We start from the raw sequence: 57671 nt of genomic DNA, 5'->3' as shown, positions 1-57671 counted from the left end.
GTCATAAAGGTAACCTAATCGTTCATATTCATATTTCGTCATGCAGACGTTATCAAATTAAATAAATATAGCTATAGTTAAGAAAACTATCACGACATTTCATCAATTTTGCTACAGGTGCGATTCCAATGCCGATTAAAACTCTTCAAGAAATGCGTATTTTGGTGGTCGATGACGACGCGTTTATTTTAAAAACGCTAACACGTATTTTACAAAAAGCGGGGGTAACTAAGCTTATTTGTTCCGATGTGGCGACCGAGGCGCTTAAACACTTAAGCTCTCGGCTTAAGCCTGTCGATGTACTCATTTCTGACCTGAACATGCCAGAATTAGATGGCATTGAACTGATCCGCTATATCGGAGAGCTGCCTAATAAAATATCGCTCATTTTAATTAGCGGGGAAGACAAAAGGATTTTAGAAACCGCAGAAAGCATTGCCAAAGAGCGTCAAATTGATGTGCTTGGCTCATTACAAAAACCCATTTTGGCACCCGAGTTACTCGAGATGCTGCAAAGCCCTGAGTTAGTAAAAACGGTAGAGTCGCGGGAGTTAGGTGCCAATGACCTCGCCAATGAATTGCGCTTGGCACTGCAAAACCACGAGATTGAACCCTTCTATCAACCACAAGTGTGCAGTGATACTTTAGCCGTGGTTGGAATTGAAGCCCTTGCCCGCTGGCGACACCCTCGCCAAGGCTTGATTCCACCCAATATTTTTATTCCGCTTGCCGAGCAACTCAACCTAATCAACGAGCTGACTGAAATCATCTATCAGCAAGCGTTTGCAGATTTGGCCAGTTTGCATCAACAAGGCTGGCAAGTAACATTATCAGTGAACTTTTCGGCACAGTGCTTAGCTTGGCTAGATGTACCTGAGCGGGTTCAAAAAGCATTAAAAGCGCATGAAATATTGCCTAAATACGTGATAATTGAAGTTACCGAATCGCTATTAAGCCGCGATTTAGCCACGAGCTTAGACATATTGACGCGCTTTCGTTTGAAGGGGCTGGGCTTATCGATTGATGATTTCGGCACGGGTTTTTCCACAATGGAGCAACTCAGGCGCATCCCTTTTAACGAGTTAAAGGTGGATCGATCGTTTGTTCACGGCGCCACGCAAAATCATGTTAGTTATGCCATTTTGGAGTCAAGCTTGAATTTAGCTAAAAAATTGGCCATTAAAACGGTCGCGGAAGGGGTAGAAGACCAAGCAGATTTCGATTTAGTAAAAGCCTTAGGCTGCCATATTATTCAAGGCTATATGTTTGCCAAGCCAATGCCGATGGATGATCTGTGTGGCTGGCTGACGATGTATAACAGCAAAGCGGAATGACCCAAGATACGCCCCCAGCGTATTACAGCGGGGAAGCGAGAGATTATACACCCATCTTCTTTTTCATTGCTTCTATGTTACGCTTAAACTGCTGCAGGTTAGCATTGGTCATAGCGGTGGCGTAAAGTAACTTCACATTCGAGTATAGGAAGTATAAACCACCTTTTTGCCCCTCATTCGATGTATCTCACTGAAATCCCCTGACTCATTCACCCTCTAAATTCCGCCAACTGGCTTTATTCCGATGATAGTCTTTCAACTTAAGATATTAGGTCCTATATTGTTTGAGTTTGGCGTACCACGTGCATATTCTGTAGCCCAGGGTATGACTTTTTTTGTGTTTATGACTTTACTTCATCAGCTTAAACTTGCAGAAAAACCTAACAAGCCACTGTAGTCGTGCGCTACGCACTCAGGGACAAATACTCGCAGGCTCCCAGTCGCTGTGCTCCTGAATTTTAGTCTGCGGTATTCGCCCCTAAGTGGAGCGTTAGCTGTGTTTAACCTTCGCATATTAAAGGAAAATGATGTTATTTAAGTTTATTAAGTTGGTTTTTGCTGTTGTTGTTTTTTTCTCTGCGTCAATAAGTGCCGAGGCAAGTACTGAATTTAAAATTCGAAATACGCATACCCTGCAAATAAAGTCTGAAGTAAGCGGATTGGAATACGAACTTTATATCCGCCTGCCAAACGATTACTCAGAAAATAACAAAAAATACCCGTTGGTATTATTAAATGACACAGGTTATTCAGTTGCAGTGGCGAGTGGCATTGTGCATCTGATGGCAGGCCGGGATATTGAGGATGTCATTATTGTCGGGATTTCATATTCCAAAGGACATAATCCTTTGCTTAGTCGCACAAGAGACTACACACCAACATATGCCCCAAATGAAAAAAGGGGACATTCGCTCGAAGTTCAAAAGCATTCAGGGAAAGCCAGTCAATATATTAGTTTCATATCAGACGAGGTTTTACCGCTGATTAGTCAAACATATCGAATCAGACAGGATAAAAAAATATTTGTTGGCCACTCATATGGCGGTTTGCTTGGCGCCAACATCTTGATCACTAATTCCGAACTATTTGACTACTACATCTTAGGTAGCCCATCGTTCTGGTATGACAACAAAGTGATGTTTCGGCTGGAAAGTGACTTTGCAAAAAATAATAAGGCCATGAAAGCAAGTGTATTCATGTACATCGGTAGTGAAGAAGGTAGTATGGTAGAGGAAATGCAGGCATTCGAGAATCAGTTAAAATCACGCGATTATCAAGGCTTAAGCATCCAATCCAAAGTATTGTCAGGATTGACTCATCAAAGCGCCTTTGCAGTGTTACTAACGGATGGCCTTCAAAAAGCTATTCCAAAACAAAAAGGTAGCTAACAAAGCGCTGCTGTCGGACATATTTTCCGCTGCGCTCCAAATTTGCCGCAGAGCGCGGCGTTAGGTGTCAGGAGTTTAACCTGCCTTTTAAATCGACAATCACAGGAAGTAAAATGGAAAACTACCTTAGTTCAGCAATATCTAAAATATATGGGGAAGATGATGATTTCATCTTATTAGGCTTAACTGGTCGTACAGGAAGTGGATGTTCTACTGTAGCTAAAATATTGGCGTCCCCAAAAGAGAATATAAGACACTCTCTTTTTAAAGGTGATTGTCCTGCTGATAATAGTAAAAGAAAAGAAAAAATCATAGTTAAGCATTTTGAGCATAGTTGGCAACCATTTATATTAATCCAAGTTCGTTCAGTTATAACGCTAATGGTCGCTGAGCAAGATAAAGCTAAAGTTAATAAGTTTTTATCTTCTCCAGAATATTCTTTAACTCCTGAGTCTATAAAGAATGTAGCTAGTATAATTGCCAACATTAAAGATGAACTCGAACTTTCACTTTCGAATAAAAGTGCACGAGTATTTTATTCTGTAAAGCTTCCTTCAATGTGTGAACAAATTAAAGTTATTTTAGGTGAAAGTTCTTTCGTAAAGCTGTATCAAAATATTGGTCAAAACATCAGGAAATCTGGAAATCCTTTAAACCAATCGCAAAAACAGGGATTATTTTTCACACTAGCAGAACGAATAAACACCATAATTAAAGTGTTATTAGATCAGAAATTAAAAGACGAAAAAACATTTATTGTTATAGATGCTATAAGAAGTCCTCTCGAAGCAATTTTTTTTCAAGAAAGGTATTCTTCATTTTACCTTATGGCTATTTCTTGTGAAGATGAGCAAAGGAAACAAAGGTTAAGAGATCTTGGCTATACCGATCCTGCTATCAAAGGTATTGATGCACAAGAATATGTTGATACAGATATTGAAGAAGAAAGCTCTTTTGTAACTCAAGATATACAGGCTTGCCTTCAACGTTCTGATTTATACGTAAGTAATCCTAATGCTGATAATGCGGTTTCTGAATTCAAAGTACTTACCAATCAGTTGCTTACATTTATTTCGCTGATGAAAAGACCGGGAATAGTCACACCTACAGCTTTGGAACGTTGTATGCAAATGGCTTATACAGCCAAGCTAAATTCAGGATGTATTTCTCGCCAAGTAGGTGCAATTATTACTGATGCCAACTTTTCAATACAGGCTGTAGGTTGGAATGATGCACCATATGGACAAGTGCCATGTAATTTAAGAAATCGATTTGATTTAGTTGAAGGTAAAGATCAAGCTGCTTACTCAGAATATGAAAAAACTGAATCAAAATTTATTGAACACTTTAAAGAACAAAATGTTCGGTTTATTCCGATAAAAGATACAGGTCGAAACGTTTCTTACTGTTTTAAGTCTGAATACAATTCAATGACTGGGAAGTCAAATCAAGTACATACCCGTTCTCTTCATGCTGAGGAGAACGCCTTCTTACAGATATCTAAATATGGTGGCAGAGGCATTAAAGATGGAAATTTATTTACTACAGCTAGCCCTTGTGAATTATGTGCCAAAAAAGCTTATCAACTAGGTATTAAAAATATTTATTATATTGATCCTTATCCGGGTATAGCAATGAGACATATTTTAATGGGCGGTGCACATAACCCTAAAATGGTAATATTTTTTGGGGCTATAGGAAGAGCATTTCATAGGCTTTATACTCCAATTGTTGCGTATAAAGATGAGCTAAATGCGCTAGCAGACACCTAACAGATAAGGATAGGCCGCGCGTAGCCGCGTCCTTATCCCAAGTGTGCTCTCGATTATGAAGCATAAGCCCGAGTGATACCTTTATAGTGTAAATATCGGCGTAAGAACTTACGCTTTTTAGGTGTGTGCAGAGCAGTTAGATTTATGAGCCGCATCGATCCCTTAGCATCGCCAGTTAATTTATTTACCTCTAAATATCAATATTTTAGTACATTATAGAATACTTGGGTTGGCGATAATCTGCGCTATTGATGTTTGTGCTTTTGCATTCATTTGTCATAAACAGGGAGTTTTCATCTGCAGGCAGTGATAAGAGTCGATGCAGACAAAGTGAAACGCTGAAAAGATGAAAACGTATTGATGCACAGCGTTAGAGATGGATGACTTTTTAATAAGTTGCCATCAATTTTTAGTGCAAATATTGCTTGATACATTTGAGTATGCGCTAAGTTAGCGCTAGGGCTTGGCGCTATTGATTTAGATGCAAAAAATCCGCGGTGGTTGGCCTGCGGATTTTTACTGACATTTTATAACTGACATTTTATAACTGATATAGGTGGGGTGGAGATATCAGTGTGATCAGACAGGGTTGATATTTGCAGTGCCAATGGGGGAAGCACCAACAAAAATATTCGTGTCTGGTATCAGTTAAAGGGTATTAGAAATAAGGCTAATGACCAAATCTGATTATGACTTCTTAGCGTCAGATTGCTTTACTTTTGCTTCAACTTTTTCAGGAAGCGCTGCAAGTACAAGTGCGCTAGCAAATAAGTTTTTGAATGCTTTCATGTCAAAATCCTTTAAATTAAACGGTTAACTGCTGGTGTGAAATAACTATATTCCTCAGGTATAAATAAGTAAAATGATAAAATATTACTTAGTGGATTCCATTTTGGCATGAATGTATCAATTAAAAATTTGCAATGTTTTCTTACTGTCATTGAAGTTGGCCACTTTACGTTAGCGGCTGAACAGCTTTATATGACGCAGCCTACACTGAGTAAAACCATTAAAAAAATGGAAGAGACACTTGATCAAAAATTGTTGATCCGAAATAACCAGAAAGTGGAAGTGACTGAAGCTGGATTACTATTAGCCAAAAGTGCTCAACAAATTGTGGGTCAATGGCACCGTATGTATGAAGATATGAATGCGCTGACGGGATTAAAAATTGGTCGATTACGTTTAGGTTTAAGCCCAATGACAGGCGGTATGTTTATTAATATGCTGGCTAGGTTTCAAACAACATATCCTGGTATAGAAGTTAATGTGCTTGAAGTGGGAGGGTTTGCGGTTGAGAAAGCCTTACTCAATGACAGTTTAGATATTGGTGTTACAGCCTTGCCTACCAACCATGCTGATGAATTTAACATACTCAAATTAGAGCGTTATTCTTTACATGTTTGTGTGCATGTTGACCATGAGCTGGCAAGCCAAACTCAGCTAACATGGCAAGATTTAGATGGGCGACCATTTGTACAATACAACGACCAATTCGCTATTGGTAAGGTGATTAGTCAAAGTTGCCAGGGTACAGGGTATAAACTTAATGTGGTGTCGCACACCGGGCAGTGGGAGTTTATGGCCGCAATGGCAGAAGCACAAATGGCGTACGCCATTTTACCCGAGCCAATTTGTAAGCGAGTGTCGTCGGCTAATGTTAAATTTATTCCGTTAGATGAAAAAGTGGCATGGGAGTTAGCCTTTATTTGGCGTAAAAATTTACCATTAACAGCTGCTGCACAGGCTTTTATTGCTCAAGTAAAACCGACTTATAAAGAGGAGGTGTAATGGTGGTTATCAGTTCTTAGTGCTGACTTTATATCGTAATCAACAAATAGCATGACATTTATTTTCAGAAATAACATGTCCTCCATCATCAATCCCATTGTTATGTTTGGCTAAATATCTTGCACCATGCTTCGGGTGATATTTCCTTCCCAAAGGGGGAAGTCTGTCTGTAACATTGTATTTACATCTTGCGGCGGGACTATTTGCCTTATCCTTCTTGGTTATATCTTATTCCTCTGTATCTTAAATCTGGCTCGCACTTCAATAACGACAATAACAAAGTGAGCAAGGAGAATATGATGCAAGATAACAAACAAGCGAATTGGGATTTAGCAACACTCACCATTCACGGTGGCCATCAACGGGAAGCCTTTGGGGCATTAGTGACGCCCTTGTATCAAAGTGCCACATTTGTGTTTGATAATGCTGAGCAAGGTGGTGCCCGATTTGCAGGAGATGAAGCTGGTTATATTTATACCCGTTTAGGCAATCCGACAACCGCTGAGCTTGAGCGAAAAATGGCCTTACTAGAAGGCGCTGAAGATGCCGCGGCGTGTGCCTCTGGCATGGCGGCGGTATCTAGTGCTTTGCTCACCCATTTACAAGCGGGCGATCATTTAGTGGCCTCTAAGGCCGTTTATGGTTGTACCTTTGCATTAATGACCACTCAGTTAAGCCGATTGGGCATTCATGCCACCTTGGTTGATTTTGCAGATTTAGCCGCAGTCGAGGCGGCGATTACCCCACAAACCAAAGTGCTTTTTTGTGAAACGCCAGTCAATCCACATTTAGAAGTGTTTGATTTAGCGGCGATGGCTCAAATCGCTAAAAAGCATCAATTGGTATCGATTGTCGATAACACCTTTATGACGCCTTTGTTGCAGCAGCCGCTGGCTATGGGGATTGATATGGTGATCCACAGTGCGACTAAATACCTTAATGGTCATGGTGATGTGATAGCTGGCATAGTGTGTGGCAGTAGTGAGCATTTACATAAGCTTAAATATGAAATACTGAAAGACTTTGGCGGCGTGATTTCACCGCACGATGCTTGGCTTATTTTACGTGGTCTAAAAACCTTAGATGTTCGCTTAACGCGGCATTGTGATAATGCTGAAGTTCTGGCTGAGTATTTAGATAACCATCCGGCCTTTGGCAAGGTGTTTTACCCTGGACTTGCTAAACATGCTGGACATCGATTTATTGGCAATCAAATGAAACGAGCCGGTGGGGTTATTGCCTTTGAATTAAAAGGCAATAAACAAGATGCGATTAAATTTGTTAATCGTCTTGGTCTGTTTGCGATTGCCGTCAGTTTAGGTGATGCAGAATCATTGATTCAGCATCCCGCTTCAATGACTCATTCACCTTATACCCCCGAAGCCAGATTGGCCGCTGGGATCACTGATAATTTGTTAAGAATTTCAGTGGGTCTTGAAAATGTGCAAGATTTGATTAACGACATAGAGCAAGCTCTGGCTTAATGGTTTGATTTGCTAGGGCCTGTTGATCTTTGCTGGTGGAATTTTGTTCGAGATAAAAACGAATTAAGCGCGGCGAGTGGAGTGTAGCCTAGCAATCTAAGCAAAGTTCACTCAACAAAGCGTAATTCGTTTTTAGCCGAATCCTTCGGACAGCGTTTGTTGGCCATTTTTACTACGTTATCGGCGTATTATGTAGAATAACTACACAGCAAAGCCTCTGCCTTGTATAAATGGCCAACAATTCGCTGCAAAAACAACCTTGAAAGATCAACAGACCCTAGGGTCTGTTAAATATTAACCGTTTAATGCTAGCCCTTTACTCAAGGCTGTCGGCAATGTGTTGATAGCCTGCTATCACGCTGATATCCACTGCCGATTTACTGTTGGCGGTTTTTTTATAATGGGTCAACACCTTGTTTAGATAACGTTTGATAATAATCGATTGTTCATCACAATGACTTTGCCAAATCTTATCGCCAAAACAGCTGATTAACGGCGCTGATGTGAGGTTTATTTGATCAGCTGCCGGCCTGCTCACGTAAAGCACCTCATAATAGCGGCGGTTTTCGCAGATAAGTTGTTCATCAATCAATTGGCAATGATTGGCATTGAGCATAGCGCGTAGTTTGGCCACGTGATGTACCGGACAAAGTAAAAAATCTAAGGTTAATGACGGGTGTGCGTTCATCAGTTGTTGAACCATTTGGATCATTAAATCCCCGCCCACACCCGCAATTATCACCAATTGTCGACCTTGATAATCATCTAATGGCAATCGCGCCACATCAATACAATGCACTTGCCAGTGAGCTGGGGTGTTGGGGCGCTGTGGGTAAAATAATTGCAGCTTGTGTTCAACTTGCTGCATCAGCTCGGGGACGATATCCACAAAGTGGGTTGTGGTAGTGAGTTTTTGATTCAGTATCTGTGCGCCCAATAACCCATGGTCGCAACAGCAATCCCAAATATGCTCATATTGTGGGGTTATCATTTTGACAATATGGGATAAACGGTGACTGAGTTTCATAAGGCCTAATTGAGTGTTAAAGCTTGCAACGTGGGTGATGTTTATCAAAGTTGCGAGATTTTAACCATAATAAGCTGTTACCGCTAGGGGATAAAATGGCGATAGTTATAGATATTGCTTTGATTCTTCCATAAAATGATAAGTTAACTTTTTTGCTGCTATTTTGATGATTGTCAGCGGCGCACTTGGATGTAATGAATGTCGGCTAAACTGTTTAACCTTCCTATCAAGCTATCTCATGACTTATTGGCTAAGTTGTTTACTGCCACGCAAATGCAAAAAGCACAAAACTACTTGATCCAGGGGCGAGTGTTAGAGGTTACCGCCAGCCATGATAATCATAATATTGAGGCATACACTCAAGGCGCGGTAGAAGATCCTTACCGCCAAGATATCAGCTTAGTGAATGTGAACCACAAAGTGATTATGCGCTCTTACTGCACTTGCCCTGTTAGGCGCGACTGTAAGCATGTTGCCGCTGCGTTATTAGCGTTAATAGACAACAAGCCGGTAGAAGAACAGCGGATCTCTCAGTGGTTAACCCAGCTGACTCAATTAGATACTACCCAGAATAAACAAGATGATGACTCAGTACCGGATAGAATCATTTATTGTCTATCAAGCGATCCTCAAGGTGTGTATGTTGAGTTAAAAAGCAGCAAACTGAATAAAAAAGGCTTATATAACCGCGGCAGTAAACAAACCATCAGTGAGTTGCGTGTGCATCTTCCCTGGTGGATAGGCCCTGAAGATAAACAAATTATTGGGCTATTGTTTGCTAATAATTTGCAGGGAAACAAAGTTTATTTAGAGGGTGAGATTGGCTACCTTGCATTGATGAAAATGATGCATGCTCAAGTGGCATTTTGGGAAGATAATCGTTTTCCTTTAGAAGAGTGCGCAGGTGTAGCGCCTGAGTTCATTTGGGCGGATATGGATAAAAACCATACTCAGATGCAAATGACTATGCCAGGGCTTGAAAACTGGGAGTTTATCGCCACTGAGCCGCCATTATTTATCGAGTTGGATTATTTAAAGCTGGGGAGGATCGATACCGATCTTTCGGTAGGGCGTTTAAGTCTGTTACAGAAAATGCCTCCAGTACCCAAAACCAAACTGGATACCATCAGCCATGCACTGTTAAAGCATTTTCCTTCGAAAATAGTGCCTATTCCTAATGAAATTGAATTTAAAGAAATAAACCAGGCTGTAGAAACTCGCCTCACATTTGGTCTGATCAATCGCAGTGATAGCATCAGTAAGCAACCCGCTATTCGTGTGGAGTTTTGCTATGGCGATATCCGTTTTGATGCCAGTGAACAGTTTGAGCGCATCAGTTTATTGAAAAAAGGCAATGTGCAGTATCAGGTGCATCGTCAAGTCGATATTGAAGTACAACAGTTAGCATTATTGCATGAAATGGGCTTGACTCGGGTGGCAACTGAGCTGGTGGATATGAGCCAGGCACAACGCTTCTTTTTAACCCAAGGCTTATTGCCCGATGCCATTATTGCTTGGTCTGAATTGTCTACTGAAGGTGCGGATGATCTTATCGAGCGTGGATTTGTAGTGCGTTTTGATAGTGACTTTGATCTTAACATCATCGATGCCGAGCTTGATGTGGATTTGGATGATGAAGATGAGTCTGGCTGGTTTTCATTGTCACTAAATGCCGATATTGATGGCCAACGTATTTCGTTATTAGCATTGGTCGCACGGTGGTTACAGCAACACGGCGAACCCGATGATGAACAAGAGCTCATTTTACCTAGCGATAACGGGCGGTTTATCAAAATTAAAGCTAAGTCCATTAAGCCGCTTATTTCTGTGATCCAGGAGTTGTTTAATCGTCATTCATCCGATGCGATTCAAATTCCACGTAATCGAGCTCATTTGTTGAATGATCTTAGTGCCAGTGAAGTGCGGTTACTGAATGGTGAGCGGGTGCGATTACTTGCAAGTAAACTGGCTTCTTTTAATGGCATTACCCCCATTATTTTACCTGACGGCTTAAATGCAACTCTGCGTGATTACCAAAAACAGGGCGTTGATTGGCTGTGTTTTTTGAAAGAGTATCAGCTTGGCGGTATTTTGGCCGATGATATGGGGCTGGGTAAAACCATTCAGGCGTTAGCTTTTTTATTGTATGTAAAACAACAAACGCAGGTTAGTGAGCGCAAACCTAGTTTAATTATTTGCCCAACAAGTTTAGTGGGTAACTGGCAAAAAGAAGCCGAAAAATTTACCCCAAGCCTCAAGGTTGTTGTGATCCACGGCAGTCAACGTCATCAGTGGCTGGCAAAGCTTGAAGAATACGATGTGATAGTCACAACCTATCCGCTGATTATGCGGGATGAAGACATTTATCACGAGCATGTTTTTGAACACATTATATTAGATGAAGCCCAGCAAATTAAAAATGCTCAGGCTAAAGTCACCCAAGTCATCAAAACCTTGAAAGCGCGCTTTAGATTGTGTTTGTCCGGCACGCCGTTAGAGAACCATTTAGGTGAATTAAAGTCGCTAATGGATTTTTGTTTACCGGGTTTACTGGGGCAACACACCTACTTTAATAAAGAGTTTCGTGGTCCGATTGAAAAGCAAGCCGATTTAGAGAAATCAATACTGTTAAATCAGCGTATTTCGCCGTTCATGTTGAGGCGCACTAAAAAACAAGTTGTAGCTGAGTTACCCGAAAAAACTGAAATTATCCAATCGCTTGAACTGGAGAAAGATCAACGTAACTTATACGAATCCATTCGTCTGGTGATGGAGAAAAAACTACGAGAATTATTTGCTAAAAAAGGCGTGTCGAGTAGTCATATTGAGTTTTTAGATGCGTTGCTTAAACTGCGCCAAGCCTGTTGTGATCCTCGCTTGGTCAAACTTGAGCAAGCCCAAAAGGTAACAGACAATGCCAAGTTAAACTGGTTGGTGCAAAACTTGCCTGAAATGCTAGAAGAAGGCCGAAAAGTGCTGATTTTTAGTCAGTTTACTTCAATGCTTACTCTTATCGAGCAAGAGCTAAATGCGTTAGATATTCCGTTTAGTAAGTTAACGGGACAAACAAAGCAGCGCCAAAACCAAATCGATGCCTTTCAAGAGGGCGACAATGCGGTATTTTTAATTAGTTTAAAGGCGGGTGGCACCGGACTGAACTTAACTGCTGCAGATACTGTCATACATTATGATCCTTGGTGGAATCCTGCTGCTGAGCGTCAGGCAACTGACCGAGCGTATCGTATTGGTCAGCAAAACCCTGTATTCGTTTATAAGCTGATTGCAGAGGGGACTGTTGAAGAGAAAATTCAGGCGATGCAGCAGCATAAACAAGGTTTAGCGGATGCGATTTTGTCTGATGGGCAACAAGGCCCATGGAAAGGCAGTGCTGACGACCTATTAGCCTTGTTGAGCTAACGTCAAGCTAAGTTGTTGCTAATCATGATTTACGATACAAGCTTAATACAAGATGTAAACATAGAAAGTTAATGCTGCTTGGTCGTATTGTCGCTATAGCGGTCAAAGTGCAAGCAAAGGTTAATTGAACGGGTTTCTACACAAAGGCAAAGCTTGCATTAATAAGCCTAGTGGTGAATGAAACCTGCTAATCTTATCTTTTAATCAAGATGGTATCCTTAAAAATGTCATCATGCATATTTTATGTGATTACAAGTATGCGGTTGATGGGAGCACAATATGCAAAAAATAAACAGTGTGTTGCTTAAAGTGGCTTTGCCATTCGGTTTGCTGTTTTCAATGTCTTTATTGGTGAGCGGGTGTGATAACTCGCAATCCCATCCTGAAGTGGCTGTAGTACAAAGTCAGCAGCCGATAGTGATTAATTGCTCTGATGTTTGGTATCAGCAGGTTGAAAAACAATTACTCTCTGGTGATGGTCAGGGCCATGGGCCTGATTTAGGCAGTGATGAGTGGCAAAGTGTGATTGAATTTAAGTTAGGTTTAAGAGGCGATCTTACCGTACCTAAGCGAAACACCGACGCTTGGTGCACTTTTATTGATGAACGGTTACAGCATTAAAGCTTGCCTGCACGGGGTGCAGGCAAGATCAAATACTAATATTTGGGCCTAAAAATCCCGTTGCCAGCCAGCATAAACTGTTGTTTCCCATTGGCTACTATCCAATGTTTGTGGGTATTCACTGTAACCTACTGTGCCACCTAATTTCAGCTTTCCTGCAAACAATGGACGATGATAGCTGGTATCGAGTTGGTAGACTCTTTCATATCTTCCCGGTGAAACCGGATTTCCACCTACCTGTGGGTTGCTGTCTGAACCATCGACATTTAACCTTAACCAACGCAATTTAGTGCTCAGGGTTTGCTGATTATCGAGTTGGGTAATAGCCCCTACGACAAGTGTTTCAGAGTCATTATCATAAGTGCTGCCTAAACTTCTTCCGTAATAGCGATATCCAGACTGATAAAATCCATGTTCATAGAGGCAGTTGTATATTTGAGGGTCTATCCCACAAGCAACCTTGGTATCAGAGTATTCGAGAAAAAAGCGCGTTGACAGCTGCGCGATATAAAAATCAACACCGCCCATGTTAGCGGCATTGATCAGTTTATTTTTCCCATTATGGTAATCTTCATGGGTACGTTCATAATATACACCGTAGGGAATACCAAATGCAGTATCAGACCATCTGAAGTCATAACCCGCTAACATGTTTTCTTGGCCGTTCTCTATTTCACCTTCATCCATGCCGCCATTGAATAAGCCATCCCACCAGTCTGACAGGCTATTACCGTAGCCATCGCCCCCCCACTGCATGGTCCAAGATGCGCCAATCTCAAGTTTGGATATTGGGCGTAGTGTACCTCTTGCACCCCAATGGCGCGCATTAGCAACATGACGTTCGCTTTCCATATGACTGAAGCTGGTGGTAAATGTCCAAGGGCCAGCCCAGCTTAACCAAGGGGTATCAAATGCTTGGCTATTGTTTCTAGAAAAGGTCATGCCGGGTAATGGTCGTGCATTATTTGTTTGTATCAAGCCTGTGTCCCAACTGGGGCCCCAATACTTTTGTACTGCACCAGCGGAAACAATCCAATTACCTAGCATTACAGCGGCAAAGCTGTCATCTAATCGACTGGTGTTTCCGTCAATCGAATCGTGGTGATAGCTAGCAGCCAGTCGGCCACTAAACCAATCTTGGGTGACTTCCACCTTAACTTCAGCTTCAGCCTTGTCACGGTAATCATTGCCAAAACCGACGAAGCGAGCACGATCGTTTGCACCATTAAAACCGGCAGAGATGTTCAGGCCTTGGTGATCTTTTTGATAAGCGGCGATGACTCTTTGATAGGCATCAGTTTGCGCACCCGTTAACGAGGCAATGTCGAAGTTATCGAGGTCACTTTTAATGCCGGCCCACATTAATGGGTAGGTGGTGATGGGCTGAATAATGATGCCATTATCTGATAAAAGTTGAATGTCGGCGCGTAAAGATAGGTCTGTTGGTTCTATCCACCAAGCTGCTTGAGCGCTAAAGCTGGATAGAACAGCAATCCCTGCCAATGGTAATAACTTCATTAATTTTCCTAATTAAGCTTTGATGTTGTAAATTCGATTTAACGGTTAAATTGCGATAATAAATGGTTAGCTCATGACGAGAGGTCGTTGACTATGTCTTGGTATTAATTGCCTGGTTTTTAGCTGATTTTGTTGTTTCAGCATAGGTATTTAGCATAGCTACCTGATGGTTGCGAGTCATGCTATTTACAGTAAATGCCCTAGCATCTTCATTGTTAGATAAATAATATGCAGTTGCAGGCTTGATTGAGCCACTATTGCCAGAAGAAATATTGGCCATATCAGCATAGATTTGATATTTCATTTGGGCTTTCTTGAACTGCACATAATTGTCTAGTTTTTCATTATCTTTAATTGGCGCAGGTTTTGTGGTTTCAATTGAGTTTTCAGCAGTCGGCTTAGCATCCATATCAACATAGGGTGTGGATTGCACTTTAGATTGCTCTGCAGCCAGCAAAGTATGAGCTTGAGGACTAATTGATACCGAAGTTGAGGTATTTGTTGTGGTATTAACCAAACGCTTAGGCTGCGCAGTGTGGTTAGGTTGATTTTCTGTAGGTTCTACTTTTTGAGTAAGGTTATAAGCACTTAAACGTGGATTTGCAGTAACAGATGAACCTTGAGCTGAAATGGCATGCATTATGGGCACCTTAAAAGTGGAGAAAAATTGAAATATCAACCTAAAATCTACTGATGATTTTAACCAAGTAATTTGATAAACCAGATTAAAAAATCGTCTCACAGCCTATTGCTAACGCTATCTTTACAACTTCATTCGGCTGGCAATGCCAATGTCACAACAATTCAACGTTTGTGCTATTTCTTGAAACATTTATCGCTCTGCATATGTCGCGGCATTGTTCTGCGTTATCACTTGTTGATGTAGAATAACGATATATTTTAAGCCTCGCTTTGAAGCCACTGGCGACAAGCGTCTGCACAACTCATTTCGAAAAAATGCTCAGCTAGGATTGAATGAAGATTATTTTACTGACACATCAACGGGAACTTGATAGAAAGTCCAATACAGGCCAGCTGGTTATTGATGTGTTGGGATTTGCGGCAAGTCGAATCATATGGGATAGAGTGAACCCTGATGGGGCGTTATTAAGCTTGATTCAACAAGCGAAAGTTGGTTTGTTATTTCCTGAGTTAGAGTCTAGTGAAAAAGGGGAGGGCGGCCAGCCTAGACAGGTTTGTATTGGAGAGAATAATAAAGCGGCATTGGCTGAATTTGAACACTTAGTCATTATTGATGCAACATGGCAGGAAGCCCGCAAAATATACAATCGCAGTGCTTATTTGCACTCACTGACAAAGGTTAATTTATCCCATTCAATCAAGTCTAGCTTTCGGCTACGTAGAAACCAAATCGACGGCGGACTGTGTACAGCAGAATGCGTTGGCTTGTTATTAGCCTATGCTGGTCAAGCACCATTGGCGGACGAATTAATGACTCATTGGGGCACTTTTAATCTAGAAGGTAGAAATAATAAGGCTTGAAAATAAAACTGGGCAAGTTCCCTGTGCCCAATTTTCAATCACAAGATAATTCATTTGTTAATATAGTGTTAACTGGTGGTGTAATGCAAGAGCTTTACAAAAAAGCCGGTATCTTTTTAACAAAGATACCGGCTTGATAGGGGTTAAGCCTATGAGTTAGAGTTTGTAACTCATGCTTAGCATGATCATGTGTGCTGTATAGTCATGGCTATTGCTGCCAAAACCAACCACATTCCATATACCATCTGGGGCGATATCGTTAGCGGCATCGTTATCTAAATACTTTTCAATTTTGTAGTCTAAACGTAGACCCATTTTGTCAGTAGCTTGATATTGTGCATACAGGTTAACATTATGCACTTTGGCAAAATAATCACCGTAATCACCGGTAATGCCCTGTCTTACCTGGGTATTACTGTCAGATTTAGAGTAAGTATAATCTAAGCCTAAACGTAAACGACTATCCATTAAGTTGTTGTAACTTAACCCAGCGCCCATGACATCAATCTTATCTTCAATTTCAGCTTGCCATGTCGCAGTGGCAAAATTGCTGCTGCCTGATTGATCTGAATTGATTGTTTGATGATTGTAGAAAGCATTCAACATAACATCTGCAGAAAACATATAGCTTAGATTTGCATCATAACTAGTGTCTTTAGATTCAGTTAAGCCGATTTCGGTATTTTTGTAGTCATCAAGTGCATAGCGCACACCTACGTCGATAGTTAGCTCATCAATTGGGGTATGACTTACACGCGCTTCAACTTGACTTCTGTCTCTGTCAGCAAGGTAGTATTTACGCAATAATTGATTTTGCTCTTTAGATGTCCATTCAGAGACATCATAGTCAGAACCGTCACGTTGACCATAACTGCCTTTAACCCACATGTCCCAGTTTTCAAAACTGTTGACACGAATTCGAGCCCAAAGGTTGTTCTCATCAGTGATTTCGCGGTCTTGGTAACTACGTTCATCACGTTTAAACTCGTAACCGCCGTCTAACTTTAAACCGTAATTGATACGGTAATCAGCGCCAAGTTTCGCTCTATGCGATGTGTGATCATATGGCGTGTTATAAGCCACCTGACCATTGACATTGTTGATGCTGATTTGGGTCCATTCTTCAACTTGAGTGTTGTTCTGGCGATCGCTGTAATCGTAACTGCCATTCACTCTAAAGCTGCGGCTGATTTTAGTTACAGCCTTTAAGTTCATCCCTGTTAGATCAACGCTTGCATCTAATGATTCAGTTGGCAGTTGGTAACCATAACCAGATGTAACAAACTCTTGGTCTTGGGTCATTTTACCTACCATTAATCGGCCAGAAACAGCAGTAACTGAGTCATTGAATTGTCCCATCAATGACACTGTGTGCGCTTCATTATCAGGATCAAGTGCCATATAACCGCGGGTTTGAGCACCAAATGTTGGGTTAAACGCGTTGTCGTAACTCAGTTGATTATTGTCATTTTTAAATGATGAACCATTGTAATTTAAGCTAGTAAACCAATTGTCACCTTTTAATTTAATGCCGGCTTCAAGCGTATCGGTTGTGTAATCTACCGGTTCAGCAAGCATCATTGACTGGTTAAAGAAGCTACCCGACGCTTGCTTAACTCCGGTTTTCTCTTCACGTTGAAAATTAACAAACGTGGTGAAAATCGATTCAGTTTGATATTCAATTCCTAAACCCGCTCTTTCACGGTTAAGTGACAATTCAAATGGATTCAAACTTGAATACAACATGGGCATTTGAGAGCTAGCGCCCGCAGTGACCCAGTTATCAGGTAAGGTTAAATCATTACCACCAACACCTTGATAAGGTGTTAGAGCAGTATTAGATGTATAGCTGGCAATGGAGCGATAGTTAAAGTTAAGGTTATAAGTTCCTAACTTGCCTACATTAATATCAGCACGACCATTATCCATGCCAATATCAGTAGCTTCTATATTTGCTCTATAACCATTGTCGCCACGATATTGAATATCAGCATCGAATTTTCCAGCAACTTCATTTGCCGTTTTAAAAGCATTAGCCGACTTGATATCGTCTTCGCTGTTGTAACCTACACCAATGCCAACACTGCCCGTTGTGCCAGACTCTACCGCACAGCCTTTACAAGACCAGGCTGAAAATTTCACATTTTCAGTATTAGCGTTGGCTAACCCATATCCGCCAGCCGTAGCCATAAAACTGGCAGGGGCAAGTAGGGCTAGGGTGATTAAGTTTAATTTATATTTCATAGTGTTAACTCCCTAGCGCTGTAATAGCTTACCTGATGGATGGTTTGAACCATGCACTTGGCTATGACAGTTTAAACAACTGCGGCCACCGGTAAATGCGTTGTCTCCAACATTCGAGCCCATACCAGTGTTGCCTAAATAGGCATTGCTAGCATGGCCATCGCTGGCATGACATTGCTGACACAGCTGCGGCGCACGTGTTTTTAACATGCCATCATTCACACTACCGTGTGGGTTATGGCAGCTAACACAATTTTCTGTTACTGGCGCGTGCTCCCACAGTTTAGGGCCACGTTTTTCAGTATGACATTCGTAACAGGTTTCATTTACGCTAGGTTTAATTAAATCAGCATCAGCTAGGCTTCCGTGTGGGTTATGACAATCACTACAGGTCATTTGATTCCACTTCATTGGATGACTAGAACGCTTATTCATATCGGTTTTTTGCTTAGTATGACAGCTTGTACACACTTCCATTTCCGTTTGCTTAGACAGCACCGGATCTTTAGCGGTATGAACACTGTGACAAGAAGCACAGGCCACATCAGCATTGTCATGATGGCTGGTGTTCCAAGACATACGTTTGTCATCTAGGTGACAACTCATACAAACACTATTTTGCTTGTCTGCTGGCAGGGTAGAGTTAGGGCCGAAGGCGATCATCGGCTCTTTACCACCTTTGTTGTGTGAACCTTGAGGACCATGACAGGCTTCACATTGTAAGCCAGCCATTGGGCTTTTACTTGAATCAATTGCCCCATGCACGCCTTTGAATAGATCCATGACCTTTTCTGAACGTTTGTGACACATTAAACAAGAGTCAGCACCTTTAGGTGAGTATTTGCCTTCTGCAAACTTGGTGTCTAATGTCGCTTCTACTTCCGCAGGCGACATTTTTTCATCCCATTTAGCAGCATGTGCAGGCATTGCCAAACCGACCATTAACACGGCGGCTGACATTAATCCTGCAAATATTGAATTGGTTCTGTTTTTTGTCTTCATTAGTAGACTTCCTAATTTGTCCATAAAAGCGCTTTGTGTATCTAAAAAGCGCGTTGCCAAGAAACAGGGAGAAGCTTTGGACTTCTCCCTATGGGCAAATTACATTTTTATTTTGGTGTGATTTTCAATGGTCGGTGCGTGACAGAAGAAACAAGTTTCTAGCTGTGCTGCATCGTTGGCGGCAGCTTTTGAGCCGTTAACTACCCCGCCTTGTCCTTCTGCGTGAGCTTTGATTTCATCAAAACCATGACAAGAAGCACAGGTTGCTGTGATAGGGGTGGTGTAACTATCGCCACCACCGGCAGTGGCTAACGCCCCTTTTACTTTGAAAGCATCAAGATTGAAGTCATTATGACACTGAGTACAATCTTTAATGATTCCTTGCTCGCCATGAACACTATGAAGCTTCATTTCGAAAGCACCTTGATTTGCGCCAGACGCATAAGTGCCATCAGGGGTGTGACAAGCAACACAAGCATCAACACCAATAATAGGTTGGCCATCTGCATCGTTCGTGTGAGAAAGTAGATCTGTCATCACAAAACCTGCGTGTTGCTGGCCCTTGTGGATTTCAAACTCTGGAGTATGGCAAGTTGCACATGCGCTAAAGTTAACGGAATCTATATGACGCATAGAAGGAGCTTGGCCAGATAGTGTGGCGAAGGCTAAGTCAGATTTCATTGCGGTGTAGAAATTAGCATTTAAGAATTTCTTACCATCATATGAGGTATCCATATTCTCATCTTTAACAACTTTAGAGCATTCGACAAACTCGCCATTTTCAGAACACAATGACCAGCCAACAAAGCTAAATGCCGTTTCGTTGTCGCTTCCTTCTGCACCCAGTTTAAGATCTTTGCTCGTGGTATAAACTAACTTACCGTTGTCAAATGCAGCAGTGCTGCCCTCAATGAATGAACCATTTTTAATTGGCTCTTGGGAGTCTTTTCCATAATATCCCAAAGTCACATTGTTTGGCCCCACGTTCGTTACAATTTCAAAACGTTGAATCATTGGCAATAGTGTTTCTAAATCAATCTTAACACCATTGGCATCGACAGCTTGGACTGAAATTGTTGCCGCTTTGGTTGTTGAATCAATGTTTGACTCAACACTGATGTCATATGCATTAATAAGCGCTTTCTTCTGAACAAAATCACCAGTATGAAGTTCTTCTGTCCAAGAGGCGTTATGACATGCGATACAGTTTGAGTTATCTAATTGTTGAGAGTGACCTTTACCGGCTTTAAAGTCGATATTAGTGTGACAACTTGTACAGGTTTCCATGGTTGGAATACGTGTCCAGTTACCCCATTCAGTTAACTCTTCAGATTCAACGTGACAAGTTTGACAGTTGTTTTGAATTAACTTTTCAGCAGCGACGCCATCATATAATTCACCCTTACTTTCAAATGATTTAGAAGCGTTGTGAATATTGTGAACTAAGTGGTTCCACTGTTTCTCGGTATCCATTGAGCTGCTATGACAGGTTGCACAAGTTTCTTGTGTGTAATAGCTACTGTGTCTTCTTGTTAATGGTTTGTCTTCTGCGTGACAAGCTGTACAGGTTTCGTGAGAGACAATATTTTTGGTATAAATGGCTTCATAGCCTTCACCATCAAAGTCTTTAACAATTTCACGACGGGGAACTGCTGTAACACCATCAACAAGAGTTGACCCGATACCACCCGCATATACATTAAATCTTTGGGTTAATTCTTGGTTATAATAGTCAAGTTTAAGGGTAAAAGTGTATTCACCATTTTTATTGTCGGTATAGCTACTTGTACCAGAAGCCCTTGCTGTTCTTGTCCACTGCGCACTATTACCAGCACCCGTGGCGCCCATTGGGGTAAGTTGAGCTGCAACAATGCCTAAATCCTGTAAACCAATAACAGGAATGTCTTCTTCATTGGTTGCGAAAACGGTTACAGTTGGCATACCGTTGTCATAAGTTACATTGGTAACATCAAGATTTAGTACTTGAATAGCTTCAGCGGGTTCACCACCTGGATTGCCAGGGTTACCCGGTTTACCATCATCACCACCACAACCGGCAAGCGTCATAGAGGTGGCTGTTGCTAATAACAGCGCAATTTTTGAGTATTTTGTATTCATCATATTTTCCCTGCAAAGGTAAAACATTATCTTAACTGGCAGTTTCCTCTGCAAGGTGCACCTAAATGGAGCTTATTATTCAGCTAAGTCAATGTTGGAAAATGTATTCCTATCAATAAGGTTACTGCACCTGAGTTAAAAAATCTTTAACCCTACGGTGAATGTGTGACTCTGTTCTAACTATTCCTAAAGGGGTACTTAGAAATGCTAGAGAGGAGACAATGTCTCCTCTCTAGTAAACTGTTATTTAAAAATAACAGGGTGAACTTTATCTACACCAAAGGCTTTGCCTTCAGCGTGACAAGTCGCACAGGTTTCTGAGCCAGGGACATAAGTACCTACAGGATCATTTGCAGCACCACCTTCAGAGCGAATATGCGCAACAATGGACTCTTTGACACCATGACAGCTGACACAAGTTGCTGCAGTAGGCGAGAATTCTACTCGGCCTAACTCTGGGTCTGTAGTTTGAGTTGCTGGAACTTCACCAAGATTTTTCATGCTTAATTGGCCTTTATCATGGCACGTAGCACAATTACCATAGTGAGAAGGGAAGGTGATTCTATCTTCGCCACCAGCTTCTTGGCCGTCACGCTTATTTGCGTGTAAGGCATGAATGCGAACTTTAAAATCAATATGTTCGACTATTGTTTTGCTACTGCCTCTAGAGTAAGTCGCGTTATGACACATTTGACATTCACCCTCAAAGTTTGTGTAAGAACCATCATGTTTAATTTTGGTTCCGCCAAACTTAGATAAGTACTTGCCATCATGACAGTTTGCACATGTCTCGTTGCTGACAACTTGACGACGTGCAGTTACATTTTCTGTTCCAGATAAGTCAAATGGTACTATTTCACCAACAATAGTAGCTGGACTTCTTGCTTCGTCAGTGCCTGAACCGCAAACAACACCTTGTAAGGTATCTCGGTCTACACACATTTTAGTGGTAATCACTGCAGTTGAAGGAAGAGTGGCGTCAGCTGTTAAATCCATTCCTGAAACAACATAACTGAATAAACCTTCATTCGAGCTGGTTGGAGTTTGTTTTAGTAACTCAACTTTTTTGTAACCCAATTCAAAATCATCATTATTACCGAAACCAAGCATTAAATTACTTTGCGATAGTCTTGCATCTAAATCAGGGCTCGTGACACTTTTTTCGTTAGTGTCTATAACCTTAATGTCAAAGCTTAGCTCTTGTTTAGCCATATCGTAGCTGACACTCTTCGCGACTAAACTTGCGCTGTAACTATCTTGTGCATTTTGTTTGGCTACTGCATCTGTAAAGTGGTGGGCTGCACCAGGAGTACCTTGATCAGCATGACATGTCGAACAATCAGTTGCTCCCATATACTTTTCATGCATGTCACTTTTGATTTGTGCAGGATCAGTTGAGCCAGAGTGGCATGATCCACATGCTAATGCTGTATGGTGCTTAAAGTTATCGGTATCTGGTGGGCTTTGCTCAGTATCTTGGTGACACGCTTGACAATCATATAGATCGGCAGGGAAGGTCACTTTAGAATAATCATGCACACTACCTTTATATCCAGCTATCAGATAATCGCTTTTATGGATTTTGTGCGCCATGTAAGCAAAGTCAATTGGGCTGCCAGTTTCTGGGTCAGCTGAATAGCTAGTGTGGCATACTTGACAATTTTCTAATGCAAATCGCTTATCGCCATGAAGAATTAGTTTTGGTGCCCAAGCATGATCATAATCATCGCTGTGACAACGTAAGCATGATTGTTCAAGAGAGTTAACAATTCGGCTTTCTTCTTCACTAACAGCTTCACCCGTCGTTGGGGCAAAATCAAAGTGAGTATTGACTAGTTTGTTAGTGTTTTGATCTGCTCTTAATTCCATCGTTACACGGTGTGTTAAGGTTTCATCGTAAGTAAGATCTAAACCTTCGATTGGCTCTAAGTTATTTAAGTTAAGGTTGAACGTATAAGAATATTGTCCAGGTGCTTCACTCGTTAAACAGTCTTGTTTACAGCTTGACTCAATTGTTGCTTGAATCTTAGTGCCTGCTTTATCTTCATATCCTGGTGGAATTTCAGCTTGAACTGGAACAACGACCTTGTTGTTGTAGTTTACCCATTGTGGCGTTTTGTAGCCTTTGCCTTTTTGTGGGACAAGTTTAGCAATACCTAAACCCAAGGTGTCGACTCCAGGGTAAGTATCAAGGTCGGTAATCGCTACACCATTCGCATCTTCGAGTGTAAAGTTAACTTTTATTACGCCATCGGTGATATCTGTATTGTTAATTGTAACGTGTAAACTTGATGCTTTTCCGACCGAAAGACTAATTGGGCCATCAGGACCATCTTCGCCATCTTTACCATCGCTACCACACCCAGCTAGTGCAAAAGATAAAATCCCTGCACTAAATACAGCTTTTGCTGTCGTATTAAAATTGAATCGTTTCATCATATTTCCCTGCAATATAATAATCACTTTAAGTTGTAGTTCATCCAAAAGTGTTTGGTTTTAACCCATAGACAGTTTAACTAACCTCTTACTCTTGTTCAGCGAGAGGACGCGAGAGTTGTGAACTATGTCCATCTATTCCTTTAGTAGTAGCGCTTTAACTATGATGTTGATGTTTCATGTTAATTTTTTACTTAACTAAACTGTTTATTTGTAAAGATATCAGTTTTCTTCGAAACTTTTTCTCAACAATAACATTAGCAAATCTGGGGGGATTATGATTGAAAGAAATGTTAGATTTTGTGATGAAAGCTGAGATGTGTGAGTTTGGTCACATTTTGTAACTCACTGAAAACAATATGAATTGAGAATAAATCTCATTAGCGTTTTTGGGGTTGAATAATTTACCCTGAGTAATAAGGTTTTGCGAAGAAGATGAAGGGCTTGCAGATATCATCCAATCTAAATGTAAATTCAAATTCTCTATGAGTTGGTAATTTGCATAGGTTCTGAACTGTTGATTTGATGAGTTCAGCTGTGCAAATAGAGGTAGGTTCATTTGATAATTCACGCCAAGAATAAGTTTGTTATTGAACAATTGCTGCAGGATGACTTCGCTGCCTAACACGGTATATTCATTATGACTCGCGGTATTTTCTTGCAGCATTTCTGTGGCGGCGTGATTTGATGTGTATTCCAATGGATAAGTTATATGTTGCTGATATTTAATAAAACTATTAATACTGAATTGTGTAGATAGTTGCCATTGTGAGTTTATGCCAATTTGAGCCTTAGGTATTGTCAACCAAGATGAATGCTCATAGTTGTCATATGATTCGCTATTACTTAAGAGGGTTACTGACCCAGGGAAGTTCATTGTGTCAGCGCCAGCACTTTGGTTGGCTTGATTATTGGTCATAAAATGCTCTGTTAACTCAATATATGTATTGCTCTCAAATTCACCAGCCTTACTGGGTTGATTAATACCAAGCATTGAACATAAGAAAAATGTGATAAGTAAAATGCGGCTCATTAACATTCTCCTTCTAACAGTGAGGTATGAATAAATGGCTAAGTACTTGAATCGGAATTTTGGAGTAACTAAAAGTATAGAAGATGTTATCGAGCGTGCTTTGAAATTTTGGAATTGGGCAATGATTGTGCAACTGGTGTCTAAAACGAAAAAAGGCAGGCTTTAGGGGTTGATTGCACTGATGGGTTAAGGGATAATCGCCGCGTTCTAGATAAGATTTTCGTTTTTCTAGAAGATTATGGTGACCCTAGGGTCCCCCCGCAACGATAACTTGTGAACTCGGCCAGGCCCGGAAGGGAGCAACCGCAGCAAGCGACTCGTGTGCCGGGGTGTCGGCTCTAGGGGAGCCTCCAAACTCCCCCCATTTACTATTTAAAACACCCCTTTGCGGTATTATTCAGTGTGTTTTAACTGCATTACCGGTTGTTGTGGCTGTTGGTTCTCTTGTTCTTCTTTTAATCTTTTTTGTAGATTGGCTTTCAAAAATGCTCTTGAACGTTCTAGTGCCGTACTTATTTCCGTTTTCATTTGCTTGAGTTCGTTATAATCTTCGAAAAAATAAGTATCAACTAAGTGTCTAATATACCGAACCGGTAATTGGTTTAACGTAACACAGCAAAGATCTGCCAGGTAGTCCTCAGGTAACTCTTCCATTAAGCCTTCATCGCGCAAGATTTCCAACAGTAAGACTTCATAATAATTACGGAACTCTAAATGCATGGTGTTACTCCATTGAAATGTTTTTATTCTGCAATTGCAGTCTTTTAAAGGCTGGTTAAGTTGTTCATTGTTTTATTTTTACACCCAAATCTGATTTGCTGCAATCAACAATTGGCTGTGTCTTAGGGTTAATGCTTCAACTTGACGACTATAACCACCACCAATTACTGCGGCAATCGGAATACTTTGTTGTTTTGCTATAGACAATACTAGCTTATCTCTTTCAAGAATGCCTTGAGTTGTGATATTTAAGTAACCTAAATCATCATCTTCATGAATATCAACTCCGGCATCATAAATGATTAGATCCGGTCGATGTAACTGGGTTAAATATTTTAAGATGCTGCCAATGTGAGCAAGGTACTCATTATCATCACATCCCTTATCCAGCTCAATATCATAATCTGATTGTGGTTTTCTGGAAGGGAAGTTTTGTTTGCAATGTACCGAGCAACTTATAATGTTTGGTTGGGTTTGACACAAGGTGGCAGTGCCGTCACCTTGATGAACATCGCAATCAAATATCAGTACAGTATCCAGTTTTTCGGTTTCAATAAGATGGTTAGCAGCAATGACTAAGTCATTAAAGATGCAGAAACCGCTGCCAAAATCGCGATGTGCATGGTGATATCCGCCGGTAAAATGCACTGCTATCTGATGTTCCAGTGCAAGTGTGCAAGTAAGTAGAGTACCATTTATCGCATGTAAGGTTCTATCAACTAAACGCTGACTCCAAGGAAAACCTATCCTTCTTATTGCTTTAGCATCGATGGTGCCATTGATAAAGGCATTTACATAATCTGGATCATGCACCGCTTTGATAAGTTCCAGATCTATTTTTTCAGCTTGATAATGCCGACTTGAACAAACTAAGCCGTTTTCAATGGCGTAGTTAAACAATTGCTGGTACTTAGCTGTTGGGAAGCGATGCAGAGGAGGTAACGCCAGCTGTGAATAGCTGGCGTGATAAACAAAAGGAAATTTCATTATTCCATTACAATTGCTTTATAGCCCAACCCATAAACTCTTTACGGGTTTTTTCGTCAGCTTGTAACCACCAATATTGCAGCATTTGCTCAGCTTGTGCTGGGTTATCAACTTTAATCGGTTGAGCCGTTTTTACTTCGCTTGTGGTAACCGCTGTTGCCGCTACAGTGGCAGATGCCGCAGTTGCTGCTACTGCAGGTTTTGCTGATTGCACTGCTACGGCTGGGGTGACTCCATTACCTGTGGCATTGACAGCTAAGGCATCAACGTTATCACCTTTGTTGCTACTAAAAATGTTGGCAAAAAATGACTTTTCTTCAAAATTAGTTTGTTCAACTGAGTAATTAACAGCACCTTTATCTTCTCGGGTAATAATAATCTTTGGGTCTTTCGCAAAGGATTTTGGGCGTTTAACCACTTCACCATCGGCAGCCGATAGCGTGTAATTTACATCGCCATCAACATTTAATGTCACAATAAACGGAGCTGACTTGATAAAGCTTTGACTGTCGGTGAAATCATCTTGGACCATATCATGATATCTAATTGCGATTTTATGACTGCCATTGTCTAGTGTTAAATCAGATTTGTGGCTAAACATGTTTGTTTCAATCTGTTTGCCATCCAGCGCCAAATATTCAAAAGACATGGGAATAGTGAGGTTAGCTGCCATCAACGAAGTCGATGATAGCAATGCCATGATAGCACCGGTGGTGACGAATGATTTCATTGTTGCTCCTTAACGATTAAAACTTTGGCGAGGACGCTCAAAGTGTTGTATCCGCTCTTCAATATAACTAATAGCTTGGCGGCATTTACCTAAACGACGATGCATTAAAAGGATGTCATTTTGCAATCTAATTTTTTCAGCAGCATGACATAACTCTAGATTTGATTCCATTTGTTGAATTTTATATTCAAACTTTTTAGCCCAATTTACATGTTTGTTCAATTCTTCATAAAGCTGATGACTGTTATACATGACATTATTTGCAATCCAACCAAATTCACTGTTTTGCATTGTTTGCTTCTGTCTTTTGGCATATCGAGCGCGATTACTGGCTTTTTTCTGTTCGGCCGACTTTAAGTTCAAACCTGTTGTCAACAATGCTCGTCTTAGTGCGGTGAACCTATCTTGAATGCGTTGGCAACTCAATTCAATAGTGCTTTTGGCTAGCTTTAGTGTTAACTGTTTTTCTAATTGGGTGACATCTTTGCGCAGCTGTTGCACGCATGGCAGTAATTGCGCGCCTTGTTGGACAAATAGATTATGGTTAAACCGTTCAACGTGTTCGAGTGTTTTTTTCTGTTGGGGAGCGAGCTGTTGATCATGTTGAAGTACTTCTTGTTCGATATGGTCAAGTTGCTGCTTCAATGTTTGAATTAACTGTTGGGTGTTCATGCCCAAGCGCTCCAAGCCAAATGTGTCGCGATACAAACCACGGAAATAATAAACAGTGGCTTGATAAATGGAATGCCGAATCGAATTGCACTTCGAGCTCCCATAAAAGATCCTGCCATCATACAAATTCCCATCCATAATCCTAACAACCAATCAACTTGACCCCAAAAGGCAAATATCACTAAGGCAGTAATGTTACTAATTAGCGTCATAATTCGTGCTAATGCGCAGCTTTCTAGCAGTGGTAACTTATGCAGTGATATAGATGAAACAGTCCAAAATGCACCTATCCCGGGGCCTGCAAAACCATCATATCCACCTAATATTAGCCCCTGTATCCCCTGACGAGTGTTTGACGGGGCTTTCTGGGGAGAAACACAGTGTTTCCCCCCCATGGCTTTAGGGCTGAATAAAGTATAAATAGCAATACTGATAATCAGCAATGGTAATAGCTTTTCAAGCCATGAAGCATTGATTAAAAAAACCAGTCCGCAGCCTAAAATAGCGCCAATAAACGTAGCTATTGCACAGGTTTTCCAAAAAACGGGGGTAAATAATTGCTGTTTATAATACGTGTAGCTTGAGATTGTTGAGCCAAAGCAGGCCGCCAGTTTATTGGTGCCTAAAGCCATATGCGGAGGGATCCCAACGGCGAGTAATGCTGGAATGGATAATAGTCCGCCGCCGCCAACAATGGCGTCAATAAAACCAGCAACAATTCCAATAATAGCCAAAATAGCAAGATGGCTTGGGTCTAACAATAATTCCAAAAAAATACCTACTCAATCACGCGTCTAAAAGGCGGCAATGCATCAATTAACGATTTACCATAACGTTTAGTCACTAAACGGCGATCCAAAATGGTTACCCTGCCATAATCTTGTTCTTTACGCAGTAATCTACCACAACTTTGTACTAACTTACGTGAAGCATCTGGAATGGTTAACTGTAAAAAAGGATTGCCCCCTTTCACTTTTACATATTCAGCATGAGCTTGTTCAACGGGCGATGTTGGGACGGCAAAAGGTAATTTTGTAATAATTAGGTTGGTAAGGTAGTCGCCGGGTAAATCTAACCCTTCAGAAAAGCTGCCCGTGCCAAAAATAATACTGGGTTCACCATCATCGCAACGTTGCTTATGTTGGCTTAAAATTTGTTGCCTAGGCATAGTACCTTGAATAAACAGTTGTGAGGCGGGGATTTTTCCTTCGACCAGTTCGGCGACTTTTTCCATTTGCCAATAAGACGCAAATAATACTAATGAAGCCATTTCACCATCAATTAAGGCGATGATTTGTGTTGCTAATTCAGCGGTGTAATCTTCATCAGTTGGCTCATTATCCATTTGTGGAATGAATAATGTGGCATTATTTTCATAATCAAATGGCGATTGCAGTGCTAAGAAGCGGCTTCCATCATTGGTGCTTAAACCCACTTGATGAGCAAAGTGATTAAAGTTATTCAATGCCCTTAATGTGGCACTGCATAGCACAACCCCAGCGGCCTTTTGCCATAGCATTGATTCAAGCATAAAGCCTACTTCAATAGGGGAGGCGCTAACGAGATAATCCTGTTGTTTACCCGTAATGAGTTCAATCCATCTTGCGGTTGGCGCACCTTTTTTACTGTCTTCTTTGGCAATCATTTTCCACACTTTATGGAGGTTTTCTATGCGCTGCAGAATAAACCCAGTTTCAGATAGCAATCCTTCAGATTGATGCTTTGGCACTTCGCCGTCTTTGATTGCTTCAGATAACACAGCAACGACTTTATTAAATTGCTTGAGTCCGCTGCCAGTGGCTGTTGCCAAGTTTTCTGATTGAATAGTTAATGATTGCGGCAGTTGGCCGTGTTCAAAACGCCATCGTGTTTCTGGGTTAGCAAAAAATTGTGGTTGAGTGTCGCAAAAATGGGCCACTTGATTCAGTAAGCTAATGATATCGGTAATGTGATCAAGCATGGCTTGAACAGGCGCAATAATATTATTGGTTTTGAGCTGGTTTTGTAATTTGCTACAAGTTTTACTGGCTTTATCCAACCAATCACATGCCCCTCTAAGCGTTGCCTGACCACTAGAGAAGTCACGCGCGACAATAGGCAGGTGATGTGCTTCATCAATAATATAAAACATGTCTTCAGGCTCGGGTAAAATCACGCCACCACCTAATTCTAAATCAGCGAACAATAAACTGTGATTGGCAATCAATACATCCCAGGTGTCGACGTCTTCACGGGCTTTATGAAATGGACAATTATGATGAGCCGAAACCTGACGATGGCAACTGTGCTTGTCACAGCATATTTGTTGCCACAAAAAGTCAGGAATGGGATCTTTTAAGCTATCAAGTTCACCGTTCCATTTTTTCTGATGATAATCTTGATGTAACTTTTGCAGTTGTTCTACCTGGCTTTGATCGGGTTTTGTTTGCCACATCGCCATTTGAGAGCCATCTTGCGAGCCCATCATAGCTTCTAATTTGGCCAAACATACATAGCGTTGACGGCCTTTGACTAAACCAAACTTAAAGTCCAAGCCTGAATGCTGTAAAAAAAAGGGCAAATCTTTATGTAATAATTGCTCTTGCAGTGCAACCGTTGCTGTCGCTATGCATATTTTCTTTTTACTGGCGATCCCCAAAGGGATTGCTCCCAATATATAAGATAACGATTTACCAATACCTGTGCCGGCTTCAACCACAATAATACGACGCTGTTTGTCATATTCACCCGCTAAGGTTTTAGAAATTTCTGCCACCATATAGTTTTGTTCTCGTCGCGAACGAAACTGCGGCATTGCAGATGCAATGTCTTTATAGATGGTGCGAATTTGCGTTTTTACCTTATCGGTTAGCATGAGTAGTATGTATTCTGCTGTGACTGATTTATGCTGTACATAATAACAGTGAATCTTAATGCTTAAAACAGATAATCAAATTGAACTCAAAACTCTTGTCATCAAATAAACCATTAACTCGAATTGAGGGACAGGTATTAACACGCCACGCGAGCTATCGTCAGGGACAGTTAGTGCTGCAATATTATGTCAAAACGCTTAGTGGCCCAGTGTTAGTTGAATTACATAATGAAGAGTTAGTGTGCTTTTGTCGTCAAATTGACATTGATAAGTTAATGCCTTTTTTGACTCAGGCAAGAGTGGCGTCTTTGGCAATGTCTAACTTTCAGCATCAAAGTGTTTGTGGTATTTACCTTAAAACCAGTGCTGCTTTAAAGCAACTTCAACGCGTGGCAAATGATATTGGCATCGCTTTATATGAAACAGATATACGCGCTGAGCAACGTTATTTAATCGAACGCTTTATTGCATTTGATATTCAGTGCGAAGGCGTTTGGGCTGAAAGTTCAACAAATCTACTCAGGTTAGATGCTTCAAGAGCCAGAAGGGTAATACCGACTGAACTTTTGAATCATAATCAAGCGGTTGTTACTGATGCCTTAGAGCAAAACTTTAATCTCAAAGTTATTTCACTGGATGTAGAATGCAGCATGCAAGGTGAGCTTTATTCTGTAGGCTTGTATGGGGCAAGTTATAAACGTGTCATCATGATTGGTGCCGCAGATGATTATCCCAATGCCGAAGACTACATCATTTGGGTTGCCGATGAACGGGCTTTATTGCATGCGTTAATTGCATGGTTTGTAGCGTTTGATCCCGATATTATTATCGGTTGGGCTGTCATTGTATTCGATCTCGCTTTGTTATTTAAACGATGCAAATACCATCATATTCCTCTGTTGATTGGCCGAGGTGAAACGGCGTTATCTTGGAAAGTTGAGGACAAATATCGACCAGAAACATTAAATTTGCCCGGTCGAGTTGTGTTAGACGGCATTGATTGGCTCAAAGCTGCGTTTTATAAGTTTGATAGTTTTTCACTTGAGTTTGTCTCACGAGCCTTACTCAACGAGGGGAAAGCGATTGAACATGTTGAAAATCGTGGTGGTGAGATTAGTGACATGTTCGTTACAGATAAGCCAAAACTAGCCCATTACAATCTTACTGATTGTAGATTGGTGTGGGATATCTTTGAAAAAACGCAATTACTGCCTTTTGCAATTGAACGAGCCAAGCTTACGGGGCTAGAATTCGGTCGAGTAGGCGCATCTATCGCCGCATTTTATCATTTATATTTACCTTATTTGCATCGTAGTGGCTTTGTTGCACCGCAAATGCCAGCCAGTAATGGATTAGAAAGTCCTGGTGGCTATGTTATGGATTCTATCCCTGGACATTATAAAAATGTCTTGGTACTGGATTTTAAAAGTTTGTACCCCTCAATCATTCGCACTTTTTTAATTGATCCTAAAGGGCTAGTTGAAGGATTAAAAATTGCTGAGTCTGATGTTGATTCTGATGCTATTGTGGCGGGGTTTTTAGGGGCAAAATTTCATCGTAATAATCCCATTCTTCCCAAACTGATTGCCAGTTTAGCTGAGCAAAGAGAGTTGGCTAAAAAAAGTCATAATCAACCTTTGTCGCAAGCCATTAAAATTATCATGAACTCGCTTTATGGCGTGCTTGGGTCAAAGGGGTGTATTTTTCATGACGCTAAACTTGCTAGTTCAATCACCATGCGTGGTCATCAAATTATGAAGCTCACAAAATCTTGGGTTGAAGAGATGGGCTACCAAGTGATTTATGGCGACACCGACTCTACTTTCGTTTGGCTGGGCGATGAGCTGCAAATTAGTGCGGATGTAATTGGTCGTCAAATGGCAGAAGCAATTACTCAAAAATGGGCGGTATGGTGTGATACTGAATATAATTTAACTAGCTTTCTTGAGTTAGAGTTTGAGAGCCATTTTAATCAGTTTATTATGCCCACTTTAAGAGGCAGTGAGCTTGGCAGTAAAAAACGCTATGTAGGGTTAAAAATAGATAAACATCATCAGCCTGAAATGGTGTTTAAAGGCATGGAACAGGTAAGAAGCGACTGGACTCCGCTTTCAAAACGTATTCAATATCAGTTATATCAACGTTTTTTTAATCAGCAAGATGTCAGTGAGTTTTTACAATCTCAGGTCGCATTGTTAAAGCAAGGAGCTTTTGATGCTGAATTAGTATTAAAAAAGCGCTTAAAACGAAATGTTGAAGATTACACAGCTAAATCTACACCTCATGTTAAAGCCGCTAAGCTTATGGCTGAATATCAGCAAGATAACAATTGGTTAAAAAGGGGTGCGGTTATTGAGTATGTGATGACGACAGCCGGAGTACAGCCTGTTTGCGATAAAATCTGGTTATTAGATTATGATTATTATATCGAAAAGCAAATAAAACCCATTGCTGAACCGATACTTTCCCTTTTAGGGTTGAGTTATGATGACTTTTGTAATGGGCAAATGTTATTGATTTAATGTAAACCCCAAACCCCAAACCCCTAAACCCCTAAACCCCTAAAGCCCTAAAGCCCTAAAGCCTCAAAGCTAATTGAAAAAATCAGTTTAAATAGTGTTTTATTAATGACGTCTGTCAGTTAAACGTTATTTTTTAATCGTTAACATTCAATTAGATTAATTTATTCTTTTCAGCAAATTTCGCAGTGATAATGCAGATTAATTTGCGCATTTCCCTGTCAGTTACAAGTAAACAGTCCACTGCTTCTAAAAGTGGCAAGACAATGTCCAATGAACAAACCATTTGATAATAGATTTATTGTTCAAGCTTTTTATTAAATAAAATTTAAAAATATTTTATCTTGGTTGTTTTGATGCAACTTTAGGATGTCCAGTGCGCCATAGCATAGTTAACAGTGAAGATTGTTTAATCGATTTACATCCTGCTGGTTAAATTCTCGACTGGAATGAGGGTGTGAACAGTTTGCTAATGGTGGTGTTGACATTCTTCAGCAATTTTCAGTTTAAAAAAGTCAATAGTAAGTTTTTATACTGAAAAACTAACATTTGCTATTGCTTAACTAATTAAAATAGCTATCTGTATAAATACATCTGTTGTTCTTTTGTTGAATGGTTCACTTTTTTGCATTTATTTTACCTGCCTTTATTATGATATTGATTTTAAAGTTAAAATATTAACTACCCTTGCTGGATGTTCATAAAAGTTAACAGCTTTAAGTTGATAGTTTGATTAACTTTTGCGCTTACAGTGCGTCAATTGTTGATTACTTGTTTCAAATGTGATTTTATTGCGCTGTAAATGTGATTTTGTAGTCGCAATTGTTACAGGTCGTCATTAACCAGCATGTTAATTAATGAACTGTTGGAATTATAAGAAAGACAAATATGTCCAGGGAGATAGACAATGCTTAAGAACGTATTAGCTAATTCAGTGCGTGTAGCACTACTCGGCGGTGCTGCAGCTGCTGCATTTAGTGCCCCAGCAGTATTTGCTGCTGAGGAAGAAACTTCAGAAGGTCTTGATAAAGTAGAGCGAATTGAAATTACTGGTTCAAGATTACGCTCAACAGATATGCAGGGTTTTTCACCAGTCCAAGTTCTAGATTCAAAAGACATTGACATGTCTAGTGTGGCTAACATACAAGAACTTTTACTTAAAAACCCTGCATTTGGTTCACCAGGTATTAGTCGTACAAATTCAAACTTTTCTACAGCAAGCGCTGGTGCTGCAACAGTAGATCTTCGTAATCTTGGTTCTTCACGAACTTTGGTTCTTGTCAATGGCCGCAGATTTGTGGCAGGTGTACCTGGTGAAAGCTCAGTAGATTTAAACTCTATACCAACTCAGTTTATTGAACGAGTTGAGATTATGACTGGTGGCGCATCTGCTGTTTATGGTTCTGATGCAGTCGCTGGTGTTGTAAATATTATTTACAAAAAAGAATTTGAAGGTATTGAATTCGATTTCCAAAGAGGACAAAGCTCTGAGGGTGACTCTGATGAAACTCAACTTCAGTTTACAATGGGTACTTCTTCAGCTGATGGTAAAGGCAATATAATGCTACATGGTGCTTACACACAGCAGGGAGCTGTTTTTTCAAAAGACAGAGAGCGTTCAGCTGTTGACCAAGCATCATCAGGAGCATTCTTTACAGGTTTACCGGAAGATATGTTTACTCCGCAAAGACCTTTTTATTCAAGCTATGCTCCGCAAGGTCGTTTTTTTGCTGGCGCAGATCAATATACATACAATAGCAAGGGCGAGTTAGTTAAAGGCTGGTCCACTAATGGTTCAGATACTGCTGAGGCTAATGGTTTCAATCGTAGTGAATATCGAACGATTGCTATTCCTACTGAGAGATACCTATTAGCCGGTACTGGTAAATATGAATTTGTTGATGGGTGGAATGCTTTCCTTGAAGGTACATATGCAGCAACATCAACAAAAACCAAATTAGAACCATTCCCAATGTCCTCAGATGATATTTTTTCTGCTTCAGGTGGACAAATGCCTATTGAGTATGAATCATTTATCGAGAGTATGACTAACCCTGGTGAATATGAGCGTACAGTAGTTCGAAATGCTTTTATTCCTGATGCGATGTATAACTCTGCAACTGATACCAATGGCGATGGACTTAAGGATATTTTCTTTACACGACGCCTAGCTGATGTTGCCGCTCGTGGTAACGTTGCTGATCGAGACACATTTAGAATAGTTGCAGGCGTAGATGGTGAGATTACTGATGGTTGGTATCTAGATGCTTTCTACGGTTATGGTCAAACTAAAGAGTCACAAGTGTCAAGTGGTCAGTTTAACTCTTTGAACTTCCGTTCAGCACTCGAAGCAGTTACAGATGCTGATGGCAATGTAGTTTGTCGTGATGCAACAGCTAGAGCACAAGGTTGTGTTCCTGTAAGTGTTTTCGGTGCAGGGTCAATATCAGCTGCTGGTGCTCATTATATCCAGGCTCCAGGTTTATTAGCCACACTAACTAGCCAAGAAACCGCTGGTTTAAATATTTCTGGTGATATTGTTGAACTTCCTGCTGGTGCACTTGGTTTGGCTGTTGGTACTGAGTACCGTAAAGAGTACTCTCGTAGTGAGTTTGATGCATTACAACAATCAGGTTTGAATGGTGGTAATGCTATTCCTCGTACTGAGGGTGAGTTTGATGTCACCGAATATTTTGCAGAGTTAAATGTACCGATATTAGATGGTGTGTTTATGGCTGAACAATTAAATCTTCGAGGCGCTTATCGTTGGTCTGATTATTCAACTGTGGGTAATACTGACAGCTGGAACGTAGCTTTAGATTGGGCTCCAATAGATGAGGTTAGATTCAGAGCTATTAGAGCACAATCAACTCGAGCACCAAATATTAATGAACTGTATTCTCCTCCAAGTCAAACTTTCCCTTCAGGATTAACTGACCCTTGTTTAGGTGTAACTAATACTTCTTCTGGTGCAGCAGATGCTGCCTGTAGAGCAGATGCAGGTGTATTAGATAACATTAATGCTAATGGTGCATTTACCCTAAATCAATCAGATTTACAAGGTATTAGTGGGTTCAATCGTGGTAATACTCAACTAGGACCTGAAAAAGGTAAATCTTGGACATTTGGTGTAACGATTTCACCAGAAGGAATTCCTGTTGTAGAAGATTTTGATTTCAATGTTGATTATTTTGATATTACAATTGAAGATGCAATTGTATCAACACCTCGCCAGTTTATTCTTGATGAATGTTATGGTGGTGATCCTTCACTATGTTCTTTTGTGACTCGTCGTCCGCAAGCTGCAGGCGCAAATAGCGCAGGTTCACTTGAGTACATTGACTCTGCAGTGACTAACAGTGGTGGATTCGCTACCGAGGGTATTGATTTAGTTGTAAGTTATGCTAAAGATTTACAGGACTACTCGCTTACTGGCCAACTTAATGCTCGAGTTTCATACACTCATGTTATAGATGGATACACAACACCTTTACCTAATTCAGCTGATGATAACTTTAACGGAGAAATAGGTTCACCAGAAAACAAGTGGTACTTATCACTGGGTTACACATGGGAAGATGTTACTGTTGCTTGGAATACTACCTTTATCGGTGAATCCTTCTTAGATGATAGCTTTCTTTCTGGCTATGATTTAGCACCTGAATCTGTAGGTGTTGGTTCTGTTACTTATCATGATCTTAATGTTTCATACCGTCCATGGGATGTTGCTGAGTTCTATGTTGGAGTTAACAATATCTTTGACCAGGACCCTCCAGCAATTATTACTGGTTTACCTGGTAACTCTACTGGTGCGGAAACTGATGCCGGAACTTATGATGCCATTGGTACTAGATATTATGGTGGTGTAAGACTTAGATTCTAATTTATAATAAACTGTTCCAATGCCGCCCAATTTAAATGGGCGGCATTTTTCTACAAAGAAAAGTGAGTTTTACACGATTGCATATTCCTAATAAAATTTCTGAGTTATGATAACAGATTGACAACTCATTTTTTATCAACATATTGCTGAGTTTAACTCAATACAAATACACGCTATTGCCGTTACAATGATTCCCTGTTGATAGTGTAGTACAAAGTTAAAATATGAATTTATGATCTCTCAATGCCATTTTTTATATCGAACTATAGTTGAAGCTACTAAGTCACCTCAGATGTTGAGGTATCCCCACGAATTTAATAAGATGCTTGTTGATCCTTGGTTAACGATTGAAGTGTTCAAATTCCTGCTGCCAGTTAGACTTGCACGTGACTGTTTACTCAGTCTCGCTTAATCAGATGTTGCCACTTTACTTGTAGACCCTTAGCATTGCGTTTAAAAATTACTAATACCAAACCGCATTAGACTTTGCTTAGATTGGTCCAGTTTCGAGCGCATAAACTTTTACCCTGTCATTGCACTGAATAAAAGTATTCCAGGCATTGCAACACTGCTCAACAATATCGTTATAACTTTCAAAACTACCTAGTAGCCAAACAGTTCTGCCTTAACCATTGCCATACCTGCTCTATTGGGTTTAGTTCTGGAGAATAAGGTGGCAATTTAAGGACTGATAAATTATTAAAGTCTTTATCTATATCATCCGTATGCCACCCTACGCCATCAATGATAACAAGAGCATATCTATCCGAGTGGGTAGCTTCTGAAATTTGCTTCAAGTGTTACCAAATAGCGGCTCTATTAACAAAGGGGGTGACCAAAGCTTCTGTTTCTCCCGTTGCGGGGCAGACAGCACCAAATAGGTAAGCATATTCAAATTGTTGCTGTAGATCTGGCCAAGGTTAAACTTGATAAAACCAGGCATACAAATGGCAATATCGCCATTGAATTGATATCTGAAGTCAATTGCGAAGCTTTACCTTTTGAATCTGAAGCATTTGATTTTTGTATATCACAATTTGGAATAGAATATTCTTCTATATTACAAACATTGTCTGAAATAGCTCGGGTTTTAAAAGAAAAAGGACAATGTCTTGTCGTTCTTCACCACATAGACTCCAGAGTTTTAAAAACAAACCGCAACATTTATCAACTTATCAATCAAGCTTATTTGGATAGTTTATTACGTAACATGAGCAAGCTTGTTGTGGCAATGGGCGAGGTTCGAACCCATGAGGATGTTATTAAAATAAAGCAAGATAAAGAGTGTGAAGCGCTAAGGCATCAAATCAATAAAGATATAAAATCCCTTGTGCAAACTGATGAATCAACGGCAAAAGAAAGTGAGTTGATGATGTACTTAGGCCAATTTTTCACTCAAGGCATGTTTTGGCCTGTTAGCCGAAAAGTTGAATTTATCCATTTTATTGAACAAGAAATATCATCATCAAAAGAAAGACTTTCTGAACTTTTAAAGGCTGCTGTTGATACACAAAAATTGGATAGTATTTTATGTGAAGCTAGGAAGCTCAATCTTGTTGTGCTTAAATCCGAAATGGTTGTAGAAGGTGAAGAACCTATTGCTTATAAATTGTGCCTTAAAAAAGATAATGCTGATAAAAATGCCTAGAAAAAGGCAGTGTTTACTAAAAAATACGCACTTAATGTATAGAAAATAAACTTTCAAATAAAAAAGACAGACTAACACATCTTTCCAGTTCTTTTAGATGTTCCCAAATGTTGACACAGGTCAACATTTTGTGAAATGATGCCAGCGGGTCTATACCTTAGCGGGTATAGAAAAGGGAAGAAAAACTAACAATCACAAGAGAAAGATAGACTTACAGTTGTTAACGCTTTATTAACATTGTTATCAGGCATTTACAATTGTACTTTCTACACTTTTTTAATTCACTTCAAATTGGTTGGGAACTATGTCCAAGGTAAGCAATAGAACAAAAATCGCTACTGCACTTGTTGGCGCACTGGCATTAGCTAGTAGCAACTTGGTAGTTGCAAATCCTCTTGCCGATGTGCAAAAGGCGGACAGCAAAATTCACGCAGAATCTGCAGCATCACAACAAAAAGTTGATAAATATTTTGACCAAGCTCAAGACATGTTGTTTGAGTATGGCAGTGTTGCTGATGAGCGCGAATCGCTGAAGTCTTATAATGACTACGTAGCTGGTTTGGTAGCTGATCAACAAAATTCAATGGATGCAATTCAAACTGATATCAACGGTGTTGACCGTTTACGTCAAGGTGTTGTGCCATTAATGTTCAAAATGGTTGAAGCCTTAGAACAGTTTGTTCAATTGGATTTACCATTCAACACTGAAGTTCGTAAAGAGCGTGTTGAAAATTTAAAAAATATTCTTAATACAGCTGAAGTTACATTAGCTGAAAAATACCGTCTAATCCTAGATGCATACAGCATTGAACGTGAATACGGTAACTTCGTTGCAGTTAACACTGGTAAGCTAAACCTTGATGGTAAAGAAGTATTAGTTGATTTCTTTAACTTAGGCCGTGTTGCTTTGTATGCGCAAAGTTTAGACCAAAAAACAGCTTGGATGTATGACGCTGATGCTAAAACTTGGAACAAGTTAGAAGACAGCTATTTACGCGACATCACCAAAGGTATTCGTATTGCTCGTAAGCAAGGCGCTCTAGACCTATTCGCATTACCAATTCCAGCTGCGGAGACTGCACAATAATGAAGAAGTTAATTACATCAGCGCTAGTAGCTGCAACTTTCTCTTTAACAGCCGGTATGGTTTCTGCTGCAGATGCACCAAAAACTATTGACCAACTGTTACAACAAGTGAAAGTTGACCGTGCTAACGAAGGCAAAACAAACGCTAAACGTGAAAGAGAATTCCAAGCTGAACGTGGCGATAAAGCATCTCTACTTAAACGTGAAAAAGACGCGTTAGCCGCTGAAAAGCAACGTGGTAAAGATCTTAACCAAGCGTTTTTAGATAACGAGCGTAAGCTTGCTCAGCTAGAAGAAGATTTAAAAACAGCTCAAGGTGACTTGGGTGAAATGTTCGGTGTTGTTAAAGGTGAAGCTGGCGATTTCGCTGGTAAACTGGCTGCATCAAACATCAGTGCACAGTTCCCTGGTCGTGATGCATTCGTCGCTGATCTAGGTGCGCGTAAATCATTGCCAAAAATTGAAGAACTAGAGCAATTCTGGGAAGCTCAATTATTCGAAATGGTTGAATCTGGTAAAGTTGTTAAGTTTGATGGTGCTGTAACGGCTATCGACGGTAACGTTGTTAATACTTCAATTCACCGTGTTGGTCCTTTCAACTTAACTGCTGAAGGTAAATATGTTGTTTTCAAACCTGAATTAGGTTTAATTCAACAATTATCACAGCAACCAGAAGGTTACCAAGTAAGTGCTGTAGGTTCGTGGGAAAACACCACTTCTGGTACAGCGCCTTTCTATATCGATCCTGCTCGCGGTGTGTTACTGAATATCTTCACTAACAAAGCAAGCTTAGAAGACCGTTTAGAAGCGGGTGGAACAATTGGTTATATCATTCTTGCTTTACTAGCATTAGGTATGTTGATTGCAGTTGAACGTTTAATCACTCTTACTATTGTTGGTGGTAAAGTGAACAGTCAACGTAAAAACATCGATAACCCTGGTAACAACGCATTAGGTCGTATCTTAAAAGTTTATCAATCAAACAAAGATGTTGATGTTGAAACTCTAGAGTTAAAACTTGACGAAGCTATCCTAAAAGAAACACCTGCTTTAGAAGCGCGTATTTCTATCATTAAAGTTATTGCTGCTATCGCACCTATGATGGGTCTTTTAGGTACAGTAACCGGTATGATTGCAACCTTCCAATCTATTCAATTATTCGGTACTGGTGACCCTAAATTGATGGCAGGCGGTATTTCTATGGCACTTATCACGACGGTTCAAGGTCTAATCGCTGCATTACCGTTAATGTTATTACACGCTGTAGTTGTTGCACGTAGCAAGTCTATCGTTCAAGTTCTTGAAGAACAAAGCGCCGGAATCATTGCAGAGCACGCTGAGAAGAGGGCTGACTAATGATGCTAATCCTGATGGACATATGGGATTCCGTCAGGGGCTTCATGGCCTCCGGAGGCGACGTCCTCTGGTTGGTAGCAGCTGTGCTTTTCCTAATGTGGGTTTTAATGCTTGAGCGTTACTGGTATCTGAATTGGATATCACCAAAGCAACATCAAGCTATTATTGCATCATGGGAATCAAGAGACGAAACAACTTCTTGGCATGCACACCGTATCCGTGAAGCTTGGGTGTCCCAAGCGAAGCAAGATTTGAATGCACGTATGCTGTTAATCAAAACCCTAGTAGCCATTTGTCCAATGATTGGTTTATTAGGTACCGTAACCGGTATGATTTCAGTATTCGATGTGATGGCAGTTCAGGGGACGAGTAATGCTCGTTTAATGGCAGCTGGTATCTCAATGGCCACAATGCCTACAATGGCAGGAATGGTAGCAGCTCTTTCAGGTGTTTTCTTTAGCACCCGTTTAGACTCAAAAATGAGAATCAGTTTAGAAAAGCTAAAAGACAGCATGCCTCACCACTAGAGAGAGATTGAACATGGCACGTAAGAAGCATTCCAGTATGGAAGAGGAAGCTCAAATTGATATGACCCCGATGCTAGACATCGTGTTTATCATGCTGATCTTCTTCATTGTAACAACATCGTTTGTTAAGCCATCAGGCTTAGACTACAACAAGCCTAAAGCGTCACAGGCTACGTCTAAACCTTCGGCAAACATCTTTATTGGCATCAGTAAAACTGGTGTGATTATGATGGAAAACCGTCAGGTTGATATCGAGCGTGTAACAGCTAACGTTGAGCGTATGTTAGCTGAAGCACCAGAGGCAGCAGTTCTTATTCAAGCAGACAAAGACACTCAGCATGGCTTAGTGGTTAAAGTGCTTGATAACGTTAAAGCTGCCGGTATCGACAAAATTTCTGTATCAGCGGGGAATGAGTAATATGCTAAGAGCACTCGTATCAATCATCATTGGTGCCGCAGTGACTTTTGGTCTGTTCGCCTTCATGGCATTCTTGGTCGGCGGCGGTGCACAACGCAACGATGAGTCGACTGAGACCCCTGTTATTGAAATTACGATGGATAAGCAGGATTCGAAGGCACAGAAGAAACCAAGGGTGACTCCTAAGCCACCACCACCACCAGAGCAACCACCGAAGCCGGATACAACTCCGCCAGATGCTTCAAATAATATTGATACGAATATGTCGTTCAATATGGGTGGTGTTGAAGCTGGGTCAGCATCTACAGGCTTTAAGCTTGGTAACATGATGACTCGTGATGGTGATGCTACACCTATTGTTCGTATCGAGCCTCAATATCCTATTGCAGCAGCTCGTGATGGTAAAGAAGGTTGGGTACAACTGTCATTTACCATTAACGAATTAGGCGGTGTTGATGACGTTTCTGTTATCAAGGCTGAACCAAAGCGCTTATTTGATCGCGAAGCAATTCGTGCATTAAAGAAGTGGAAATACAAGCCTAAAATTGTTGATGGTAAGCCATTAAAACAAACAGGTATGACTGTTCAACTTGACTTTTCATTAGATAAGGGAGGTCAATAATGCGTAACGTTACAACTATAGCAACCGCACTACTACTTTCTGTCTGTGGAAGTACTATGTTGGCCAGTACCGCAATTGCAGCTGAAAAGTGTGAAATTGATAAACGTCAATCTCGTGCTGTTGGTGAAAGTGCGGCTAAAAAAGTTCAAAAATCTTTTGAAGCTTATACTGAAGGTAATTTAGATCAGGCTATTTCTATATTATTAGAAGCGAATGCTAAAAACGATTTCGACAAAGCGTATGTCGATCGTATGTTAGGTAACTTCTATGCAGAAAAAGGCCAGATGTCTACCGCTATCAAGTATTTAAAGACAGCTGTACAAGCTAACATTCTTGGTGGAACAGATCACGCTGCAACAATGCGTTTGTATGCCGATTTGTTACTTCAAGAGCGTAAGTTTAAAGAAGCTATTCCATACTATTATAAGTGGATGGAGTTTACCTGTAAGGCTGATTCTCAAATGTATCGCCGTATAGGTATCGCCTACTCTGAATTAAAAGAGTGGAATAAGGTACTTGAAGTTGCAGATAAAGGTTTAGCGTTAGCTGAAGCACCTGATAAAAACTTATATCAAATGAAGTTAACCGCTTTCTTTAACCAGAAAAAGTATAAAGAAGCTGTAAAAGTCCTTGAGACTATGGTGCCTTTATTCCAAGACGATAAGCGTCTCTGGGTACAGTTAGCGCAATTCTATTTGATGACTGAAGACTATGATCGTTCTTTAGCAACTTATGACTTAGCTTATAAAAATGGTTTCTTGGAGACTGATGGCAACATCACTCGTTTAGCACAACTTTTAGCGCAAAAAGGTTCGCCTTATAAAGCGGCTAAAGTTTATGAAAAACACATGAAATCAGGTTTAATTCCAGAAAACGAGAAGACACTTAATATTCTTGCTGGTTTTTACCATAATGCTAAAGAGTTGAAAGAAGCTGCAAGTTACTATGGTAAAGCAGCAGCCTTAAGTAACGATGGTGAGTTGTATTTGAAGCAAGGACGTATTTTGTCTCTTGATCAAAAATTCAAAGAAGCGATTCCTGTACTTGAAAAAGCGCTTGATTCTGGGATAGACAATCCAGGTGAAGCTCAATTCGAGTTAGCGCTTGTTCACTTAAGTCTAAAGCAATATAAGTCAGCTTATAATCGTGCAGTTCAAGCATCGAAAGATAAGAAGACAGCAAGAAGTGCAAATAGTTATATTTCTTATATCAAAGAAAAAGCACGTATTCATAACGTTGCTCTATAACTTGTTCTTCCGTTAAAAAAGCCCCGCAAGGGGCTTTTTTTATGTCAATTGATTCAACAGCAGGCTTTTGATGTAATGTTTATTCTCGTTTTAGAAAGCCCCCTTTCAAATATTAGACAACTCATTATTATGACTGGTTAATCACAAGAATCTGTCCCAATGGCAAACGGACATTAAGGTTTCAAAGCTTTATAGATTCACACTGTTTTTCGTATTCCAACATTCAATCAAATACTACATTTTAGTGGATGTTTATCAGTGCTTGATGTTGATCGTGGTCCAGTTCAAGTTGGCTTGATAATGACTCTACCTGAACAAACAATCCTTCAATATTTTTATCATCACTTGGGATACAAATCCCACCTGCAAGTTTGTAGTCAATACTAAAATTATGGTCTTTACCGTATTTTTCCTTAAATTCATTTATTTGGGCTTCAATGCGAGCTAACACGACTTGAGTCCCTTGTTCATCAACATTAAATAATCCCAGCGCAAAGTGATTAGTATCTAACCTAGCAATTAAGTCAGTTGCGCGTAAAAGTGCCTCTTGTACCTGATTGGTAAATAATTCCAGTAAATGAGGTTGTTTTACTGTTTCATGAATGTGCGGGCAAAGATACAATAGCGCTAAGCTTTGTTTTTCTCGTAAATGTCGATGCCATTCACGATTAAACACTTCCATAAAATATATTTGATTGTAAACACCAGTTTCAGGATCTCGGAAGCTTGAATTGCGAAAAGAATAGATCATTGAGTAACTCCATTGAATATTCTTATTTAATTATAGATATGATTTTTGATTCATGTGTAAAAGGACTAATAAAAATGAAGAAAACCTTTCTTGCGGCCAGCATATCGTTATTATTTGCGATTCAAGGTTGTGGCGACAAAAGCTCTCAACAAGTCGCTAACACAACAAGTCCTGCAGAAGCTGTAACGGCAGAGGCAGAAAAAGCGAGTATTTCTGCGAAACAATCATATTTAACTATGGTTGAGAATTTTTTTCAGGAGCAACTAAAGCTAGAACCTATTTACGCGACTTTTGTTGGTGTAAATCAATATAACGACCAGTTTGGTGATTCATTATCTGAAGACTATCTCAAAGCTCGCCATGATCTTAATGCTAAGTATTTTTCCGAAGCTAAAAAGATTGATGTGGATGCGTTGCCGTCAGATTTAAAGCTGAGTTACAGCATGTTTATCTATGACCGAGATATGGCATTGATGAGTGAGACATACCCAGAACATTTTCTTCCAATGAACCAGTTTTATAATACGGTATTTACCATGGTGCAATTGGGGTCTGGTGAGAGTGCTCAGCCATTTAATACCGTTGAAGATTATCAAAACTGGCTGTCCCGTTTAAATGGGTTTGTCACTTGGCTGCAATTAGCCCAAGTTCGTATGGAAGAGGGCATCAATAGCAAGGTTGTCTTGCCAAAAGTACTTGTTGATAGAATGCTCCCTCAGCTCGCTGCTCAAGTTGTTAGCAACCCAGAAGACAGTTTATTCTATTCGCCTATCAAATTATTGCCGGATTCTTTTACTGATGAGCAGAAAAGTCTGTTAGATCAAGATTATAAAACTTTCCTGTCAGTTAAATTAATTCCGGCACTGACTGAGCTTCGTGATTATGTTCAAAACTCTTACTTACCAAATGCAAGATCGTCGGATGGTTGGTGGGGATTACCTAACGGTAAAGTGTGGTACCAGCACTTGGCAAATAGCCATACAACAACAAAAATGCCTGTTGATGAAATCCATCAAATCGGTTTATCTGAAGTGAAACGTATATTAGCTGAAATGGATAAAGTACGTGAGCAGGTTAAATTTGAGGGCGATTTGACAGCTTTCTTTGCTTCTCTTTCTTCAGAGCCGCAATATTTTTTCACTGACAAACAAGATTTGATTGATGGTTATATGGTGTTGAAAGATTCAATCAATCAAGTACTACCTAATTACTTTAATGTTATGCCGAAAGCGGATTATGTTGTAAAACCGGTTGAAGCTTTCCGTGAGCAATCCGCCGCTGGCGCATCTTATGAATCACCAGCGGTTGATGGTTCTCGACCTGGTGTGTTCTATATCAATACTTTTAACTTAAAAGCACAACCTAAGTGGGGCATGACCACCTTATCTTTACACGAAGCTGCACCAGGCCATCACTTTCAAATAGCGATTAAGCAGGAGTTAACCGGCGTACCAGAGTTTCAACGTTTCCAAGGTTATACTGCATTTGAAGAAGGTTGGGCTTTATATGCTGAATACTTAGGCATTGAAATGGGACTTTTCTCAGATCCTTATCAATATTTTGGCAAACTATCAGATGAAATGTTACGAGCCATGCGTTTAGTGGTGGATACTGGTTTGCATGCAAAAGGCTGGAGCCGTGAACAAGCGATTCAATATATGAAAGACAACTCACCTATGGCTGAGTCGGATATTGTCGCCGAAGTGGAACGTTATATGGCTATTCCTGGGCAAGCTTTATCATATAAGGTTGGTCAATTAACCATTCTTAAGTTACGAGCAGAAGCCGAAGCTAAGTTAGGTAACAAGTTTGACATTAAGGGGTTCCATGACCAAATTTTGACTACGGGTTCATTGCCAATGGCAGTGATGGAAACAAAAGTAGCAGATTGGGTTGAGTCTGAATTAGCAAAACACTGATAGCATCGAGTGTGTCACTTATCTGATTTATGTTAAGGTATGTGGCACATTAAATCTTTATCTAAAATATGTAGGAGTAAGAATGGTACAAGCAACAGCAAGACATTTGTTAGTCAGCACTGAAGAGCAATGTAACGAATTAAAGCAACAAATCGAAAATGGCGCTGAATTTGCTGATATAGCGAAGTCTTATTCTTCATGCCCATCTGGTTCTCAAGGTGGCGATTTAGGTTCTTTTGGGCCAGGAATGATGGTTAAAGAGTTCGACGAAGTGGTTTTTAGTGCACCTCTTAATACTGTTCAAGGTCCTGTGAAAACTCAGTTTGGTTATCATTTATTAGAAGTGACTAGCCGAGGTTAGGTGTTAATGTATTAGGCTTGATTGAAGCCGGCATTAAAGGAATAAAGGCGGCTTATGCTGCCTTTATTGTTGGAGAGGAAGTTAATGGATATTGCACTTTATAGTGACAGATTGATAGTCAGAAACTTGCAACATAAGGATTGGCCTAACTTCCTGATGATGCACCAAAATATCGAAGTTAATCAGTATATTCGTGAATTGGCTGTTGAGACGGAAATTAAATTAACCTTCCAGAAAAGATTAACTTCATGGTCTCTAGAAACAGGGCAATGGCTCACATTAGTTGTTGAAACTCTCGATAATCAATTTGTCGGGCTGACGGGGTTTTATTGTCAAGATCTGTATTCAAAAAGAGTCGAAGTCGGTTATTTAATTGCACCTAATATGCAAGGTAATGGATATGCCACCGAAAGCTTACAGGCGGTTATTGATTGGGGGCGATTGCAATTTGATATTCATAAATACGTCGCAGTGTGTGAGCGTGGTAATTTAGCTTCTCAAAAGGTCTTAACAAATTTAGGCTTTATATTAGAAGGAAAGTTGTTACAACACACCTACCTACATGGCAAATGGGTTGATGATTTTCAATTTGGCCTTATCCTCGATTAAAAATGCTTGGGCACACCAGGTTTCTATGGCTGAGCTAGTACAGCTGAGCGCACCATTATGGCTAATTTATCGTCCCAATAGGCATTACTAATTTGCAAACATATTCAAGATGCTGTTTTTTGGGATGTTAAGCGAGCATTAATACATTTATTCCCGCAGATAACTTGCTTTTGTCACTATTTGGCTGCAGATGCTATCTAATTGTAAATAGAAAAAGTTTTCACTGTAAATTCCAATCAATATTGCTTCTTTTCCTAAGAGCTTTATCACATAATACCAAATACAATTGAAAATAATTCTCGTTAACACTGGAACTTTGATCTAGGTAAAGTTTTCATTGTGCAAGCTTGTTTAGAATTGGCTGGTAATTAATGTTGTATAAGGTGACCTTGAATGAAACTTAGTGAGCTAAGTCCAGGTGATAAAGCGACCATTTGTCAAATTGGACATTTATCTCTTCCGCAAACGGTAAAGCGTAAATTGCTTTCTATGGGGATCACCCCAAATACTCATTTTAGTCTAGTGCGTCGAGCGCCAATGGGCTCAGGTGTTGAGTTAAATCTTCGAGGTAGTCATATTTGTATGCGCAAAGACTTAGCGGATGTAATTGAGGTGGTAGTACAGCATGACTAAACAATTTCATTGTGTCACCGTAGGTAATCCAAATGCTGGCAAATCAACACTTTTTAATGCCTTAACGGGTTCTAACCAGCAAGTCGGTAACTGGTCTGGCGTAACGGTAGAAAAGAAAACTGGCCAATTCTCACTTGCTGATACTGAGGTGTTTTTAACGGACTTACCCGGTATTTATGACTTGTTACCAGCGGGCAACAGTTGCGACTGCTCGTTAGATGAACAAATCGCCCAGCAATATCTCGCTGAGCAAAAAGTGGACGCCATAATCAACCTTGTCGATGCGACCAATATTGAGCGTCATTTGTACCTAACAGTGCAATTGCGTGAACTTGGTATTCCGATGGTTGTGGTGCTGAACAAAATTGATGCGGCTAAAAAACTTCAAATAGATATTGATATTGAAGCCATGATTAACGCATTAGGTTGTCCGGTAATTTGTGTTTGTTCGCGTGATTCAGGCGATGTTGAATCGGTGAAAGCGAGTGTTTTAGCTATTGTGAATGGCGATGTTGAAGAAAAAGCACTACAACTTAAATATCACCCAGAGATTGAACAAAGTGTTATCACCTTGCAACAACAGTCTGAGTTACATCAATTGCCATCCCTAAGTCGGGGGCGTGCACTGGCCATGTTAGGTAATGGTAATGGGTGCGGTAGTTGTGACAGTAGTCAGCTAAAAGATGTTGTTAGCGCTTGCACATTAAAAGCTGAAGCCAGTGGTGAAGATATTGAAGTGATGGTTGCCGCTACGCGCTATGACTTTGTCGAACATATTTTTAAAGCTTCGGTTAATGTGGGTCAACATCTCAGCATGACCGATCGACTCGACAAATTTGTACTTCATCCTTTTCTCGGCATCCCAGTGTTTTTATTTGTGATGTATCTGATGTTTATGTTCAGTATCAACGTCGGCAGCTCATTTATTGACTTCTTTGATATCACTGCTGGTGCGATTTTTGTTGATCATTTTGGTGCCATGCTTAGTTCGATAGGCTCGCCTGAGTGGTTAGTGACGATTCTTGCTGGCGGTGTAGGGCAAGGCATTCAAACTGTTGCAACCTTTATTCCGGTTATTGCGGCATTATTCTTGGCGCTATCTGTGCTTGAGGCTTCAGGTTATATGGCCAGAGCCGCCTTTGTTGTCGATGGCTTAATGCGCCGCATCGGTCTTCCAGGTAAAGCATTTGTGCCAATGATTGTTGGCTTTGGTTGTTCTGTACCTGCGATCATGGCAACCCGAACATTAGGCAGTGAGCGTGAGCGTATTGTCACTGGAATGATGGCACCGTTTATGTCTTGCGGTGCTCGTTTACCTGTCTATGCATTATTTGCCGCGGCCTTCTTTCCAGAGTCTGGCCAAAACTTAGTTTTCCTGTTGTATATTATTGGTATTTTAGCGGCGATTGGCACGGGCTTGCTTCTGCGTCATACCGTACTACCTGGCACTAGCAGTGCAGTGGTAATGGAGCTGCCTAGCTATGAAATGCCAAGAGCTAAAGCGGTATTTTCTCGTACAATCAAACGCACCAAAAGTTTTATAATGGGTGCGGGTAAAACCATTGTTATTGTTGTTACGTTACTCAACTTTATCAATGCGATTGGCGTTGATGGCAGCTTTGGTCATGAAGATAGCCAAGAGTCACTACTCAGTGTTGCCAGTCAGCAAGTGACACCTTTGTTTGCTCCTATGGGAATAGAACAAGATAATTGGCCTGCAACAGTTGGCATTATTACCGGTATTTTTGCTAAAGAAGCAGTTGTCGGCACATTAAACAGTCTGTATAGCTCAGCAGATTCTGGAGATGAAGCATTAGCGCCGTTGAGTGATACCTTTAATGAAGCATTAAGAACCATTCCGGAAAACTTATTGGGGATAGCGCCAGAGGACCCGCTTTCAATTGATGTAGGAAGTGTGGCGGATATTGATACTGCAGCAGAAGAGTTAGCGGTAGATAAATCAACGTTTAGTGCATTACAGTCAGGTTTTAGCGGTCAAGTTGCCGCGTTTTCATACTTGCTGTTCATTTTGCTTTATACCCCATGTGTTGCTGCTATGGGGGCTTTGGTCAATGAGTTTGGCATGAAATGGGCACGTTTTGCTGCTTTGTGGACCTTTGCTTTAGCATATGGCACTGCAACAGTCGTTTACCAAGGGGCAACATTTGCTAAGCATCCTATGCAATCAACCGCCTGGATTGGTTTCTTCATGCTGGCGTTAGTGATTTTCTTCATCTGGTTAAAGAAGAAAGGCCAGAAAGCTCAGCAAATTATCCCTGGTATTAAAATTATTACCGGCTAGCTAATTAATAGATAAATTTTGACCAATAAACCCAGATTTTGCTGGGTTTATTGTTTTTTTCGCTATTTTTTTTGTGCAATAGTTGTAACTGTTAGAGATCTGTAGGATCATCTATTTTTTGACAATATTGCCATCGTGTGCCAAGAGGATTTTCATGAGTCAAGTGGACACCGAAGTACGTCCAAGTAACTTCATTCGTAATATCATTGATGAAGACCTAAAAAGTGGTAAGCACAACCAAGTGCACACCCGTTTCCCGCCTGAGCCTAATGGCTTTCTGCATATAGGTCACGCAAAATCAATTTGTTTGAACTTTGGTATCGCTAAAGATTACCAGGGACAATGTAATTTACGTTTTGATGATACTAATCCTGAAAAAGAAGATATTAACTACGTTAAATCTATCCAGGAAGATGTGCGCTGGTTGGGATTTGAGTGGTCTGGCGATATTCGTTATTCATCAAATTATTTTGACCAATTGCATCAATATGCCGTTGAGTTAATCACCAAAGGATTAGCTTACGTTTGTTTCTTAAACGGCGAACAAACCCGTGAATATCGCGGCACATTGAAAGAGCCTGGCAAAAATAGTCCATATCGCGATACTTCTGTTGAAGAAAACCTCACGTTATTTGAAAAAATGCGTAAGGGTGAATTCAAAGAAGGCGAATGTGCACTGCGCGCAAAGATTGATATGGCATCACCTTTTATGTGTATGCGTGATCCGATTATCTATCGTATTCGTTTTGCACATCATCATCAAACGGGTGATGAATGGTGCATTTATCCCATGTATGATTTTACCCACTGTATCTCTGATGCGATGGAGAACATCACCCATTCGATTTGTACACTAGAGTTTCAGGACAACCGACGTTTGTACGACTGGGTGTTAGACCATTTAGATGATTTTCAGGCGCCTAACCGTACTCGTCAATATGAGTTTTCACGCTTAAACCTTGAATATACCTTAATGTCTAAGCGTAAGTTGAATGACTTGGTTACTCGTAATCTGGTTAGTGGTTGGGATGACCCTCGTATGCCGACGATTGCGGGCTTACGTCGTAGAGGTTATACGCCTGGTGCTATTCGTGAGTTTTGTCAACGCATTGGCGTGACTAAACAAGATAACTTAGTGGAAGTAGGTATGTTAGATGCCTGTATTCGTGAAGAGTTAAACGAACATGCACCACGTGCGATGGCCGTACTGCGTCCCATTAAAGTGGTTATTGAAAATTATCCACATGCTGAACCTGAAAGTATTCAAGCTGCGGCGCATCCATCGAATGAAGCCATGGGCACTCGCGAGCTATTTTTCGGACGTGAGTTGTTTATCGATGCTGAAGATTTTAAAGAAGAAGCAAATAAACACTTTAAACGTTTAGTTTTAGGCAAAGAAGTGCGTTTACGTAATGCTTATGTCATAAAAGCTGAGCGTTGTGAGAAAGATGCCGAAGGTAACGTAACGACGGTTTACTGCAGCTACGATGATGAAACATTAGGTAAGAATCCTGCTGATGGTCGCAAAGTAAAAGGCGTGATCCATTGGGTGGAAGCATCATCTGCTAAACCTGCTGAATTCCGCTTATACGATCGTTTATTTACCGATGCCAATCCAGCGGCGTTCGATACGGTGGATGAAGTGATTAACCCTAATTCATTAGTGGTATTAAATGGTTTAGTTGAGCCGAGTTTAGTTTCAGCTCCTGCTGAAAAAGCTTATCAGTTTGAGCGTGAAGGATATTTCTGTGCTGACAGTAAAGACTCAAGTGCAGAGCACTTAGTGTTTAACTTAACTGTTCCGTTAAGAGATTCATTCGCTTAAATCATCTTATGTAATTAAGGCGCATTGTGCGCCTTTTTTGTTATTTAACCGTGTGGAAAATCGATGAAAATAGTTGCTGATGAAAACATGCCTTATGTTGAGGAATTATTTGCTGAATTTGGCCAAATTGAATTTGTAAACGGCCGCACCTTAACCGCAGAGCAAGTGAAAGACGCCGATGTCTTATTAGTTCGTTCTGTGACTAAGGTGAATCAGGCTTTAATCGATCAGGCTACCAAGCTCATTTTTGTTGGCAGTGCCACCATTGGAACCGACCACATTGATGTCGATTACTTGCAACAAAGAGGTATCGAGTTCTCAAATGCGCCTGGGTGTAATGCAACTGCAGTAGGTGAATTTGCTTTTATCGCATTGTTAGAGCTTGCTAAGCGATTAGGTACTCAATTAAAAGGAAAAATAGTTGGTATTGTTGGCGCAGGTAATACAGGTACTGCCGCTGCTAAGTGTTTCGAAGCTTATGGTTTGCAGGTTTTATTGTGTGACCCGATTAAACAAGCCGAGGGTGATAGCCGTCTATTTGTGGCGCTTGATGAATTAATTGCAAAAGCTGATGTTGTCTCGTTGCACGTGCCTATCACTAAAGTGGGCCCACATAAAACATGGTACTTATTTGATGAAGCAAGACTTAATACATTAAAACCAAACACCTGGTTGATTAATTGCTGTCGAGGTGAAGTGATCGATAATCACGCCCTTATCAAAATGAAACAAGCGCGAAATGATATAAAAGTCATACTTGATGTGTGGGAGGGTGAACCAAATCCTATTGCAGATCTGGTTCCCTTAGTCGAGTTCGCTACCCCTCACATTGCGGGCTACAGCCTAGAAGGTAAGGCAAGAGGCACTTTTATGTTATATCAAACCCTGTGCCGAATATTACAACAACAAGCGACTAAATCGCTTGTGGACTTATTGCCTCCATTTGAGTTTCAGCAGTCACTCAATACCGCAAGTTTAGATGAAAGTCACTTACTCAAAATGTGTCGTTTGGTATTTGATCTTCGTGATGACGATGCGTTATTCAGGCAATCATTTCATACCTCTGCAGGTTTTGATTTACTGAGAAAGCAACATACTCATCGACGTGAATTTAGTGCATTAGCCGTCAACTCTTGCATTGACAATGCATTTTCTGCAAGTTCAGATTGCATAAAAATGTTATGGTCATTGGGGTATTCACAGTAATAATTGCTATTTATTAGGTATTCTTTACCTATTTTGCTACAAGTGTAGTCAGTTGAGAAAAAATCAGCTAAATCGCGACATTTTTCACTATTCAACCCTAGCATAAGCTCAATAAACTAGGTAGATTGTCAGTTCAATAAGATTATTAGGAGTCGGACGTTAATATGTCTCAAGAATTTAATGTTGTCGTTTTAGGTGCATCGGGCGCAGTGGGTCAAACAATGATTGAGATCCTTGAAGAGCGTAATTTTCCGGTTGCTAAGTTATTTCCTTTAGCGAGTAGTCGCAGTGCTGGTGAAACCGTTAGTTTTCATGGTAAGCAAGTTGAAATTCTTGATGTAGAAAAATTCGACTGGACTCAGGCGCAAATCGGGTTCTTTTCGGCTGGTGGTGATGTGTCTGAAAAATGGGCTCCCATTGCTGCTGAAGCGGGCTGTGTTGTGATTGATAATACTTCTCACTTTAGATATGACATCGATATCCCATTAGTAGTGCCAGAGGTTAACCCTGAAGCCATTGCCGATTTTCGTAACCGCAATATTATTGCCAATCCGAATTGCTCAACCATTCAAATGTTGGTTGCATTAAAGCCAATCTATGATGCCTTTGGTATTACACGTATTAACGTGGCAACTTATCAATCGGTATCGGGAACAGGCAAAAAAGCTATCGATGAATTAGCCGGACAATGTGCTAAATTATTACAAGGTTTACCTGCAGAACCAAGTGTTTATCCAAAACAGATCGCTTTTAACGTGTTACCGCAAATCGATAAGTTTATGGAAAACGGCTACACCAAAGAAGAAATGAAAATGGTGTGGGAAACACAAAAAATATTTGCTGATAGCGAAATCGTGGTTAACCCAACAGCGGTTCGTGTGCCAGTGTTTTATGGCCACTCTGAAGCGGTTCACCTTGAAACCCGTGAGCCTGTTGATGCTGAAGCGATAAAATCTGTACTTCGTGATGCTCCAGGTGTAGTACTTTTTGAAAATGATGATGATTATCCGACAGCAGTAACAGACTCTGCTGGGCATGATCCTGTTTTTGTTGGACGTATCAGAAAAGATATTTCTCATTCTCATGGTATAAATTTATGGGTAACGGCCGATAACATTCGTAAGGGTGCGGCGTTAAACAGTGTACAAATTGCTGAAATTCTCATTCGTGATTACTACTAAGTAACCGATGAATTAACTATTACCTCAGGTAATAGAGTGATTTAGTGTAAAAAGCCCGCATATTGTGGGCTTTTTTAGTTTTAGGCTTGTCTCGATGTAGCAGGGCTGACAAACTTAGTTTATAGTCGTAAAAATGCCAAAATTTCATTAATCAATAACAACTAACGAAATTTATAAGCATATAACAAACGAAAAAATGACCTAAAGCCAGTTGTCATGATGACAAATATTTCGCGCTAAAAGGGAAGGACTGAATGACATCTCGTACTTCATATTGGGTGGGTTTACTTTTATCTGCCACCACAGCAATCTCCGCAAGCCAACTTTTGCTTTCGGCTCAAGCCGATACGCTTAAAATTACCGGGCCCAATGGCGAGGTTAAACAAGCACGGCAGTATGGTCCGACTACCCCTTCTGATACTTTCTGGAGCATCGCTCAAAAAGTCCGCCCCAACGATAGAATTACGATTTATCAGGTGATGTCGGCATTATTTGATGCCAATCCGCATGCATTCAGTGACAATAATTATAACTCGTTAGAAAAAGGTATGATTTTAGCCATACCTTCAGCTGAAGTGATGGCGGCGATACCAAAAGCGCAGGCTAAATTACGTGCTGAACGTGATGACAGATTAGCCAGAACAGCTAAGCCTGCAGTAACACCAAAACCTTCGGTCAACACCAATGTGGTGAAGCAAGTCCAAGCAAAACCCGTTACTCCAGAAAAGCCATTACAGATCACCCCACAGCAACCTGTTGTTGCAAATGTTGAGCCCCTTAGCGCAGCTAAGAAGAATGAAATGGCGGAATTAAATAACGAACTCGACAAGGCTAACAATAAAACCTTAATGCTGACCGATGAGCTTGCAAGAGCACAAGATCAGCTGATGGCAACCCGTAGTGATAATCAAGTTTTAAAACAAAAAGTTGAAGAGCTGACTCAGATCATCAGTAACCTGGAAGAGGATGTTCAATTTCAACTTGAAAAGCATCAACTTTTAGTCAATAAAAATGAAATGTTAGCCACTGAATTGGAAGAAGCTAACAAACCTGCTATTGAACAACCCACTGACTTTTGGCGTAATCTGACAAATAATACCGGCTTGTTGATTGCAGCTGCGGCGTTACCTATTTTACTGCTTTTTGGGGTAATATTTTTAATATTACGTCGTCGTGCTAACGCAAAAGATGATCCCAAATCAGCCCCTGAAACGGTTTCAGAACCTAAAGCAGCGGCTTCTGATGCAAACAATGATAACGATTTAGAAGACCTAGCCGTTCATCTTGATAGCGATGATGAAGAGTCTATTGATGATCTTCTCGATTTAGACAGTTTAGATATGCAGCCTGAAACCGAGCTGCACATTGATGATGAACAGATGGACATGGCTGCGGCTATGTTCATTGAGGAGCCTGATACAGCGCAAGAGCCTGTTGCTGAAGAGGATGATGACGTCACTTCATTAGATGATCTTTGGGCTGAAGCTATGGAGGAGCAAGACTCTGAACTTGACCCTTTAGAAACCGATGAAGATCTGGATAATTTACTTGCAGGGTTAGATGACGATGATCTGGATGAGCCCGCAGTATCTGCTGCTCCGGAAGATGATTTAGATGCATTATTGGCTAATATTGATAACGAACAACCGGCAGACATCATTGATGAAGTAAAATCCTCATCAGTATCAAGTGAACAAGATAATATCGATGACCTTTTGGCTGGTTTTGAGATGTCAGCCGATGATGTTGATGAGCCTGAAACGCTGAGCGACAATCCAGATAGTAACAATGTCAATGAAGACGATATCGACTCTCTGTTAGCTGGATTTGATGTTGATGACAGTGAGGCTGTTTCTAAATCATCAGAAAACGATGAGTCGATAGCCAATATTCCTGCCGATACTGAAGCCGATGATGATATCGACGCGTTGTTAGCCAGCTTTGAAACGCAAAAGACTTCTGAAGAACCAGAAGATGATGATATCGATGCACTATTAGCCAGCTTTGATGCTCAAGATGACAACGAAACACAAGATGCGCCAAGCACTGCCGAACATAACTCAGACGATGCTAACGAAGACCTAGCCGACGCCATCGCAGCTGAACTAGAGTTAGACGATGATCTTGCTAACAAAGACGTTGATGTTGCAGAAGATGATGATATCGATGCGCTGCTAGCCAGCTTTAATGCTCAAGATGCTAACGAAACACAAGATGCGCCAAGCACTGAAGATAGCTCTGAGGATGATAACGAAGATCTCGCCGATGCCATCGCCGCTGAACTAGAGTCAGACGATGATCTTGCTAACAAAGACGTTAATGTTGCAGAAAATGATGATATCGACGCGCTACTAGCCAGCTTTGATGCTCAAGATGACAACGAAACACAAGATGCGCCAAGCACTGCCGATGATAACTCAGACGATGATAACGAAGATCTCGCCGATGCCATCGCCGCTGAACTAGAGTCAGACGATGATCTTACTCACAAAGACATTAATGTTGCTGAAGATGATGATATCGATGCGCTGCTAGCCAGCTTTGATGCTCAAGATGCTAACGAAACACAAGATACACCAAGCATTGCGGATACCTCAGAGGATTATAACGAAGACCTAGCCGATGCTATCGCCGCTGAACTAGAGTCAGACGATGATCTTGCTAACAAAGACGTTGATGTTGCAGAAGATGATGATATCGATGCGCTGCTAGCCAGCTTTGATGCTCAAGATGCTAACGAAACACAAGATACACCAAGCATTGCGGATACCTCAGAGGATTATAACGAAGACCTAGCCGATGCTATCGCCGCTGAACTAGAGTCAGACGATGATCTTGCTAACAAAGACGTTGATGTTGCAGAAGATGATGATATCGATGCGCTGCTAGCCAGCTTTGATGCTCAAGATGCTAACGAAACACAAGAT

General features: G+C 40.6%; 42 protein-coding genes, 1 other RNA gene and 1 pseudogene (1 of these 44 running past the window's edge). 27 read left to right on the top strand and 17 right to left on the bottom strand.

Annotation, left to right across the window (positions count from 1 at the left end; all coding sequences use genetic code 11):
• A protein-coding gene (locus ORI98_RS05495; RefSeq protein ID WP_306134558.1) for an ATP-binding protein crosses the window boundary here: on the bottom strand, nucleotides 1-5 show its 5' end (the start). 3229 nt of this gene lie to the left of the window's left edge; the window shows 5 of its 3234 coding nt (coding positions 1-5); its start codon is at nucleotides 3-5; the stop codon falls past the left edge of the window.
• A 123-nt stretch (nucleotides 6-128) separates the two neighbouring features.
• Between ORI98_RS05495 and ORI98_RS05490 the strand changes: the two genes are divergently transcribed.
• From ORI98_RS05490 to ORI98_RS05470, 5 genes are all read left to right on the top strand, one after another.
• Complete coding sequence (locus ORI98_RS05490; RefSeq protein ID WP_306134557.1) at nucleotides 129-1334, top strand: EAL domain-containing protein; 1206 nt, start codon at nucleotides 129-131, stop codon at nucleotides 1332-1334.
• Between the two features lie 527 nt (nucleotides 1335-1861).
• Nucleotides 1862-2722 (top strand): alpha/beta hydrolase, encoded by an 861-nt coding sequence (locus ORI98_RS05485; protein WP_306134556.1) that lies wholly within the window; start codon nucleotides 1862-1864, stop codon nucleotides 2720-2722.
• A 113-nt stretch (nucleotides 2723-2835) separates the two neighbouring features.
• Nucleotides 2836-4494, top strand: a complete 1659-nt coding sequence (locus ORI98_RS05480) for a deoxycytidylate deaminase (RefSeq protein ID WP_306134555.1) — start codon at nucleotides 2836-2838, stop codon at nucleotides 4492-4494.
• An 897-nt stretch (nucleotides 4495-5391) separates the two neighbouring features.
• The gene (locus tag ORI98_RS05475; protein ID WP_261299903.1) at nucleotides 5392-6285 is read left to right on the top strand and encodes a LysR family transcriptional regulator; all 894 of its coding nucleotides are present in this window, start codon (nucleotides 5392-5394) and stop codon (nucleotides 6283-6285) included.
• Nucleotides 6286-6584: 299 nt separating this feature from the next.
• Nucleotides 6585-7769, top strand: a complete 1185-nt coding sequence (locus tag ORI98_RS05470) for a PLP-dependent aspartate aminotransferase family protein (RefSeq protein WP_306134682.1) — start codon at nucleotides 6585-6587, stop codon at nucleotides 7767-7769.
• 316 nt (nucleotides 7770-8085) lie between these two features.
• On the opposite strand, the gene ORI98_RS05460 is transcribed toward ORI98_RS05470, so the two are convergent.
• A complete protein-coding gene (locus tag ORI98_RS05460; protein WP_306134554.1) occupies nucleotides 8086-8796 on the bottom strand; it encodes a tRNA (adenine(22)-N(1))-methyltransferase TrmK in 711 nt (236 codons plus the stop codon).
• 198 nt (nucleotides 8797-8994) lie between these two features.
• Between ORI98_RS05460 and ORI98_RS05455 the strand changes: the two genes are divergently transcribed.
• Nucleotides 8995-12213 (top strand): DEAD/DEAH box helicase, encoded by a 3219-nt coding sequence (locus tag ORI98_RS05455; protein WP_306134552.1) that lies wholly within the window; start codon nucleotides 8995-8997, stop codon nucleotides 12211-12213.
• Between the two features lie 279 nt (nucleotides 12214-12492).
• The gene (locus tag ORI98_RS05450; RefSeq protein ID WP_261299899.1) at nucleotides 12493-12834 is read left to right on the top strand and encodes a hypothetical protein; all 342 of its coding nucleotides are present in this window, start codon (nucleotides 12493-12495) and stop codon (nucleotides 12832-12834) included.
• A 48-nt stretch (nucleotides 12835-12882) separates the two neighbouring features.
• Here the strand turns inward: ORI98_RS05450 and ORI98_RS05445 are convergent, their stop codons facing one another.
• Nucleotides 12883-14352 carry a capsule assembly Wzi family protein gene (locus tag ORI98_RS05445; RefSeq protein ID WP_261299898.1) on the bottom strand — a complete coding sequence of 490 codons (1470 nt, stop codon included), beginning with the start codon at nucleotides 14350-14352 and terminating at the stop codon, nucleotides 12883-12885.
• 91 nt (nucleotides 14353-14443) lie between these two features.
• Entirely contained in the window at nucleotides 14444-14992 is a 549-nt protein-coding gene (locus ORI98_RS05440) for a hypothetical protein (RefSeq protein WP_306134551.1), read from the bottom strand.
• Between the two features lie 335 nt (nucleotides 14993-15327).
• On the opposite strand from ORI98_RS05440, the gene ORI98_RS05435 reads away from it, so the two are divergent.
• Nucleotides 15328-15855, top strand: coding sequence for a tRNA-uridine aminocarboxypropyltransferase (locus tag ORI98_RS05435; protein ID WP_261299896.1), 528 nt, complete (start codon nucleotides 15328-15330; stop codon nucleotides 15853-15855).
• A 156-nt stretch (nucleotides 15856-16011) separates the two neighbouring features.
• Here ORI98_RS05435 and ORI98_RS05430 read toward each other — a convergent pair whose 3' ends face one another.
• The 5 genes from ORI98_RS05430 to ORI98_RS05410 form a co-directional block, all read right to left on the bottom strand.
• Complete coding sequence (locus tag ORI98_RS05430; protein WP_261299895.1) at nucleotides 16012-18099, bottom strand: MtrB/PioB family decaheme-associated outer membrane protein; 2088 nt, start codon at nucleotides 18097-18099, stop codon at nucleotides 16012-16014.
• Nucleotides 18100-18111: 12 nt separating this feature from the next.
• A complete protein-coding gene (locus tag ORI98_RS05425; RefSeq protein ID WP_371931124.1) occupies nucleotides 18112-19059 on the bottom strand; it encodes a DmsE family decaheme c-type cytochrome in 948 nt (315 codons plus the stop codon).
• A gap of 141 nt (nucleotides 19060-19200) precedes the next feature.
• Nucleotides 19201-21219 (bottom strand): OmcA/MtrC family decaheme c-type cytochrome, encoded by a 2019-nt coding sequence (locus tag ORI98_RS05420; RefSeq protein WP_371931122.1) that lies wholly within the window; start codon nucleotides 21217-21219, stop codon nucleotides 19201-19203.
• Between the two features lie 243 nt (nucleotides 21220-21462).
• Complete coding sequence (locus ORI98_RS05415) at nucleotides 21463-23655, bottom strand: OmcA/MtrC family decaheme c-type cytochrome (protein WP_261299892.1); 2193 nt, start codon at nucleotides 23653-23655, stop codon at nucleotides 21463-21465.
• Between the two features lie 331 nt (nucleotides 23656-23986).
• Nucleotides 23987-24688 carry a hypothetical protein gene (locus ORI98_RS05410; protein ID WP_306134546.1) on the bottom strand — a complete coding sequence of 234 codons (702 nt, stop codon included), beginning with the start codon at nucleotides 24686-24688 and terminating at the stop codon, nucleotides 23987-23989.
• A 247-nt stretch (nucleotides 24689-24935) separates the two neighbouring features.
• Here ORI98_RS05410 and ffs point away from each other — a divergent pair.
• Nucleotides 24936-25033: signal recognition particle sRNA small type (gene ffs, locus ORI98_RS05405), an RNA gene on the top strand.
• 48 nt (nucleotides 25034-25081) lie between these two features.
• Here the strand turns inward: ffs and ORI98_RS05400 are convergent.
• The 6 genes from ORI98_RS05400 to dinG form a co-directional block, all read right to left on the bottom strand.
• Nucleotides 25082-25408 (bottom strand): late competence development ComFB family protein, encoded by a 327-nt coding sequence (locus ORI98_RS05400; protein ID WP_306134545.1) that lies wholly within the window; start codon nucleotides 25406-25408, stop codon nucleotides 25082-25084.
• A gap of 78 nt (nucleotides 25409-25486) precedes the next feature.
• Nucleotides 25487-26398 (bottom strand): histone deacetylase, encoded by a 912-nt coding sequence (locus ORI98_RS05395; RefSeq protein ID WP_306134681.1) that lies wholly within the window; start codon nucleotides 26396-26398, stop codon nucleotides 25487-25489.
• Nucleotides 26399-26402: 4 nt separating this feature from the next.
• Nucleotides 26403-27125, bottom strand: coding sequence for a DUF2057 domain-containing protein (locus tag ORI98_RS05390; protein WP_306134544.1), 723 nt, complete (start codon nucleotides 27123-27125; stop codon nucleotides 26403-26405).
• Nucleotides 27126-27134: 9 nt separating this feature from the next.
• A complete protein-coding gene (locus tag ORI98_RS05385; RefSeq protein WP_261299888.1) occupies nucleotides 27135-27797 on the bottom strand; it encodes a primosomal replication protein in 663 nt (220 codons plus the stop codon).
• Nucleotides 27794-28567, bottom strand: a complete 774-nt coding sequence (locus ORI98_RS05380; RefSeq protein ID WP_306134543.1) for a TSUP family transporter — start codon at nucleotides 28565-28567, stop codon at nucleotides 27794-27796. Before ORI98_RS05380 ends, ORI98_RS05385 begins: the two co-directional genes overlap by 4 nt.
• Nucleotides 28568-28575: 8 nt before the next feature.
• The gene (dinG, locus tag ORI98_RS05375) at nucleotides 28576-30651 is read right to left on the bottom strand and encodes an ATP-dependent DNA helicase DinG (protein ID WP_306134542.1); all 2076 of its coding nucleotides are present in this window, start codon (nucleotides 30649-30651) and stop codon (nucleotides 28576-28578) included.
• An 80-nt stretch (nucleotides 30652-30731) separates the two neighbouring features.
• On the opposite strand from dinG, the gene ORI98_RS05370 reads away from it, so the two are divergent.
• Nucleotides 30732-33173 carry a DNA polymerase II gene (locus ORI98_RS05370; protein ID WP_306134541.1) on the top strand — a complete coding sequence of 814 codons (2442 nt, stop codon included), beginning with the start codon at nucleotides 30732-30734 and terminating at the stop codon, nucleotides 33171-33173.
• Between the two features lie 904 nt (nucleotides 33174-34077).
• The gene (locus ORI98_RS05365; RefSeq protein WP_306134540.1) at nucleotides 34078-37053 is read left to right on the top strand and encodes a TonB-dependent receptor domain-containing protein; all 2976 of its coding nucleotides are present in this window, start codon (nucleotides 34078-34080) and stop codon (nucleotides 37051-37053) included.
• Between the two features lie 479 nt (nucleotides 37054-37532).
• Here ORI98_RS05365 and ORI98_RS05360 read toward each other — a convergent pair.
• A pseudogene (locus ORI98_RS05360) lies at nucleotides 37533-37958 on the bottom strand (IS630 family transposase); the annotation flags it as partial.
• On the opposite strand from ORI98_RS05360, the gene ORI98_RS05355 reads away from it, so the two are divergent.
• The 7 genes from ORI98_RS05355 (at nucleotide 37910) to ORI98_RS05325 (ending at nucleotide 43957) form a co-directional block, all read left to right on the top strand.
• Nucleotides 37910-38701, top strand: coding sequence for a class I SAM-dependent methyltransferase (locus ORI98_RS05355; RefSeq protein ID WP_306134539.1), 792 nt, complete (start codon nucleotides 37910-37912; stop codon nucleotides 38699-38701). The pseudogene ORI98_RS05360 and the gene ORI98_RS05355 overlap by 49 nt on opposite strands.
• Nucleotides 38702-39005: 304 nt before the next feature.
• Entirely contained in the window at nucleotides 39006-39788 is a 783-nt protein-coding gene (locus ORI98_RS05350) for a DUF3450 domain-containing protein (RefSeq protein WP_261299851.1), read from the top strand.
• Nucleotides 39788-41143 (top strand): MotA/TolQ/ExbB proton channel family protein, encoded by a 1356-nt coding sequence (locus ORI98_RS05345; protein WP_306134538.1) that lies wholly within the window; start codon nucleotides 39788-39790, stop codon nucleotides 41141-41143. Before ORI98_RS05350 ends, ORI98_RS05345 begins: the two co-directional genes overlap by 1 nt.
• Entirely contained in the window at nucleotides 41143-41670 is a 528-nt protein-coding gene (locus ORI98_RS05340) for a MotA/TolQ/ExbB proton channel family protein (RefSeq protein WP_306134537.1), read from the top strand. The genes ORI98_RS05345 and ORI98_RS05340 overlap by 1 nt, the downstream gene beginning before the upstream one ends.
• Before the next feature lie 13 nt (nucleotides 41671-41683).
• On the top strand, nucleotides 41684-42088 hold the full coding sequence (locus ORI98_RS05335) for a biopolymer transporter ExbD (protein ID WP_160053370.1): 405 nt from the start codon (nucleotides 41684-41686) through the stop codon (nucleotides 42086-42088).
• 1 nt (nucleotide 42089) lies between these two features.
• Nucleotides 42090-42710, top strand: a complete 621-nt coding sequence (locus tag ORI98_RS05330; RefSeq protein WP_306134536.1) for an energy transducer TonB — start codon at nucleotides 42090-42092, stop codon at nucleotides 42708-42710.
• Nucleotides 42710-43957, top strand: coding sequence for a lipopolysaccharide assembly protein LapB (locus tag ORI98_RS05325; RefSeq protein ID WP_306134535.1), 1248 nt, complete (start codon nucleotides 42710-42712; stop codon nucleotides 43955-43957). Before ORI98_RS05330 ends, ORI98_RS05325 begins: the two co-directional genes overlap by 1 nt.
• 241 nt (nucleotides 43958-44198) lie before the next feature.
• On the opposite strand, the gene ORI98_RS05320 is transcribed toward ORI98_RS05325, so the two are convergent.
• Nucleotides 44199-44708 carry a diguanylate cyclase domain-containing protein gene (locus ORI98_RS05320; protein ID WP_306134534.1) on the bottom strand — a complete coding sequence of 170 codons (510 nt, stop codon included), beginning with the start codon at nucleotides 44706-44708 and terminating at the stop codon, nucleotides 44199-44201.
• A gap of 74 nt (nucleotides 44709-44782) precedes the next feature.
• Here ORI98_RS05320 and ORI98_RS05315 point away from each other — a divergent pair, with 74 nt between their 5' ends.
• From ORI98_RS05315 to ORI98_RS05275, 9 genes are all read left to right on the top strand, one after another.
• A complete protein-coding gene (locus tag ORI98_RS05315) occupies nucleotides 44783-46627 on the top strand; it encodes a DUF885 family protein (RefSeq protein ID WP_306134533.1) in 1845 nt (614 codons plus the stop codon).
• 82 nt (nucleotides 46628-46709) lie between these two features.
• Nucleotides 46710-46988 carry a peptidylprolyl isomerase gene (locus tag ORI98_RS05310; RefSeq protein ID WP_188842783.1) on the top strand — a complete coding sequence of 93 codons (279 nt, stop codon included), beginning with the start codon at nucleotides 46710-46712 and terminating at the stop codon, nucleotides 46986-46988.
• An 84-nt stretch (nucleotides 46989-47072) separates the two neighbouring features.
• Nucleotides 47073-47597: a GNAT family N-acetyltransferase gene (locus ORI98_RS05305; protein ID WP_306134532.1), complete on the top strand. Its 525-nt coding sequence runs from the start codon at nucleotides 47073-47075 to the stop codon at nucleotides 47595-47597.
• Between the two features lie 393 nt (nucleotides 47598-47990).
• Nucleotides 47991-48230 (top strand): FeoA family protein, encoded by a 240-nt coding sequence (locus tag ORI98_RS05300; protein WP_188842787.1) that lies wholly within the window; start codon nucleotides 47991-47993, stop codon nucleotides 48228-48230.
• On the top strand, nucleotides 48223-50532 hold the full coding sequence (feoB, locus tag ORI98_RS05295) for a Fe(2+) transporter permease subunit FeoB (RefSeq protein ID WP_261299844.1): 2310 nt from the start codon (nucleotides 48223-48225) through the stop codon (nucleotides 50530-50532). The genes ORI98_RS05300 and feoB overlap by 8 nt, the downstream gene beginning before the upstream one ends.
• A 154-nt stretch (nucleotides 50533-50686) precedes the next feature.
• Nucleotides 50687-52357: a glutamine--tRNA ligase gene (glnS, locus tag ORI98_RS05290; RefSeq protein WP_306134531.1), complete on the top strand. Its 1671-nt coding sequence runs from the start codon at nucleotides 50687-50689 to the stop codon at nucleotides 52355-52357.
• A 63-nt stretch (nucleotides 52358-52420) separates the two neighbouring features.
• The gene (locus tag ORI98_RS05285; protein ID WP_306134530.1) at nucleotides 52421-53563 is read left to right on the top strand and encodes a 4-phosphoerythronate dehydrogenase; all 1143 of its coding nucleotides are present in this window, start codon (nucleotides 52421-52423) and stop codon (nucleotides 53561-53563) included.
• Nucleotides 53564-53727: 164 nt separating this feature from the next.
• Entirely contained in the window at nucleotides 53728-54744 is a 1017-nt protein-coding gene (locus ORI98_RS05280) for an aspartate-semialdehyde dehydrogenase (RefSeq protein WP_306134529.1), read from the top strand.
• 254 nt (nucleotides 54745-54998) lie between these two features.
• Nucleotides 54999-57671: FimV/HubP family polar landmark protein (locus tag ORI98_RS05275; RefSeq protein WP_306134528.1), on the top strand; the 2673-nt coding region annotated here is incomplete at its 3' end.

This window comes from Shewanella sp. ULN5, assembly GCF_030731885.1.
GTDB lineage: Bacteria > Pseudomonadota > Gammaproteobacteria > Enterobacterales > Shewanellaceae > Shewanella > Shewanella holmiensis.
The sequence above is the reverse complement of the archived record's forward strand: the minus strand, read 5'-3'. Positions and strand labels throughout refer to the sequence as shown.

Coding starts and splice junctions, on each gene's coding strand:
- ORI98_RS05410 (WP_306134546.1), bottom strand. CDS start 24,688: ATGAGCCGCATTTTACTTATCACATTTTTCTTATGTTCAATGCTTGGT.
- feoB (WP_261299844.1), top strand. CDS start 48,223: ATGACTAAACAATTTCATTGTGTCACCGTAGGTAATCCAAATGCTGGC.
- ORI98_RS05415 (WP_261299892.1), bottom strand. CDS start 23,655: ATGAAACGATTCAATTTTAATACGACAGCAAAAGCTGTATTTAGTGCA.
- ORI98_RS05435 (WP_261299896.1), top strand. CDS start 15,328: ATGAAGATTATTTTACTGACACATCAACGGGAACTTGATAGAAAGTCC.
- ORI98_RS05420 (WP_371931122.1), bottom strand. CDS start 21,219: ATGAATACAAAATACTCAAAAATTGCGCTGTTATTAGCAACAGCCACC.
- ORI98_RS05345 (WP_306134538.1), top strand. CDS start 39,788: ATGAAGAAGTTAATTACATCAGCGCTAGTAGCTGCAACTTTCTCTTTA.
- ORI98_RS05470 (WP_306134682.1), top strand. CDS start 6,585: ATGCAAGATAACAAACAAGCGAATTGGGATTTAGCAACACTCACCATT.
- ORI98_RS05365 (WP_306134540.1), top strand. CDS start 34,078: ATGCTTAAGAACGTATTAGCTAATTCAGTGCGTGTAGCACTACTCGGC.
- ORI98_RS05440 (WP_306134551.1), bottom strand. CDS start 14,992: ATGCATGCCATTTCAGCTCAAGGTTCATCTGTTACTGCAAATCCACGT.
- ORI98_RS05485 (WP_306134556.1), top strand. CDS start 1,862: ATGTTATTTAAGTTTATTAAGTTGGTTTTTGCTGTTGTTGTTTTTTTC.
- ORI98_RS05490 (WP_306134557.1), top strand. CDS start 129: ATGCCGATTAAAACTCTTCAAGAAATGCGTATTTTGGTGGTCGATGAC.
- glnS (WP_306134531.1), top strand. CDS start 50,687: ATGAGTCAAGTGGACACCGAAGTACGTCCAAGTAACTTCATTCGTAAT.
- ORI98_RS05445 (WP_261299898.1), bottom strand. CDS start 14,352: ATGAAGTTATTACCATTGGCAGGGATTGCTGTTCTATCCAGCTTTAGC.
- ORI98_RS05320 (WP_306134534.1), bottom strand. CDS start 44,708: ATGATCTATTCTTTTCGCAATTCAAGCTTCCGAGATCCTGAAACTGGT.
- ORI98_RS05390 (WP_306134544.1), bottom strand. CDS start 27,125: ATGAAATCATTCGTCACCACCGGTGCTATCATGGCATTGCTATCATCG.
- ORI98_RS05310 (WP_188842783.1), top strand. CDS start 46,710: ATGGTACAAGCAACAGCAAGACATTTGTTAGTCAGCACTGAAGAGCAA.
- ORI98_RS05325 (WP_306134535.1), top strand. CDS start 42,710: ATGCGTAACGTTACAACTATAGCAACCGCACTACTACTTTCTGTCTGT.
- ORI98_RS05460 (WP_306134554.1), bottom strand. CDS start 8,796: ATGAAACTCAGTCACCGTTTATCCCATATTGTCAAAATGATAACCCCA.
- ORI98_RS05305 (WP_306134532.1), top strand. CDS start 47,073: ATGGATATTGCACTTTATAGTGACAGATTGATAGTCAGAAACTTGCAA.
- ORI98_RS05335 (WP_160053370.1), top strand. CDS start 41,684: ATGGCACGTAAGAAGCATTCCAGTATGGAAGAGGAAGCTCAAATTGAT.
- ORI98_RS05430 (WP_261299895.1), bottom strand. CDS start 18,099: ATGAAATATAAATTAAACTTAATCACCCTAGCCCTACTTGCCCCTGCC.
- ORI98_RS05425 (WP_371931124.1), bottom strand. CDS start 19,059: ATGTCAGCCGCCGTGTTAATGGTCGGTTTGGCAATGCCTGCACATGCT.
- ORI98_RS05385 (WP_261299888.1), bottom strand. CDS start 27,797: ATGAACACCCAACAGTTAATTCAAACATTGAAGCAGCAACTTGACCAT.
- dinG (WP_306134542.1), bottom strand. CDS start 30,651: ATGCTAACCGATAAGGTAAAAACGCAAATTCGCACCATCTATAAAGAC.
- ORI98_RS05475 (WP_261299903.1), top strand. CDS start 5,392: ATGAATGTATCAATTAAAAATTTGCAATGTTTTCTTACTGTCATTGAA.
- ORI98_RS05480 (WP_306134555.1), top strand. CDS start 2,836: ATGGAAAACTACCTTAGTTCAGCAATATCTAAAATATATGGGGAAGAT.
- ORI98_RS05315 (WP_306134533.1), top strand. CDS start 44,783: ATGAAGAAAACCTTTCTTGCGGCCAGCATATCGTTATTATTTGCGATT.
- ORI98_RS05285 (WP_306134530.1), top strand. CDS start 52,421: ATGAAAATAGTTGCTGATGAAAACATGCCTTATGTTGAGGAATTATTT.
- ORI98_RS05330 (WP_306134536.1), top strand. CDS start 42,090: ATGCTAAGAGCACTCGTATCAATCATCATTGGTGCCGCAGTGACTTTT.
- ORI98_RS05450 (WP_261299899.1), top strand. CDS start 12,493: ATGCAAAAAATAAACAGTGTGTTGCTTAAAGTGGCTTTGCCATTCGGT.
- ORI98_RS05280 (WP_306134529.1), top strand. CDS start 53,728: ATGTCTCAAGAATTTAATGTTGTCGTTTTAGGTGCATCGGGCGCAGTG.
- ORI98_RS05350 (WP_261299851.1), top strand. CDS start 39,006: ATGTCCAAGGTAAGCAATAGAACAAAAATCGCTACTGCACTTGTTGGC.
- ORI98_RS05400 (WP_306134545.1), bottom strand. CDS start 25,408: ATGCATTTAGAGTTCCGTAATTATTATGAAGTCTTACTGTTGGAAATC.
- ORI98_RS05455 (WP_306134552.1), top strand. CDS start 8,995: ATGTCGGCTAAACTGTTTAACCTTCCTATCAAGCTATCTCATGACTTA.
- ORI98_RS05340 (WP_306134537.1), top strand. CDS start 41,143: ATGATGCTAATCCTGATGGACATATGGGATTCCGTCAGGGGCTTCATG.
- ORI98_RS05300 (WP_188842787.1), top strand. CDS start 47,991: ATGAAACTTAGTGAGCTAAGTCCAGGTGATAAAGCGACCATTTGTCAA.